Here is a 56,531-nt window from a genome sequence, read left to right on the forward strand (position 1 = left end):
TTCTGCTGCGGCACATCGTCGGTGATCCGCTTTTCAAGCCTGATGCGGATCGGCGGCTTCCCAACCGATTCAGTCACCGAGGATTATCTTGTCACATTGCGTTTGAAGGAGCTCGGCCATCGGACCGTCTACCTGAACGAACGGCTCACGATTGGATTGGCGCCTGAAGGAATCAAGGAATACATCACCCAGCGTGGCCGCTGGTGTCTCGGCTTCATGCAGATCGTGCGCGGGCAGAGCGGGCCATTCTCGTTGCAGTCGAAGCTCTCCTTCATCGACCGGCTTTCACTGGTGGACGCCTTCATGAGCTGGGCTGCGGTCTACGGCACGAAGGTCCTGGCCCTAGTGGTTCCCTGGCTGTACCTGCTGTTCGGAATCAAGGCCGTCCATGCCGACCTGTCCGAGCTCTTGAAGTATTTTCTTCCGTTCTACATCTGGCATGCGTTCACGATGGCGTGGATTTCCCGCGGCCGTTCGCTTGCGATCATGACCGACGTGTCGCAGTACATCGCGGCGCCCGCCGTGCTCAAGGCGGTCGTCGCGGGGCTTCTGAAGCCGCAAGGTCACAAGTTCAAGGTGACGGCGAAAGGCGGCGATCGCAGTCAGCTTTTCGTCGAGTGGCCGCTCGTGCGTCTCTATGGCGCGATGCTCGCGATAACCCTGGTGGCAATCGCCTATGCCTTCATCATCCGTCTTCGGGGCGATAGCATCGCCTATGGCGGGCTGGCGCTGGCCTGGAGCCTGTACAACTGCATCGTCCTCACGATCGTCTGCTTCATCTGTATCGAACAGCCGCGCCGGCGCAAGGCGGAGCGGTTCGCGCGCGATGAGCCGGTTCTCGTTTATCACGGGAGCGACGCCCGCCTTGTACGGATGGCCGATATCTCGATCACGGGCGCCCGCTTCGTCGATCCGGAGCCGCCACCGGTCGGAACGATGCTCAGGTGCACCGTGTACGGACAGGACGTGTCGGCCCTTGTCGTGCGGCGGACCAGAGACGGCTTCGGCGTTCGATTTGAAGAGAGCGTTGCCACGCGGGTAGGTGTCGTTCGCGCGTTTTACGCCGGCGAGTATGTTCGTGCCTTCCGCAGCGTTAGAGCCGCCCCGGTGGGCAAGGCCATTGTTGCCCGCTTGTTCAGGTAGAGACGCAACCGGTGGCGCATCCTAATACCAGCCGAGGTTGCGGCAGGATTTCGCAATCGTCGATCTGTATTGAGTAGAGCATATCTCCGCCTCAATCGGTCGCGCATCTGGCGGTCGTCAGCATAGCCGTCAGAAACAGGACTGCCAGATGGTCGTTCATCGCCTGCTACCGAAGGTGCTCCGATGGCGGATGCGAAATCTGTCCGATCGCGCCACGTTGCGGGTTGCAGCGGCGTTGACTGCCGCCTCCCTGATGTCCGGCTGTGCGACGGTGGCGCTGGATCAGGGCGGCTCGCTGACATCATACAGTCAGCTCCAGCCCTCCGACGGCGTGCTCACGAAATCGAAGCTCTATGCGCATGAAGATCAGGTGCTGGCGGCACGCACCGTGCGGATCATTCCCGCGACGATTGCCGACAAGGCAAAAGCGGAGGGGATCACGGACCAGGAGCGTAGATTGGTCGCTAACGCCATCGATCGCTCCCTCTGCGCCGGCCTCAGCGAACGCTTCACCGTGGTGGCCGCGAGCGACGACGCGGATCTCACCGTTCATTCGCTGATCATGGTGATGACCCCGACGGACGAAAAGGCGGTGGCTGCATCGAAAGGGGCATCCATTGCCAAGACCGTGCTGCTGCCTGGCGTCCCGGTGCCGATCCCTCGCATTCCCATTGGCCTCGGTTCATTGTCGGTCGAAGCGGAAGCACGGGGCCGCGACGGCAGGCAGGAGGCCGCCATGGTCTGGGGACGCGGAGCGAACGCGCTGTCTGGTTCGGCGCGCGTTTCCCCGTCCGGCGACGCCTACGAGCTGGCGAGCGCGTTCGGCGATGATTTCAGCCGAATGCTGGTCACCGGCAAGACGCCGTTCGGAACGCTCGCGAAGCCACCTTCCATGGACCGCATCCAGTCATGGGCGGGCGGCGCACCGAAATACGCAGCCTGCGAAGCATTCGGCCGCGAGCCCGGTATCGCCGGCCTGGTCGGCGGAGCGATCGGCGTGCCGCCGGATTGGAACGACAAAGTGCCCGAGGCGGGCACGGCGACTGCGCAGGCTCAATAAGCGAGACAATGTCACCGCGCCGCCGACGCGCGGCCTTCGCCGTCGATCTGCCGGCCCATGATCGCGATGGCCTTCTGATAGACGCCGGCGGCATTCCAGGCCTCGATCGCTGCGAAGTTGGCTTCGCCGGGCTGGTAGCCCGCGCCGGCGCGCCAGCCATGGGCTTTAAGGAAGTTGGCCGTCGAATTCAGCGCGTTGGCGGCAACGTCGAGATTGCCGGTGCCGTAGGCCAGGATGTTCTTGGGCATGAATTGGGTCTGGCCGACCTCGCCATGCATCGATCCACGCGTCGAGGCCGGCAGCGCGCCGCGATCGATGAGCTTCAGCGCCGCGTAGAGCTGGTCGGTGAAGAACTCAGGGCGGCGGCAGTCGTAGGCAAGGGTGGCGATCGACGACAGCATATGCTGATTGCCGCGCTGGCTGCCGAAGCCGGTCTCCATGCCCCAGATCGCGATCAGCGGCCCCGGCGGGACGCCGTAGCGCTGCTCGATCGAGGCGAACAGCGCCGCGTGGGATTGCTTGAGAGCACGGCCGCGCGAGACGATGGTCGAGGCGCCGCGCTTGGCGAGAAACTGGTCGAGCGACAGGCCAAAGCTGCGCTGGCCGCGATCGGCGGCGATGGTCGCGCTCGCATAGTGCGTCTGCATCAAAGCGGAGACACCGGTTTGTCCGATGCCCTTGCCGCTTGCCTCCCGGGCGAATTCGGCCTTCCAGGCCTCGTAACCACCCGGGCCGTTACCGCATTGCGCGGCTTTCGCGACGGTGCCGAAAGGCGCCAGCGTCGCCAAAGCGATGAGGGTGGCTGCTGCAAGTTTCCTGGTCATCTCGAACTCCGTTGGTCGGCAGACATGATTTAAGCATAAAATTGGCGGACGCATAAATCGCATAACAATCGGGCAAAATCCGCACCCCGGGAGGAAATCATGAAAAGGCTTATCGCTGCGGCCGTGGCTATCGGCCTCGCTCTCGAAATGGCACATGCCGCCCCATTACCCGAGGCCAAGCCTGACGATGTCGGATTCTCGGAGCAGGGACTGGCCCGGCTGGACGATTTCTTCGCCCGCGAGATAGCGGCGAAACGGGTGCCCGGCGCCGTGGTCGCGATCGCCCGGGACGGCAAGCTCGTGCACTACAAGGCCTATGGCCAGCTCGATCCGGTCAAGGGCACGCCGATGCCGGTCGATGCCGTCTTCGCGCTTGCGTCCATGACCAAGCCGCTTGCCGCCGTCGCTGGGCTGACGCTGATGGAGCAAGGACGCCTGCCGCTTCAGGCCAGGCTCGCGGATTACTATCCGGCCTTCGCCGAGATGAAGGTGGGCATTCCGCAGGCGGACGGTTCGTTGAAGATGGAAGTGCAGGCCTCGCCGATCACCATTCATGACCTTTATCGCCACACGTCCGGTCTGATGTACGGCGGACGGCCGGACAGCTCGAGCCCGCTCGCGCGCCTCTATCCCGACGGCACGGCGCCGGCCGTCGAGGGCGATACGCCGGCCTTCATCGATCGCATCGCGAAGCTGCCGTTGGCACACCAGCCGGCAACGGAATTCGAATATGGCTTCTCGATCGACGTGCTGGGCGCGGTGATCGAAAAAGTCACCTCGCAGCGGCTCGGCGACTATCTGGATGCAAATGTGTGGCAACCGCTCGGCATGAAGGATGCCACGTTCCATCCGTCGGAGGGGCAGCGCGACCGGCTCGCCCGTCCGTTTCCGAATGACCCGCTAACTGGAAAGCCGCATGGCATCAGGCTGCTCGACACCGCGACGAAGTTCGATTGCGGCGGGGCCTGCGCGTTTGCCACGGTCGGCGACTACCTCCGCTTCGGCCAGATGCTGCTTGACGGCGGCGAACTCGACGGCAAGCGCATCCTCGGGCCCAAGACGGTGCACCACATGATCTCCAACCACCTTGGGCCAGAGATCAAGAACAACGTCGCGAATGTGGAGCCGCATCGCGGCGGCTTCAGCTTCGGCCTTGGGGTGGCGGTGCGAACGAGCGAAGGCCTGTCATCTGTGCCCGGCAACCCCGGCGAGTTCACCTGGAACGGCGCCTACGGCACGCAGTTCTTCTGCGACCCGAAGGAGCGCCTGGTCGTGGTGGTCGGAACGGCAGCCCCCGGGGAAATACGGAAATACTATCGCGAGCAGGTGCAGGACATCGTCTATGGCGCCATGGCGCGGTGAGGCGCACCCACGATCATTAGAACTGTCCTGAGATCCTAGGGGCTTTGAGATCAAGCTGTGCGCAGCACGGGGCGCGAATTGCCCCCGTGAGCGCAGCATGCGATAAGTCGCCGCGTCTTCAACGCTTGGCAGGGATTGCCGCACCTTATGGTTGGCCTGGTCGAGGCTGCGCCCATCTATTTGAATGGCCTGGCCGCATTGCTCTTTATCTTCGTTCTCCCCGGCGCCGCCCTTGTTCACAATTTCTCTCTGCCAGGTTTCTCACAGAGATGGCTGACGGTGGTCGTAGCCAGTCTTGCCACGAACTACCTCGTGGTGACCCTTGTCGCTCAGCTCCATCTGAATCCGCTCCTGACGTATCGCATACTTGCTGCGGTGACGGTGGGCAGCCTGATCTACATGACGCTGCGTCGCGTCCGGTCCACGGCGCGCCTGCGGGGCGCATCGCAAATTTCACGATCGGAAACGGGTTTGCTCCTCAGCGGCGTCGTTGTCGTGGCCCTTACCTACTTCAATATCTGGAAGCATGGCGTTCCAAACGTCTTCCATGGTGGCGATGTCTCGGTCAGCTGGAACGTATGGTCGCTGGTGTGGGCGGAAGGCCGTTTCCCAACGGGGTCCTACGGCTATCCGCAGTTCATTTCCACGCTATGGGCCGTGACGTACGTCTTCACCGGATCCGACATCCAGTACTTTGCCTTCTACGTCTACATCGTGCTCATTATCGTCCCTCTTGTGCTGACGATCGGAATACTGGGCCGCGTTTCCGCGCTCGTTCCGGCAGCGGCGCTGGTGGCTTATGTCTGGTTCATCGCCGAGATTCGGCAGCCCTGGTTGAGGGAGACTCTGCAGATAGGCTACCCGGACTGGGTGGCTGCGATCTTTTGCTTCTGCGGAATATTGCTGTTCCTCTTTGACGGTGCCAGGCCTCAAACCGATGATGACCGGCCCGTCCTTCCGCTCCTTTCGCTGTGCCTGCTGTTGATAGCGACTTCCACCAAGCCGCTTTACGGCTTGTTCGCATTGTCGGTCCTGGCAGCCGTCTGCACCGACGCGGTCAGATATCTATCCCCGGCCAAGCGGAAGCAGACCATCATTGCAGCCATCGGCCTCGTGCTTGTCTTCGCGGCGGCCTACGCCATGAGCTATTTGCATCTGACGGTGCGTTCAATGCCGAACTATCCGGTGGCGGCGCTTTCAGAGCGGCTTTCACATGCGTTTGAGCTGTTCAGCACCAGCTTCACCATCGCTTTTCGGCTGATGATTCTCGCCGGTCTTCTCCTCTGTCCTTTCTTGCCGAGAGTACGATGGCTGTTGTTGCCTCTGCTGATCGGGATCGGCGTGTGGGCGAATACGGCCAGCTATGATCTGCGCAATGTGCTCGGGTTCTTCCTGGTCAGCGCCTTCATCACCGTTTATGCCGCGGCACGCGTAGTGGAAACTGCACGGGTTCGTTCGCTGCACGAACGAACCGTGACCGACACGGCAGTGATCGTCGGCGTGGCTGCCCTGTCGCTCGGCCTCACGCTGCCATTGGCTCTGGACGACAAGGGGTTGAAAGAGAGATTCGCCAGGGATCAGTTGCGTGGGGGCAGGGGAATTGAGTTCAATCAGAAGATTGGTGAGTTGCTGAAGAGCGGCTGCACCGTCTTCGACTCAGATGGGTACGCCCGGACAATTTCCGCGTTTGGTCCCTTTCGCGACCGGATCCAATTCTTCCATTATCCAGAGCCGCTGACCGGGGCCTTCGTCGAGCGTTTCAATGCATCTGAGCCGTGCAAGGTCATCGTCTTTCCGCCCGGGTCAACTCATCCCACCACATTGGAGTTTATACGAGCGACAGAGAATTCGACAGCCTATCGCAAGGTCAATGAGGCAAGCGACCCCGGACTCCTCGTCTTCGCGCGAGCCTCTGACTAGAGCATGATCCGGAAAAGTGGAGGCCGGTTTTCCCTCGCGATAAACGCGAAGCGTTTGCGCGGAGATCATGCTCAAACAAAGAGCTAGACCGGGATGACAATTCGAAGAAGAGTCATCTCGCTCTAGGCTTGGCCTTTGCGTGTCACCACAAAGTATTGGGTCAGAACGAGCGGCCACAAGATGCGGGAGGATTCGATCTGGCCCAGACCTTTGACGGCCTGCTGAAACTCCTGCAGTTGCAAGGGTCGCTCGTCGTGGAAGATCCAATTGTTCGTAGCCTCGGCCAAGGCGCGGACGCTACGGTAGAGCCACGTGGGGGTGGGAAACGTGATGATCGCGGTCCCGCCCGCGCGCAGGTAGTTGAAATGGGCCTGGATGGCGCGAGCCGTGCCCTCGGGGCCGAAGTGTTCGACCAGCCCGACGCTGAAGACGACGTCGTACACGCCTTGTACGGGCGAAGCCGCGAGCACGTCGTCCTGCTGTACTGTCACGCGCGCGTCATTCGGATAACGTGATTTGAGCAGATCGAGGCCGAGGCGGCTGCTGTCGATCACGTCATAGCGAGCCGGGCCCACCTCCGTCAGGATCTTGTCGATGAAGCAGCTATTGGCACCGCCCAGTTCGAGAATATTGGCTCCTGATCCGCCATGTTCCCGGATTTGCTCCACCAGCACGGAAGCTGTGTATCTGCGGGTCAGCGACGCGGTCTTGTACGGTCTCGCGTAGTAGCTGTTCCAGTCTGTGTGGGTGGGCTTCAAACCTCGCTCCATCTGCGGAAGATGATGTCTCGCAGGAACATGAAATTGAAGATCCAGATCGCCAGCTCGACGACGGTCTTTGCCAGCAAGGGCGACTGCACGATGTGTGCGGTGAACTGGATCTGCGCAAGCGACGAGACGTAGCCCGAGAAAAATACATACGCAACATACGCGGCAAAGGTAGCCAGCCCCGCCTTGCTCTTGAAGACGTACTTCTTCAGCAGCATGAACTGGATCCAGAGCGCAAAGCCACGGGCGCCCATATTTGCGCTGAGCACGGGCACATTGCTGTTCGTCAGCACATAGAACGCGATGAAGTCGGCGATGGCCGTCGCAATGCTGGAAAGCGCGTAGCGGAGAAGAACGAAATAGATCCGAAAGGAGTCCAGGAGCGGATTGAAATGCGAGGCGCGATTGTCATCGATATAGATCGTCTGAATGGGGATTTCGTGCGTCGCAAGACCTTCCTGCTTTGCGACGATCAGCTGCTCGGTCTCGTATTCGTAGCGGTTTGCGCGAATATGAAGGCTTGCAGCCATCAGTTTGCGCGGAATGCCTCTGAGGCCGGTCTGGGTGTCCGAAAGGTGGAGCCCAAGCAGCAGCCGATAGACGTAGCGGGAGACAACATTGCCGAACCGGCTGCGGAACGGGATGTTCTTGCCAAAGTCGCGGCAGCCCAGAATGACGTGATCAGGCTGCCGACGAAGCTCGTCCCGAAGCCGGACGATGTCCTTCGCTGAATGCTGGCCGTCGGCGTCTGCTGTGACGGTGCCGATGCTGTTCGGATGCTCCAGCAGGATATGGTTCATGCCATGCTTCAGCGCGGCGCCCTTTCCGAGGTTGACCGCGTTCCGAAGCAGCGTCACGCCAGGCACCGCCTTGACGGCTTCAAAGACGTTCGCATGGACCGGGTCGCTTCCGTCATCGACGACCACAATCGGTGTGGAGGCATCCAACTGCCGAAGCGAGTTTAGCAACCTGGGGAAGCTGGCCGTCGGCCGGTAGGAAGGAAATAGAAAAACAACGTCGCCCATGCGGCGACGTCTACCATCTCGACGCGAGCATACACAACCAAAAGTGACGCCCGCGGCAGCCGCTATCCTCAATGCAGATGATGACGATGAGCAGCGCCCAGCCTACGCTTCTCGTTCCGTCATTGCGAAACGCGAAGCGCCGCGGCAATCGAACCGTTAGCACGAAGGGGGATTGCTTCGGTATTCGCTAAGGCTTTGGCGGACAGTCGCTCTGTTCGCAATAGCGATCTCGTCCCGGCTGTGCGCAACGACCGAAGAGATGCCCCAACGATCTCGTTGAGCATGGCATGTCAGGACGCCTGCGCCCTCAAAGAAAAAAGCCCGCCTTTTGGCGGGCTCTTGTATTGCTACCAACCGCGATACCCGCCTCCACGGAAGCCGAAGGTTACGCTCGGGCCGCCATAGTACGGTCGTCCATAGTAGCCGTAGCTATTGTAGTACGGGCGATGGTAGCCGTGGCGCCAGTGGTGGCGATGGCCCCAGTGACCGTGGCCCCAGTGGTGATGGCGATGCCAGTGCCGACGTTGCGAACTGAAATCGGTCGACGGCTGCGTCACATCGGCTCCGTCTTTCGCTTTCACTCCATTGTCTGCGGCATTTGCAACTGATCCGCCAACCAATGCGGCCCCGCCAACTGCCATCGCGATAAGCAACTTCTTCATATGAGCACTCCGGTTGTCGTGTGGAGGGCTAATGACGACGAACCCTGCGCGTTCCGGAGTGCGACAATAAATCCCTACCTAAGTCATTGAATAAACGTTCATATTCATTAACGGGCATTCATTGACGAGGCGCTGGTCTGCCGTCTTCCTGACGCTTCAACCCGGTTCAAATAACTCGGCAGCCACAGCGTGAGGCCGGTCCGAAGATACATCGGCACCATGCAGACGATGACGATCAGCAGGGCATCATGCCCGACAAGATCTCGTTCAGTGTTGATGTGCTTCGGCGCGCCGTCCTTCGAATAGAACGCCGGCGGCGACAGGACGCGGCCGGCAGCCTCGCGAGATGAGGAGACGCCGTCTCCCCCTTTGCTGCGCCGCGACAGGCGACTGTATGTCCGGCTGCTGAAAGCCCGAATGGGATCGTCTACGACCAAAATGCGACATCGCGCGGCTTGTCGGATGCTGACAATGCGTCCAGACTGTGATGAAAGTCGCTGGAATCCGGCGTACCTCCAGCGGCTGACAACAAAGAGCGCACCTAAGTGCCGTTCGTACACAACGCCGCCAGGGAGGACGTCCATGACCGTAAAGTCCGAAAAGACCAAGACAACCCGTCGAAAATTTTTGCTCGCCGCCGGTGCTACCGGCGCCGCCACCATCGCCATGCCGCAAGTCAGCCGGGCGCAGACAGCGACGCTGAAGATGCAGGGCTCGTGGGGCAAGGCCGATGTCTTCAACGAGATGGCCGAAGACTATGTGAAGCGCGTCAACGAGATGGCCGGCGGCCGGCTGCGCATAGACTATCTGGTCGGCGGCTCGGTCGTGCATCCGTTCCAGGTATTCGACGGCGTTCATGGTGGCCAGATCGACGCGGCACACACGGTGACGGTCTACTGGTACGGCAAGCACAAGGCGGCCTCGCTGTTCGGCACAGGCCCGGTGTTCGGCTTCAACGCCAACGAAGGCCTCGGCTGGATCCACAACGGTGGCGGCAAGGAGCTGTTCGAGGAACTGCAAACCAAGATCATGAACGTCAACATCAAGAGCTTCTTTGCGATGCCGATGCCGACCCAGCCGCTCGGCTGGTTCAAGAAGCCCATCACGAGCGACGCTGACCTCAAGGGCTTGAAGTATCGCACCGTGGGCCTTGCCGCCGATCTCTTTCAGGCGATGGGGGCATCCGTCGCGCAGCTTCCTGGCGGCGAAATCGTGCCCGCGATGGAGCGCGGCGTGATCGATGGGTTCGAGTTCAACAATCCGACCTCGGACCGGCGCTTCGGCGCGCAGGATGTCGCCAAGAACTACATGATGGGCAGCCACCATCAGGCGACGGAATACTTCGAAATCATGTTCAACCGGACGAAGTTCAACGCCCTGCCGAAAGAACAGCAGGCGATCCTCCAATATGCCGCCGAAGCCGCTTCCTCCGCCAACGAGTGGAAAGCCATGGACTATTATTCCAAGGACCTCCAGGAGCTGATCAGCAAGGACAAGGTCAACGTCCTGCGGACGCCGAAGTCGGTGTTCGACGCGCAGATCAAGGCGTGGGACGGTCTGATCGTCCAGCTCGGTTCGGATCCGTTCATGAAGAAGGTGATGGACTCGCAGAAGGAATGGGTGCGCCGCGTGGTTTACTACAACATATACAACGCGACGGATTACCGCGGCGCATTCGAGCATCACTTCCCGGGTGTGATCAAGGTCTGACGGCGTTCGCGGCGCGGCGCTGACGCCGCACGATGACGGGCGGCGCAGTGAAGCGCCGTCCAGCCACGAATTGGGAGGGGGAACATCCGGATGTGCTGCGCAAAGCGAGTTCGACTCGCATGACGAAGTTTCTGTTCTTCATCGATGAGCTCAGCACCTGGGTCGGCAAAGCGTTCGCCTGGCTGATTCTCGTGCTTACGCTGGGTGTCAGCTATGAGGTGTTCGTGCGCTACGTGCTGCGGGCGCCGACCACCTGGGCTTTCGACATCAGCTACATCACCTATGGCGCGATGTTCCTGATGGCCGGCGCATACACGCTCTCGCGCAACGGCCATGTGCGCGCCGACGTGGTCTACCGCCTCTGGTCGCCGCGCACCCAGGCGGCGATGGACCTTGTTCTCTACATTCTGTTTTTCCTGCCGGCGATCGCAGCGTTGATGTATTCGGGCTGGAACTATGCCCAGATGTCGGTGCGCTTCCGCGAGGTCAGCATCTTCAGTCCGGCTGGCGTGCCGGTCTTTCCGCTGAAAGCGCTGATCCCGCTCACCGGCTTCCTGCTGTTCCTGCAGGGCTTCGCTGAAATCATTCGCTGTGTGCTGTGCATCCGCACCGGCCGATGGCCGCAGCGCCTGCACGACGTCGAGGAGACCGAAAGCATCGTCATCCGCGAGCATCAGCAGCAGGCGGCCGCACAGCAGGACGAGAAGGGAGCAGGCACATGACCGATCCTCAACTCGGCATGCTGATGCTGGGCCTGTTCATCTTCATCATCATGCTCGGCTTCCCGATCGCCTTCACGCTGATGGCGATGGGCGTCTCGTTCGGCTACTATGCCTACTACACCCCCGGTCAGGACTTCTTCCAGAACCGCATCTTCACGCTTCTGGTGCAGAAGACTTTCGAGGTCACGTCCAGCGACGTGCTGGTCGCGGTCCCGCTGTTCCTGTTCATGGGCTATTTGGTCGAGCGCGCAAACATTCTCGATCGCCTGTTCTACTCGCTGCAGCTATCGATGAAGAACGTGCCGGGCGCGCTTGCGGTGGCCACGCTGATCACCTGCGCCATGTTCGCGACCGCCACCGGCATTGTGGGCGCCGTTGTCACGCTGATGGGCCTATTGGCTTTGCCCGCGATGCTGCGAGCCGGTTACGACAGCAAGCTGTCGGCAGGCGTGGTGTGCGCCGGTGGCTGCCTCGGCATCATGATTCCGCCGAGCATTCTCCTGATCGTCTATGCCGCTACCGCGGGCGTTTCGGCGGTCAAGCTTTATGCGGCCGCGTTCTTTCCGGGGTTCATGCTGGCGACCTTCTACATTCTCTATGCGATGGCGCGCGCGATCATCAATCCTGCACTCGCGCCGAAGCTGCCGCCCGAGCAGACCAACGTGCCGATTACCAAGGTGATCTGGGCGCTCACTACGTCATTCCTGCCGCTTGCGTTGCTCATCGTTTCGGTGCTCGGCGCGATCCTGTTTGGCCTGGCGACTCCGTCCGAGGCGGCCGCTGTAGGTGCCCTCATGAGCATCGTTCTGGCCGCTGCCTACCGTTCGCTCAACTATGAGATGTTGCGCGAATCGGTGTATCTGACTGTGCGCGCCACCGCCATGGTCTGCTACTTGTTCATCGGGTCGTGGACGTTTTCCTCGGTGTTTGCGGTGCTTGGCGGACAGTCGGTGGTGGAGGAGTTCTTCACCTCGATGAACCTTTCGCCGGTCCAGTTCCTGCTGTTGACCCAGTTGATCATCTTCCTGCTCGGCTGGCCGCTGGAATGGACTGAGATCATCATCATCTTCGTGCCGATCTTCCTGCCGCTGCTTCCCCAGTACGGCATCGATCCGATCTTCTTCGGCATCCTGGTCGCACTGAATACGCAGACAGCGTTCAATACGCCGCCCGTCGCGATGGCAGCCTTCTATCTGAAGGGTGTGGCGCCGCCGGAGGTGAAGCTTACCGACATCTTCTCCGGCGCGCTTCCCTTTGTCGGCCTGGTCTTCCTCACCATGGCGCTGGTCTATATCTTCCCGGACATTGCATTGTGGTTGCCCGGCTACCTCTATGGATCGCGGTGAGCTGCCCGGTCAACCGATGAAAGGGTACGCATGAGTCTCAATGCGCTGGGTCTCGCGGAAGCCGCGGCCGGCATCCGCGACGGCCGGTTCAGTTCGGCGGAGCTTGTCGGCGACTGCCTCAAGCGCATCGACGAGTTCGATCGCGATATCCGTGCGTGGGCGTTTCTCGATCGCGACCACGCGATGCGGCAGGCCGAGGCTGCTGACGATCATCGCAAGCAGGGCAGGGCTGTAGGCCCACTGCATGGCGTGCCGGTGGGCATCAAGGATATCTTCGATACCGGCGATATGCCGACGGAATTCGGATCAGAGTTGTGGGCCGGACGCACGCCGCGGCGCGATGCGGCGGCTGTGGCGCGGCTGCGCGCGGCAGGAGCTGTGATCCTCGGCAAGACGGTGACGACCGAGTATGCCTATTACAATCCGGGCAAGACCCGAAATCCGCACAACCCGGATCGCACACCGGGCGGATCCTCCTCCGGCTCCGCCGCGGCCGTTGCGGCGCTGATGGTGCCAGGTGCCATCGGCTCGCAGACCAATGGCTCGGTGATCCGCCCCGCCGCTTTCTGCGGCGTGGTAGGCTTCAAGCCTACGCATGGCCTCATTCCGCGCAGCGGCGCGCTTGAATTGTCGCGCACGCTCGATCATGTCGGCGTGTTCGGGCGCAGCGTCGAGGACGCGGCCCTGCTGGCCGAGGTGATGGTCGGGTTCGACGAGGAAGATTTGGACACGCGGCCTGTTGCGCATCCGCCATTTTCTGCCGTAGCGGCGAACGAGCCGCCATTGCCGCCGCGATTTGCCTTCGTGCGCTCTGCGGTTTGGGAGCAGGCCGAGCCGGTGACACGTGAAGCTTTTGCCGAGCTTGTCGAGGCTTTGGGCGAGGCCGCGAGCGAAGTCGAGCTTGGGCCGAGCTTTGACAGGGTCGTCGATATGCACCGCGTCATAATGGACGTTGAGATGGGCCACAATCTGCGCCGCGATTACGAGCGAGGTGGCGACAAGCTCAGCACGCAGTTGCGGCAACTGATCGAGCGCGGCCGCGCGCACCTCGCGATGGATTATTGCAACGCGCTGGCCGGCATTACGGCGCTCAACCAGATTCTGGACCTTACATTCGACGAATACGACGCCGTTCTGACGCCTGCTGCGCCGGGCGAGGCGCCCGGAATCGAGACGACCGGCAGCCCGATTTTCTGCACGACCTGGACCTATCTCGGCATGCCTGCCATCAGCTTGCCGTTGATGAGGTCCGAAACCGGCCTGCCGTTGGGGATTCAGCTTGTCGGCCGCCGCGGCAACGATGCGCGCCTGTTGCGCACCGCGCACTGGCTTGTCAACAATGTCGGGCGCAGCGGCCGGCGGGGAGTCACGACCGTTGGATCGAAGCCGGCGCCCGGCGGAGAGAAAAGGAAAGCGCGATGACCAATCTGATCACCGGAATCATCGGCCTCGGGCTGGTGATGACATTTCTTGGAGTCATATTGGCTTGGGTCAAGGCCATTCCGCTCATCCTCATTGTTGTGGGTGTGATGATTCTGGCGGTGATCGATTTCGTGAAATCGCTGCGTGCGGCAAACGGCGCGCGTCGCTGACATCGGGCGAAGTCGCGAGTTGCCGGCGGCAGTCGCGCGCCGTGGTTAATGAAGCGCCACCGATACTATGCGAAACGTCGGTAATTTTTGCGGCGCAACAGGGTCGATCCTGCCGGTCGCGCCTGTGGGCTTCGGAATTCTTCCGGTTCCCGCTCAGGGCCATCTCATTGCACTGCACGCAGTCCGCTCAATGAGAGCGGCAGGCGCAATACTACCTTAAGGCCGAGATGTGAGGTTGCACCGGATTGGAGTGAACCTCCATGGTAAAGGGCCGCAACGAACTGAGCTCAAACCGTCTCGCCTTGGTCGCGACGGCATTTGTCGCGCTTGCGTGCGCGGCCATTCTGGCGCTGAGCGGCTGGCGCGAATGGGAATCGCGTGCCGTCTACCTCAGGAACGCCGAAGTCGACATGACCAATCTCGCCCGCTCGCTGACGCAGCACGCGGACGACACGTTTGATCTGGCCGAGACGATCCTTGCCGGCATGGTCGACCGCATGGAGACGGGCGGGACAGACCCGGCGGCGCTTGCAAAGCTCCAGGCGTTCCTGCAGCAACGACAATTCAACAGGCAGCGCATTCGCGGCATCTTCGTCTATGACGAGACCGGCCGCTGGCTGGCTACCACCGAGCAGATCAACTTCGCCGGCCTCAACAACAGCGACCGCGAATATTTTCAGCATCATTTGGCTCGGCCCGATCGCAGCAGCTTTTTCGGCCGCCCCGTCAAGAGCCGCTCCGGCGGCCAATGGATCGTCACGGTCTCGCGTCGTTTCAACCATCCCGACGGCACGTTTGCCGGCGTCGTGCTGACGACCATCGACGTGGCCTATTTCCTGCGCTTCTACGAGCAGTTCGAAGTGGGCACGAACGGGGCAATCTCCCTGCTCAGTGCCGACGGCATCTTGCTCGCGCGCAGCGGCGACGATGAAGGCGCCTATGTCGGGCGCGACATGTCGAGCGCACCCTTGTTCAGGGAACAGCAAACCCGGCCGGCGGCCAGCGTCTATTACTTCAAATCGCCGCTCGATGGCCTGCAGCGGTTGAGTTACTACCAGCGCAGCAGTCGCTACCCGTTCTTGGTGCTGGCGACGAAGGCGCAGGACGACGTGCTGGCGCCCTGGCGCCAAGCCGTGCTCGCGCGCATCGCGATAGTTCTGGGCCTCACGCTGCTGATCGCCCTGATCGGCTACTACCTCATACGGCAATTGGCGCAGCGGCAGCGCATGGCGACGGCGCTCTTGGCCAAGGAAGCCGATTTCCGCCTGTTGGCCGAGCAGTCCAGCGATATGGTGATGCGGATCGGCTTGGACGAAGTGATTCGTTACGTCTCGCCCTCCAGCGTGCGCGTGATTGGCTGGACCGCCGAGAGGCTGATGGGAACTCAGGCGTTGGGTGGCGTCAATGCCGAAGACCGGCTGCGGGTCGAGCAGGCGGTCGCGGCGCTGAAGAACGGCGAGGCCGAAGAGGCGAGGATCGTCTATCGCAACCGCCATCGCGAGAAGGGCGAGATCTGGGTCGAAACCGCGCTACGCGTGACGCGTGCGCCGGACACCGCTGCAATCGACGGCGTCGTCGCCATTTCGCGCGACATGACCAAGCAAAAGGATCTGGAGGACAAGCTCGCTGTGCTTGCCACCTCCGACGGCTTGACAGGGCTTGCCAATCGCCGGCAATTCGACGAGCGTCTCGCCGACGAGTGGGCCCGCGCCCGGCGCGCCGGCGGGCCGCTGTCGCTACTCCTGGTCGACGTCGACCATTTCAAGAAATTCAACGATCATTACGGCCATCAGGCCGGCGACGGTTGCTTGCGCGCGGTGGCGCGGATCCTGGCCGCGCAGGCCCGGCGGCCGGCCGATCTGGCGGCGCGGTATGGCGGTGAAGAATTCGTGCTGCTGCTGCCGAATACTGATGCGGAGGGCTGTGTGCAGGTCGGTGAACGGATTCGCGAGGCGCTGCGCGAGCTCGGCATGTTGCATGCGCAAAATCTGCCGTCGCGACTCATCACTGTCAGCATCGGTGGCGCGACCAACGTTCCGCGCGAGGCGGTGACCGAGTGCGGCGCGCTGGTGGCCGCCGCCGACCGTGCCCTTTACGCCGCCAAGGAAAGCGGTCGCGATCGCCTGGTGATGTCCGGCGAGGTGGTTGCCTGGCCTGCAAGGAGTGCGTGAATTTCCGGATCAGCAGCTACGATGGCTCCGCCGTCCGCGCGCGTCGCCCCTCGATCGGATAGGCCGGATCGTTGTAGCCCGGCGTGGAAGGGTGCCCGCTGACGACGAGCCGGTCGATCAGCGCCTCGTCTTCGGCAGTGAAGCAATAGTCGAGTGCGCGGATATAATCGTCCCATTGCGCTTCGGTGCGCGGGCCGGCGATCACGGCGGAGACGAAGGATGAGTTCAGCACCCAGGCGACCGCGAATTGCGCGGCGGTGATGCCGCGGGCTTCGGCATATTGCTTGATTTCCTGCGCAAGCCTCAAGGATTCCGGCCGCCATTCGGTCTGCATCATCCGGGTATCACTGCGGCCGGCGCGGCTGTCCTTGTCGGGGGCGGCGTCGGGACGGTACTTGCCAGTCAGAACGCCGCGGGCCAGCGGGCTATAGGGCACCACGCCGAGCCCGTAATGGCCGCAGGCCGGGAGATGCTCGACCTCGGGCATGCGGTTCATCGCGTTGTAATAGGGCTGGCTCACGATCGGGCGATCGAGGCCGAGCCGGTCGCAGATGTTGCAGATCTCGGCGAGGCGCCAGGCGCGATAGTTCGAGACGCCGAAATAGCGCACCTTGCCCTGTCGGATCAGGTCGCCGATCGCGCGCACGGTCTCGTCCGGCGGCGTGGTGTGATCTTCCTTGTGTAGGTAGTAGATGTCGATGTAGTCGGTGCCGAGCCGCTTCAGGCTCGCCTCGGCCGCCTGCAGCACCCAGCGTCGCGACAGCCCGCCAAAATTGGGATCGTCGCCGATCTGATTGGCCAGCTTGGTGGCGAGGATCCAGTTCTGCCGGTTGTTGGATATCGCGCGGCCCACCACCTGCTCGGAATTTCCGGCATTATAGGCGTCGGCGGTGTCGATGAAGTTGACGCCGGCCTCGCGTGCCTTTGCGACGATCCGCGTCGAGGTCGCCTCGTCGGTCGGGCCGCCGAACATCATGGTGCCGAGGCAAATCGGCGAAATCTTCAGGCCGCTGCGGCCAAGTTGACGGTACTGCATTGTCTGCTCCTCCTGGAGTCATTCCGGGGCGATGCGAAGCATCGAACTACGATGCGCAATTGCGCATCGGAGAATCTCGAGATTCCGGGTCTGGTGCTCGCGCACCATCCCGGAATGACGAATGTTAAGCCTACTCGCTCTTCAATATCTTGAACACGCCGTTCGCCATGGCGATGCAGCGTCGCTCGACGGTCACTTCCGTGGTGATGAAGATCAGGCTCCTGGTCGAGCGCACCACGCGCGGCTTCGAGATCAAGGTTTCGCCGATCTTGCCGGCCTCCACGAAATGCGTATCCAGCTGCACGGTCGCCAGCGCCGGCTTGCCCGAGACGTAGCGGGCGGTCATGCCGCAGGTGCGGTCCGCGAAGGTCATGATCACGCCGCCTTGCACCAGGCCACGGCGATTGTGATGCTTGTCCTCGGTGACCAATGCATATTCATGCTCGTCGCCGACGAGGCGCTGCCACAGCGGTCCGACCAGATGCAGGAAGCCGGATGTATCGACGATCTTCCAGCCGTCGGATCTGAGTTTTTCCGCGGCCCGTTTCGTCATGTGATGCTTTCCATTCGGCAAGACGTGATATCAGGTCGTTTCATCGAACGCGGGACTGTTGTAGTCAAGATCAATGGCCCGCTCATTTGATGATGCCACCCGGCGGAATATCGCGGAGCTCTGCGCGGCATTCACGCCCTTGCCGAACGACTCCGCGCTGCTGCTCAAACGCGCGGCGGTCGCGATCGCGCTCACTGGCGGCGAGAGCGAGGAGACCGCGTTCCTGCTCACCCGCCGCGCGGCCGGCCTGCGCAGCCACAGCGCGCAATGGGCGCTGCCCGGTGGACGCTGCGACCCCGGCGAGACACAGGCGGAAGCGGCATTGCGCGAACTGCACGAAGAGCTCGGTCTCCGCGTCGATGATGGCGACGTGCTGGGCGTGCTCGACGATTATCCGACCCGCTCCGGCTATCTCATTACGCCGATTGTGGTGTGGGTCTCGACCCAGGCGCCGATCGTGCCCAACCCGGACGAGGTCGCCTCGGTCCATCGCGTCACGCTGCAGGCGATCGAAGCGGATGATGCGTTCAGCTTCACCACCATTCCCGAAAGTGCCAGGCGCGTGATCCGCTTCCGCCACGCCGGCCAGCATATCCACGCCCCGACGGCGGCCTTGATCTACCAGTTCCGCGAGGTGCTGGCCGGCCGCGACACCCGTGTCTCCGATCTCGAACAGCCGGTCTTCGCATGGAAATAGCGTCAACCCGGCTGCGACGGGTTGCACATGCGGGCTCTTTCTAGGACGATGCGGCGACAAGAAACGTCAGGGGAGACTTTTGGACATGCTGTCCTGGAGGAAACGACTTTGCACCGCTGTCGCTGCGCTTGCTGCCAGCGCAGCATTCTGGCCAGCGCAGGCCCAAGACTATCCGAACCGGCCGATCACGCTCGTCATCCCCTTCGCACCCGGCGGCAGCACCTCCATCGTCGGCCGCGGCATCGCCGATAAGATGAGCGAGCTGCTCGGCGAAAAGATTGTGATCGACAACCGTCCCGGCGCCGGCGGCACGGTCGGCACCAAGGCGGTCGCCAAGAGCGATCCGGATGGCTACACGCTGGTGCTCGGCTATACCGGGACGCTCGCGATCGGCCCGTCGCTCTACAAGAAGGCGGGCTACGATCCGCGTAAGGATTTCGCGCCGATCGGGATGATCGGCAATGCACCGAACTCGCTGGTCGTGCATCCGTCGTTCCCGGCCAAGAGCGTCGCCGAGCTGATCGCCTATGCGAAGCAAAATCCCGGCAAGGTCAGTTTCGGCTCGGCCGGCGCAGGCACCGCAAGCCACGTCACCGGCGAATATTTCGCGCACAGCGCCGGCATCTCGCTGGTGCATGTTCCCTACAAGGGAACCGGCCCCGCGCTGGTCGACCTCATTGGCGGGCACATTCCGATGGCATTTGCGCCGATCCCGGCCTCCCACTCCAATGTCAGCGGGGGGACATTGCGGGCGCTGGCGGTGACCAGCGCGACCCGCTCCGGCCTCCTGCCCGACGTGCCGACGATCGCCGAAGCCGGTGTTCCCGGCTTCGACGCCTCGCTCTATTACGGTCTCGCCGCACCGGCCGGCACGCCGCGGCCGATCATCGACAAGCTCAACAAGGTGCTGCGCGACGCGCTCGCCTCCGACGAGGTGAAGCGGCAATTGGGCGCTGATGGCACCGAGATCACACCGGGCTCGCCCGAGGATTATGCCGACTTCATCGACAAGGACGAGAAGAAGTGGGCGCAGCTCGTGAAGGCCAGCGGCGTCGAGCCGGAGTGATGCGCCGATTCGCGCCCGTCCTGCAGTGGGCATTGCGGTTGCCTTGGGTCTGGACGTGACCGGCTTGGCGGTTCTCTCCGGTTCCGGATCCGGGCGCTCGCGACACATTGTCGTTCGATTGCACGCTGACTTCGCGTGCGTCCTTGCTACAAGAGAGCGATGCGCCTGCCGTTGATTCGCTGTTCCCACGGATTGGTCGCGCTCGCGCTGTTCGCGAGCGCGCCGGGCGCCGTGGCGGGCGAGACCGCCACCCTTTCGGCATCCACCATGGACGCGATGGCGCAGGCCGCGACGCCGCAGGCGATCGCCGAATATCGCCGCAAGCTGCAGGAATATCAGGAAGCGCGCGCCGCCTTCGAGGAGGAGGCGGGCGCTTACTGGAGCGCGATCTCCGAGAAGCGGCGCACCCGCAACGCCAAGCGGCGCGAGCGGCAGCCGATCACGCTCGATGACTATGTGCTCGACCAGCCGCCCGTCTATACCGGGCCGAAACGGCCGGTGAGTCCGGTGCCGGAGGAAGAAGAGGAACCGTCGCGTCCGCGCAAGGCCATTCCCCTCGTTGCCGATTTCCTGAAAGCCGCCGCCGAGCAGTTTCAGTTCAGGCCGCAACGGCCGGCCAGCGAGGCCGAGTTCAAGCGCGCCTATGCCCGCCACGCGCTCGCAGCCGGCCTGACGCGCGAGCAGGCAGTTCGGGTCTATTCCTTCGAGACCGGCGGCAGCGGCAATCACGACATGCAGTCGGGCTACCGCGGCCCCGGCACAAGGGCGATCTCGACCGCAATCGGCTACAACCAGCTGCTCACCACCAACACCGTCGAGTTGATTGCCCAGCAGGGTCACGAGTTCATCAAGGCGCTGACCCAAAAGGCAGCCACGCTGTCCGATCCCGCGCGCACGGCGATGGATCACAAGATCGCGGTGCTGAGGAAGATGGTGGCATTCGCACGCTCGGTTCCGGACAGCTGGTCGGCGCACGAGCGGCTCGCGAATACGCCGCAGGGCTGGGCGGTCCATGCCATGGTGCTCGATATCGACGTCGGGCCGATGCTGCAGACCCATAAGCTGTTGACGTCAGTCATTTTCGCGCGGGCCAAGGGCTATACCCGCCCGCTGAGCGCGGCCGAACTCGAGATGATGAACCTGACCGGCGACGGCACCGGGTTCGACATGGTCACGATGCCGCAGGCAATGCGCGAGAAGGTGCCGACGTCGAACTTCTTCCAGCGCGGCGGCTATCAGCGCAACCCGGTCGCCATCCGCCATAACACCGTCGCCAAGCTCCTCGCAGTCACCGACGAGCGGATGGACTACAACAGCAACAAGCCCGGCGCCAAGGAATTGGCGTCAGTGTTTTAGTTTCTTCATGCTCCCCTGAAAGGGGAGGGTCGGTTCGCATGTAGCGCAGCGGAATGCGAACCGGGGCGGGGTCATCTCTCAACACGGGCAGTGTCTCCGCGGAGAGACTTGACCCCTCCCCGCCGCTCATTTCATTCGCGTCGACCCTCCCCTTTCAGGGTCTTTCAGGGGAGGGTGAAAGCAACGCATGCGCGATCTTTAGTTCGATCCGAACATGAACTTGCCGTCGCCCTCGAGATAGGGGCCGGAGCGCATGTAGAGCTGCCCGTTCTGGCCGATGAAGAACAACGTGCCTCTCGGCACCTTCTTCGCGCCTTTGAGCAACAGGCCGGCATTGTTGGTCCCCATCTTGTAGGCGAGGGTCGAGCCGTCCTTGCCATAGGCGTAGCCCATGTCGGGCTTCAGCTCCCAGGGTGCAGGCGATGCGCGTTGTGCGAGTGCGGGAGTGGCCAGCATCGTCAGCGCCGCAGCCATCGAAAAGGTCGCCATCAAAAAGGTCTTGGCTTGAAATCGAGTCATGATCACCTCCCCAGTCATCATTGCCGAAACTGGCGCTCTTGTTTGAACAAATCACGAACGCTGTTATTCCGTCAATACGACGGAAGTCGTCGTGCGGCATCGCGTGCATCCCTGCGGGTTTGTGATTTTCAGCCTCGCGACTATGTTGCCGTTTCCATCTACAAACGCATCATTGCGAAAAGCTCGATAGGGATGATTCGAATGAAGGCCGGCATGAATATCGGTTTCGGTTTTGCGCTCTCGCTCATGACGATGGCCACCGCGGCTTGTGCCGACGAATTCAAGCTCTCCAACAATCAGCGGATTGCCTGCAGCCGGGGATTGTCCGCCGGCAAGCTCAACACCGCGACCTGCAGGTCCTACGCCTATCTGTTCAACACCAAGACCTCGGAATACTTCCGCTGCCAGGTCTCGCTGGCGCTGACGCGCGACAACAAGGAGGTCATCAACGTGCAGGCCGATGGCGGCTGCACCAAGCGGCCGCGCATCTTCGACACCGACGGCAATTACTCGTTCGACGCCGCCGAAACCGAACCGCCGAACACCAACTCGTTCTTCGGTCCCGGCGGCTATTCCGTCTGGGCCAGCGACAATAACGTGCAGAAGGTGCGTGGCTGCATCACCATCTCCTCCGGCCTCGGCTCGGACATCTCGAAATGCATCGACATGACATTCCAGTGAACCCGGGGGATGGCCCCAGGGAACGTCACGATTTCGATTCGGCGCTCGCGGCGGGGGAAGGCCGTGAGCGGGCGAACTTCTTCACCCCCATCGGCTTGCCGAACAGATAGCCTTGCACCAGGTCGAAGCCGACCGCATGCGCGGTGAGGAAGTCGGCGCGTGTTTCGACGCCCTGGGCGAGCGCCCGCGCGCCGTGGTCGTGGGCGAGTTCGACGACGTGTTTGCATACGGTCTGCTTCAGCCGGTCATCGGCGGCACCGGTGACGAATTGATGATCGATCTTCAGCTCGACGAAGGGAAAGCTCTTCAGCCCCATCAGCGATGGCCACTCCGTCCCGACCTGGTCGACCGAGATCGCGATGTTGTGGAACCGCACCTGCCGCGCCACCTCGATCACGAGATCCGGATTCTCGATCACCTCGGCGCTTCCGATCTCGAGCAAGAGGCCGCCGAAGGCAGGATGCTGCGGCACACGACCGCATAGTTCGCGCACGGCATGAGGATCCCTCAGGAACGACACCGGCAAGTTGATCGACAGGTCCACCGGTCCTTTCTGCTCCAAGAGATAGTGCCAGTCCTCGATGGCGCGACCGACCACGAATTCGGACAGCGCATGGAAATGCGGATCGCCGTCATCGGGAATGAAATAGGCCGGCGGCACCACGCCCCACGCCGGATGCCGCATCCTGACCAGCGCCTCCGCGCCCGCAGGAACCAGCGTGCGCAGGTTGATCTTCTGCTGGTACCACAATTCGAGCCAGCCCGCCTTGAGCGCCTCCGCCACGTCGACCGCAGGGCTCGGCGCGGGCTCCTGCGGCAGCAGCATCGCGACGCTGTCGCGCAGCGTTCCTGCGCCAAACGGCGTCGCCAGCGGCGGCAGCATGGCTACGCCGTATTCTTCGCCAATTTGCCTGACCGCTTTTACCATGATTGACTCGGGCGGGCCGATGACGAGAACCTTGCCTGCGAAATTCTTCCTGACGAGAACCTCCAGAATCTTGCCGACCTCGATGCCGTTGACCGAGACACCAAGCACAAGCAGGTCCGGCCGATGCTCGTCCAGCGCGCCATCCAGCTCAGTGGCCTCACTGCACTCCGAAGTGATGAAGCCGAGATCCTCGAGAGCATCGGAAAGGAAGGTGCGAAGGTGCTTCTTGCTGTCAGCGACGCAGGCCCGCGGTGTCAATTTGCGATGACCGAACCAGCCGGGTCGTGCGTATTCCTTGGGGTTGATTTGATTCATGCCCGCCTTTCCCGTGATGTCGATTTGACTCGTACATCTCCGTGGCGGCCTTAATCTGGAAATTTGAGGACCCTCCCTGCAAATCCCCATGAATGCTTAGGTAGGGTTAAAGAAGCTAATAAAGCTAAAATTGTAATCAAAAATCGAAGCGCACGAGAGCATGAGCGGCTGCAAATGCCGTGCTCCGCGGCCATTCGGTCCGAACTGCTCGCAAGCCGATCGCAAATGATGCGCCGCCGCGTCATTTCGCGACGGCGGCATACGTTAATGTCTATGGTTGTTTGTCGTTATCGTCGGGATCGATTCCCGTTCTGGGAATCCCGTTCACGCGATCCATCCCTAGTGTCCCATCCGTGCCGAAGCCGGGTGACCCGGCACCTTGAAGCGTTTGCCGGTGTCGACAACCTTGCCGCCATTGACTTTGAGGATCGAGAAATCCTGAGTCAGGTAATTTCCGGCGAGAAGGTACTTGCCATCCGGCGTGAACGCGACCGCCTCGGGCAAGCCACCGACCTCGATGTCCTGAGCCTTGGTCACTTTCTTGCCATCGATCTTCAGCACCGTGAGGCTGCCGTTCTTCTGATAGTAGTACGCGTTCTTCATGTTTGAGCCGCGCAAAATGGCGGCGACGGCGAGATCTCCCTTCGGCGAAATCGCAAAGCCCTCGGGACCGTCGCCGACCACCACACGGTCGATGATGCGCGGCGGATTGGCTTCGAGATCGATCACGCTCGTGGTATCGACGCTGCCGTCGGATGAGCCGGCGCCGCCATTGTCGGACGTCAGTGCGAGCTTGCCATTTGGCGTCACCGCGACATTGTATGGCCATTGGCCCGTCGGCAGATCGACCTTGTTGTAGGTCACCTTGTCTCCGGCAATATCGAGCACCGAGACCTTGTGCGCGGGGAAGCGGACAGCGAGCGCCCGCTTGCCGTCCGGCGTGAACGCCACATGGGCGACGCTGTCGGGCAACGTGATCGTGTCGGCGGCCTTGACGTCGCTCCCATTGATCGAGAGCACGCTAACGGAATTGTCGCCGCGATTGGCGACCAGCGCCATCTTGCCGGACGGGCTGATGCTGAGCCCCGAGGGCTGCTTGCCGACGGTAACAGTCGCTGCCAGCTTCGGCGGGGTGGCCTTGAGATCGATGACATAGACCTTGTTGTCCGGCGTCTGCTTCAGCGCATCGCCGTCCTTGGTCACATCGACCGAATCGGCGACGAGAGCGATAGAGCCGGTCGGGTCGATGTCGAGATTGACCGGCGGACCCACCACCGAATTCTTCAGCGGCAGTGAGGCAACAGTCTTGGGATTTTCGGGATTGGCAAGGTCAAGGATGAGCACCTGGTCCTTGCCGGGCGCTGACAGGATCGGTTTTCCGGCGTCATCCCATAATAGCTTCTCGTCGAGCCCTACGATCATGAAAGGCTTCGCATGGACAGGATTGAAGCTGACGCTGCAAAGCAGGACAGCGGCTCCCAAAGATAGTCCCACGGCGCGGTAAGCAGGCATTGGCGTTTCTCCCGGTTGCGCCGGCCACTGGCGAGCCGGTTTCGCGGAGCGAAATTAAGCAGGGAACAGGGTCGTTGCCAATGACCGAACTGACATGTGTGTCGGTGCCTGGCTCTATGCGCCGTTGGATGGGTTTGCCGAGGCGCCCTGTCCGGCCCATTTCCCGGCCTGCTACGGGGAGAGCAATGCTCATGAATTCGATGTTGGTGGCCGCCGCGGTGCGGCGGCCACCATGTTCGAGATCGCCGTTCGCGTGACCACGCGGCTGCCGATCGTCACTCCGGCTTGATGCCCGCGAACTTGGCGACCTTGCCCCACTTCTCGGTCTCCGCCAGCACGTAGGCCTGCATGTCTTCGGCCGAGCCGCCGGCGGGTTCGGCACCGAGCTTGCGCAGGCGCGCGATCCCGTCCTCGGTCTTGAGGAATTTGTCGATGCTCGGGTTGAGGCGGTCGATGATCTCCTTCGGCGTCTTCGCGGGAGCTGCGATCGTGAACCAGGACGCGGCGTCATAGCCGGGCACGCCAGCCTCCGCGATCGTCGGAAGATCCGGCAAGAGCGGCCAGCGCTTGGACGTGGACACCGCAAGTGGACGGATCTGTCCGGCTTCGGCGAAGGACTGCGCGGCGGGCAGGTTGTCGATCATCAGATGGACGCGGCCGGCGATCAGGTCCGTCAATGCCGGCGCGCTGCCTTTGTATGGCACATGCGTGATCTCGACGCCGGTCATTGAGCGGAACAGCTCGGTCGAGACATGGGCGGTGCTGCCGAGCCCGGGCGTGCCGTAGAACAATTCGCCGCGCTTCGACTTGGCATAGTCGATCAGCTCGGCGACGGACTTCACCGGCAGCGAATTGGTGACCGAGCAGAGATTGGGCACCCGCGCGATGATGATGACCGGCGCGATGTCCTTCAGCGGATCGAACGGCATGTTCTTGAACACGAACGGATTGATCGCATGCGTCCCCGGCGTGCCGACGAGGAAGGTGTAGCCGTCGGGATCGGCCTTGGCGACTGCGTCGGCCGCGATGTTGCCGCCCGCGCCGGTCTTGTTCTCGACGATGAACTGCTGGCCGAACTCCTCGGAGACTTTGGCCGCGACCACGCGGGCCAGGATGTCGGTGGTGCCACCGGCGGAAAACGGCACCAGGAGCTTGACCGGCCGCGTCGGCCATTCGGCGGCGCGGGCCAGGTGCGGCAGCAGCGATGCGCCGGCAACCGCGGCGGTGCCGCGCAGCAGCGAGCGGCGGCTGAGATGTGACGAAGTGAGGGTCGAAGAGGGCATTTGAAGTCCTTGAGTGATGCTGGCGGTTGCCGGCGAAAGAATGAGCGGCGCACGATGGCGCCGCTCAGCGTGCGGTCTGGAATTTGGATTGAGGCGTGCTAGCCGCCGATCCCCATTTCCTTGAAATACTTCAGCGCGCCGGGATGGAACGGGATCGGGGAGCGATCCTGCCGCTGGTTGTCGAGCGAGAAGCTTTGGGCTTCCTTGTGCACGGCGACGATATCAGCCTTCTTCTCCACCAGCGTCTTGACGATCGTATAGGCATCGTCGTTGCTCATCTTGTCGCCGGTGACGATCAGGTTCCAGACCTCGGCGATCGAGTTGTCCTTGTCGTAGCCCGGATACGAGCCGGCCTTGATCGTGCTGGCGGAATAGAGCTTGCCGTATTTGGCGTTCATCTTCTCGGCCAGTTCGCCATGGTCGATCAGTTTCATCTTGATGCCGGGGGTTGCGGCCAGATCGGTCACCGCCGCGGTCGGAATGCCGCCGACCCAGAAGAAGGCATCGATCTTGCGGTCCTTGATGGCGTTGACGGATTCGGCGACGCCGAGCCGCTCGCGCTTCATGTCCTTGTCCTTATCGAGGCCGGCGGCTTCGATGACACGGAACGCCATCACTTCGGTGGCGCTGCCGGGCGAACCCGTCGAAACGCGCTTGCCCTTGAGGTCCGCCATCTTCTCGATGCCGGTGCCCTCGACGGTCACCACATGCATGCGGTTCGGATAGACCACGAGGAGGGCCTGCAGCGGCACCTTGTTGTTCTTGAACTTGTCATGGCCCTGCAGGGCGTCGAGCGCGGCATCGGCCATGGTGAAGCCCATTTCGCTCTGCCCGGTGCCGATCAGCTTGAGATTGTCGACCGAGCCGCCGGTGACCTCGGCAGTGGCCTGCACGTTGGGAAGGTTCTTCGAGAGCACGTTGGCGACCGCGCCGCCGAGCGGATAGTAGACGCCGCCGGTACCGCCAGTGCCGATCGACATGGTCTTCTGCTGCGCGTGCGCGATGCCGGCGAAAGCGAAACCTGCTGAAATCGTCACAGCGAGTATCGCCACAGTCTTCTTCAGTTTCTTCATCTCTATCACTCCCTGACTAAATCGTAAGCGCCGGTTGCTTCGGGTTCGCCGTTCTCGCCTGCCACAGCAGCACGCCGAGACCGATGACCAGACCCGGCACATAGGTGTAGCTGATATCGCGGCCGATCATCCATTCGACGATCGCTTCGATCAAACTCGGAAACACCAGCAGCAATCCGGATAGCAGAAGCAGGCCGCGTTCGATCGGCGTAGTTTGTCGCAGGGCCCAGTTCTGGGCAAACGCGGCAAGCGCGAGTAGCCCGAGGGTCGTCTTGATCGTGATTTCAAGGATATCGATCCACGAGCCGCCTTTGGGGATCGACAGCAGCAGGCCGACGCCCTGCGGGTCGAGCACGAACACGAACGGCACCAGGAAGGCCGGCAGCGTGTATTTCCACGACTGCAGCGTCGTGCGGTAGGGGTCGCCGCCGGTGATGGCGGCAGCCGCGAACGGAGAAAGCGCTGTTGGCGGCGACACCTCCGACAGCACAGCGTAGTAGAAGATGAACATGTGTGCGGCGTAATCGGGCACGCCGAGCTTGATCAGCGCGGGCGCTGCGATCACGGCGCAGATGATGTAGGAGGCGGTCACCGGCACCGCGAGACCGATGGTCCAGACGATCAGCGAGGTGTAGATCGCGGTCAACAGGAGGCTGCCGCCGGCGTAGCTGATCACGATGGACGAGAATTTCAGGCCGAGGCCCGTCAGCGTCACGGTGCCGACGACGATGCCGGCGCATGCACAGGTGGTCGCGGCATTGAGCGCGCCGATCGAGCCGTCGGCCAGCGCCTTCATCAGCTTCGAGGGCACCAGCGCCGTTTCCCTCCGCAGGAAGCTCAGCACGAAGGTGACCACGACGGCGTAGAACACCGACAGTGACGGCGAATAGCCGATGATCATGAACACGACCACGGCGGCCAATGAGATGAAGTGAAAGCCGTAGCGCTTGGTCATTTGGCCGAGCGTCAGTTCTTGCGTGAAGCTGACGTCCTTGGCGCCGAACTTGCGAGCGTCCAGTTCGACCATGAACAGCAGCGACATGTAATAGAGGCAGGTCGGGATGGTCGCCATCCAGATCACGTCGAGATAGCTGATCTTGAGAAATTCGGCGATCAGGAAAGCGGCTGCCCCCAGCACCGGCGGCGACAGGATCGCGCCGAGGCCACCGGCCGCCAGCAATCCGCCAGCGGCGTTCTTCTCAAATCCCGCTTTGGCCAGCATCGGATAGGCCACGGTGCCGATCATCACGGTGGTGGCGACACCCGAACCCGAGGGGCCGCCGAGCAGGAACGACGACAGCACCACCGTCCTTCCCGCGCTGTTCGGCTTGCCGCCCATCAGCGCCAGCGAGAAGTCGATGAAGAACTTTCCGGCGCCGGATTGCTGCAGGAACGCGCCATAGATCGTGAACAGGATGATCAGGGTGGCCGACACATCGACCGCGACGCCGAAAATGCCTTCCAGGGTGATGAAGAGATGGCCGACCAGACGGGTCAGGTCGTAGCCGCGGTGGGTCCATGGCGCCGGCAGGTGCGGGCCGAGCATCGCGTAGGCGATGAAGAACAGCGACACCACCGGCATGATGGGTCCGGTCGTGCGCCGCGTCGCCTCCAATAGCAGCACGATGAAGACAATGCCGACGATGACGTCCAGGTGGTCGGGCGTGGTGGCGCGGTCGGTGAAATCCTCGCCGCCCCACAGCGCATAGATGATGGTTGCGACCGCAACGATGCCCGGCACGATGTCCCACCAGCGTACGCGGTTGCGAAACCGCGTAGCGAGCGGAAACAGCAGGAAGCTCAGTACCAGCGTGAAGGCGACGTGGGTATAGCGAAGTTCCTGGGTCGGAACGATCGCGTAGGCTGCATAGAGATGAAACAGGCTCATGACCACCGCGATCGTGGTCGAAATGCGTCCTGCCCAGCCCATCAGGCGGTTGGTCGCACCTTCCTCCGCCTCGACGAAGGTTTCCGCCTTCTGCAGCGCCTCCTCGGAGATCGCGACGACGTCGTCATTGGGCGACGATTTGCCTGACGGTCGGCCTTCTGCAGTCATGCTTCCTCCGGAATGCTCTCATCTAGCCCGGCGGGACGGCCGAGATACTGGGCGGCGCATTCATGCTGGTTTGGGGGAAACGTTGCAAGAGGCATCGCGCCTGCGACTTTCGGATGATGCATGCGGACTTTGCATCGGGCACATCAGCCGGATTGGGTTGACCGCGGGCGCCTGGCTGCAATACGAACTACAGCAAGGGAGAAACCAATGGATCGGCTCAAGGGCAAAATCGCGATGGTGGTCGGCGCAGGCTCGATTGGGCCCGGCTGGGGCAACGGCAAGGCGACCGCCGTCACCTTTGCCCGTGAGGGTGCCAGCGTGTTCTGTGTCGACCGTAATGCGGCTGCAGCAGAAGAGACGGCCGGCATCATCACCGGCGAGGGCGGCAGGGCGACCGCGTTCACCGCGGATGTCTCCCGTGCATCCGACATCGAGGCGATGGTCGCGGCGTGCCTGAAGACGTACGGCCGCATCGACGTGCTCGACAACAATGTCGGCATCGCCGAGATAGGCAGCGTCGTCGAGGTGAGCGAGGCGGAATGGGATCGCGTCTTCGCCGTCAACCTCAAGAGCGCCTATCTTGCCATGAAGCACGTTATTCCTGTCATGCAGAAGCAGGGCGGCGGCTCGATCATCAACATCTCCTCGATCGCCTCGATCCGCCATCTCGGCATCTCCTACGTCACCTACGCCACCACGAAGGCGGCGATGAACCAGATGACGCGCACCACGGCGGTGCAGTTCGCGGCCGAGCATGTGCGCGTGAACGCGATCCTGCCGGGCTTGATGAAAACGCCGATGGTAGCGCATTCCGCCGGCCTCGCCGCCAGCTATTCCGCGGGTGACGTGGAAGCGATGTGGCGCGCCCGCGATGCGCAAGTGCCGATGGGCCACATGGGCGACGCCTGGGATGTCGCCAACGCCGCGCTATTCCTGGCCTCGGATGAATCGAAATATGTCACCGGCATCGAACTCGTCGTTGATGGCGGGACCACCTGCAAGGTCAGTTGATTTCCGGCGCTATCGCAAATCGCGCGATGATTCGAGGTTTTTTCGGCATATAGGAACGCCTGCCGATCGCAAGGAAGGTGGGATAGGGTACGTTGATCCGTCGCGCCACCGCCGACAGTGGAATGGCGACGAGCAGCAGGACAATGGTCCATTCGAAGGTTGATACGCGTCAAATTCCCGTTGGCAGTCATAGGTCAATCTAGCATCAGTTTGCGAGCTTATGAGCAAGCGCGTAAATCGCGACAAATCTCCCGCTGTGCGCGATATGCGTCGTTTGCTACCATCGGCTCGAGATCAAGGATTCCTGCCGGACCAATCGATGCAATCCTGGCTCTTCATCCGACGCGTCATCATCGCGTCGAGTCTTTGCATGGCGCTCGCGCAGCCTGCCTTTGCAACCAGCGTCGAGCCGCTGAAGGATGTGCAGGCTGATCCCGCGCCATGCCTCACTGCTGCCGGCGCTGACGATGACGACAAGGTCGTCGATCTCTGCACGGCGCTGATCGACAATGAAAACACCGTCAAGGCCGATCGCGTCAAGGCGCTGATCGCGCGGGGTGACGCCTATGCCCGCAAGGACATGGTCGACCGGGCGATCTCCGACTACGACGCGGCGCTGGGACTGGATCGGACGCTCGCCGATATCTTCAATGCGCGCGGCGAGCTCTGGCGCAAGAAGGGCGACCGGCCCAAGGCGCTCGCTGACTTCGGCGCGGCTATCAAGCTGAATCCGGATCACGCCGCGGCGCGCGCCAACCACAAGTCTTTGGCCCTGGAATTGGAGCGGTTGGGCGCGCTGATGGCCGTTGCCGGCAAGCCGAGTTTCAATTGCGCCAAGGGCCGCCGCACAGTAGAGAAGGTCATCTGCGCCAATCCCGAGCTCGCCGACCTCGACCGCGAGATCTTTGCAGCAAATGCCAGGGCGGTCCGCGAGGCCGAGAACCCGCGAGCGGCCCGCGCCCTGCAGCGCGAGCAGGATGAATTCATCGCCCGCCGCAATGCCCAGTTCGGCCGGCCCGGCTACGACTTGCCGAAGGAGATGAAGCAGCGGCTGGAGAAGCTGAACGGGGCCGACGGGTCTTAGCTGCGGCCACCAGTCCTGCGCTTTCGGCTTGAATCCGCGCCGCTTCCCGTGACAATGGCGACAAGAACGGAACGACAATCGCCCGCCTCGTCAGGGCTGGCGACCGCCGGGAGGAACGCCATGAACATTCACAAGCGCCGCTATCACGAGGTCCATGCCCGCTCGCTGGCTGATCCCGATGGCTTCTGGGGTGAGGCGGCGCGCGAGATCGATTGGATCGAACCGGCCAGCAAGGTTTTCGACGCTTCGATCGGCGCCTACGGACGCTGGTTCACCGGGGCCGTCGTCAACACCTGCTACAATGCGCTCGACCGCCACGTCCTGGGCGGTCGCGCCGACCAGGTCGCGCTGATCCACGATTCCCCGCTCACCGGCAGCATCACGAGATTCACCTATGCCGAGCTTCTGAAGGAAGTGGAGACGCTCGCCGCGGTCATGCAGGATTTCGGCGTGGCGAAGGGCGACCGCGTTATCCTCTATATGCCGATGGTGCCGGAAGCGGTCGTCGCGATGCTGGCCTGCGCGCGGATCGGCGCGGTGCACAGCGTGGTGTTCGGCGGTTTTGCTGCAAAGGAGCTGGCCAGCCGTATCGACGACGCCAAGCCGAAGCTGATCTTTTCTGCAAGCTGCGGCATCGAGCCTGGTCGCATTGTGCAATACAAGCCGCTATTGGACGAGGCGATCAAGCTTGCCGGCGCGAAGCCGCAAGGCTGCATCATCCTGCAGCGCCCGCAGCAGTCTTGCGATCTCACCGCGGGCCGCGATCACGACTGGGCCAGCCTGCGCCGCGCTGCGCTCGATGCCGGCAAGGCCGCACCTTGCATCGCTGTGCTCGCGACCGATCCGCTCTACATCCTCTACACCTCAGGCACGACGGGAATCCCCAAGGGCGTCGTGCGCGACAATGGCGGACATCTCGTTGCGCTGAAATGGTCGATGTTCAACCTCTATGGCGTCAAGCCGGGCGAGATCTGGTGGTGCGGCTCCGACATCGGCTGGGTGGTCGGCCACAGCTACATCGTTTACGGGCCGCTGTTCCACGGCGCGACCTCGATCATGTACGAAGGCAAGCCGATCGGCACGCCCGATGCCGGCGCCTTCTGGCGGGTGATCTCCGAGCACAAGGCGGTCGCGTTCTTCACTGCGCCGACCGCCTTCCGCGCCATCCGCAAGGAGGATCCAGACGGCAAGTTCATCCGACAATACGACCTGTCGAAATTCCGCACGTTGTTCCTTGCCGGCGAGCGCGCCGATCCGCCGACGCTGGAATGGGCGGAAGCGCAACTGAAGGTGCCGGTGATCGACCATTGGTGGCAGACCGAGACCGGCTGGTGCATCGCCGGCAATCCGGTCGGGCTTGGCATGCTGCTGGTCAAGCACGGCTCGCCGACGGTGCCGATGCCGGGCTATCAGGTTGACGTGGTCGATGAAGCCGCGCGTCCGGTGCCCGCGGGCACCATGGGCTCGATCGTGATCAAGCTGCCGATGGCGCCCGCCTGCCTGCCGACGCTGTGGGAGCAGGATGAGCGCTTCAAGGAATCTTACCTCTCCGAATTCCCCGGCTACTACAAGACGTCCGACGCTGGCTACAAGGATGAGGATGGCTACGTCTGGGTGATGGGACGCACCGATGACATCATCAATGTCGCCGGCCACCGGCTCTCCACCGGCGGCATGGAGGAGATCCTGGCCTCGCATCCCGATGTTGCCGAATGCGCCGTGCTCGGCGTCAAGGATGCGATCAAGGGCGAAGTGCCCTGCGGCTTCCTGGTGCTGAAAGCCGGCGTCGGCCGTCGGCCCGCCGAGATCGAGCAGGAGATCGTCGCATTGGTGCGCGAAAAGCTTGGGCCGGTCGCCGCCTTCAAGCTCGCGATCACTGTCGGCCGCCTGCCGAAGACACGCTCCGGAAAGATTCTCCGCGGCACCATCAAGAAGATCGCCGATGGCGAACCATGGACCATGCCGGCCACGATCGAGGACCCCAAGGTGCTCGACGAGATCGGCGACGCGCTGAAGGGGAGGGTGTGACCGTCGGGATCGTCATGCCCGGGCTTGACCCGGGCATCCATCAAGATCGGAGAAGCTGCCATCTTTTCGATGGATTGCCGGGTCATCCCCGATCAGGTCGGGGACGGGCGCCCGGCAATGACGAAAGAGGGAAACCACGCATGCGACGTTACTTCGCCAGATCCTACATCGTGCTGTTCCTGCTCGCGCCTCTGCTCGTGGGCTGCCTCGAGCGGAGAACGGCGCCGCTGGCCGATGCGGCGGGCGATGACGACGCGTTCTGCCGCGCCAACAACATCGAGCAGGGCTCGCCCGAATATGTCGCCTGCCGCAAGGATCGCGACGTCCAGAAGCAGCATGCCGAAGCGCGCGCCGACCGCCGTCAGCGCAATCTCGGCGAATACATGCTGAACAATCCAGTGAGGCCATGAGCAGAGGAGGAACGTCATGAACGAGGACGTCTTCAACGAAAGCCTGCGCCGATTTCTCAAGCGCGTCGGCATCACCTCACAGCGCGAGATTGAGAAAGCCGTACGCGACGCCATCGGAGCCGGTAGCCTCAAGGGCAACGAGAAGCTGACGGCGAAGATGACGCTGACGATCGATGCCGCCGGACTAAAGCACGAGGTGACGGAAGAAATCGCGCTCTCATGAAGCCAGCATCTGTTGAGGGCCGTTGAGGCAAATCAGTTGAAATGGAACCGGGCCTGTGCGAGCTTCGGGCTTCGTGAATTGACAGTGTTTTGGCCTTCAAAGTGCGGCGATGAGCGTGGAAATCGAGTTTCCGCTTGAATTCTTAGTGGCCGGAACCCCCGTTTCCTTATCTGCCAAGCGCCGGGAGTCAGTCGATCAATGGAAGGCGCGCGTTATTGACGCAACGCGAGCGGTCCTGCCGGAGGGCCATTTCGCGACGGAAGGCCCGGTCGCGGCAACATTGTTCTATTTTCCGGCTGCCGAGATGGCCGGTGATATCGATAACATTGTCAAGCCTGTGCTCGATGCATTGGGCAAGCACGTCTACGTGGACGATCGACAGGTTCATCGGGTGCTGGTTCAGAAGTTCGAACCTGGGAATGTCTTCGGATTTGGGACTCCTAGTCCGATCCTGCAGGACGCGCTAAATAGAACAAAACCCATCTTATATGTTCGGTTGTCGAACGATCCATTCGAGGATCTGACATGACGAGTGTCCCTGGAAGCAGCGAAGCCGAAGTGATCGAAAGTCTCCTGCCCCGCTATCAGGCGGAGGGATTTGACGTTTACATAAACCCCTCTCCCTCGATCCTTCCGCCCTTTATGCAAGAGTATAGACCGGACGCCATCGCTCTCAGAAAGGACAAGAAGATCGCAATTGAGGTTGTCGGCTCAAACACAAGCTCCACTCAGAAGATAAAGACGCTCCAGTCTTTGTTTGCCGATCGTGATGACTGGGAGCTGAAGGTATTCTACGCATCACCCGCAGCTTCCGGCAAATTGCTGGAGATCGCTTCGACTGCCGCAATTAGCGAATCGATTCAGCGTGTGGATGATTTGCGTAATGCCGGCCATCCGCTACCCGCTATCGTGATGGCATGGGCGACGCTTGAAGCTATCGGCCGAGCTTTGCTTCCGGATCAATTCCAGCGGCCGCAAACGCCTGCGCGTCTCGTAGAGGTACTTGCGTCCGCAGGATATGCTACACCAGAAGAAGCCGATACGTTGAGGGCAGCAATCGTGGTCAGGAATGCAATAGTTCACGGACAACTCGACTCCAAGGTTAATCCTGAACTGCTCGACGGTTTCGTTGTTGTCCTGAAGACATTGGCGAAGCTGCTGCCTGCTAAAAACAGGTAGCGACCTCGTCGATGCACGGCCACTCGTTACCCCCGCGCCTGAATCGCATCGGCGTTTTCCGTGATACTTTTGCAACGGCGCGACTTAATCGCGTCATGTCTCGTCTTATTTGATCCGCATCAAATCCTTCACCGTCCTGCTTCTGGTCTGAGAGAGGCAACGCGCGACTTTCCGCGCGGACTTGGCGATGGGGAATTTGATGAGGACAAGAACAATTTTGACGGCGTCGCTCGTGCTTGCGGCGGCGTTCGGTGGGGCCGCCATGTCGGCGCAGGGTGCGGATCTGGCGCCGGTCTACAAGGCGAAGGCGCCGCCGCCGGTGGAGACCTTCAACCCCTGGATGATCCGCCTGCGCGCGCTCGGCGTGCTGCCGGATGCAGGTGGCAGCTCGGTTAACGTCTTCGGCGTTCCGGGCCTGTCGTCGCCGAACTCGGGGCTCTCGATCAGCGATCAGGTCATCCCGGAGCTCGACATCACCTATTTCTTCACTGAGAACTTTGCCGCCGAACTTATCCTCGGCGCGACCAGGCATCACATCAGCGGGACCGGGACGCTCAACGGCCTCGACATCGGCAAGGCCTGGCTGTTGCCGCCGACCCTGACCCTGCAATATCACTTCACCGGGCTCGGCGCGTTCAAGCCGTATGTCGGTGCCGGCATCAACTACACCGTGTTCTTCAACCAGTCCGCCGCCAATACGCCGGTCGGCGGCCTTGCGGTGACGGACTTGCACATCAGCAACCAGGTCGGCGCCGCCGTCCAGTTCGGCTTCGACTACATGCTCGATCGCCACTGGGGTCTCAACGTCGACGTGAAGAAGCTGTGGCTGCGGCCCGATTACTCGGCAACCGTCAACAACGCGATTCCAGTCACGGGGCGCGCCAATATCGATCCGTGGCTGGTGGGCGGCGGCGTCACCTACAAGTTCTGACGCCGCGGGGGGCGGCGGCGCCGGGAGCCGGGCGGCCCGGCGCCGCATCCGCCAGCATGAGGTGACGGGCCAAGCCGAATTGGGCTAAAGCGCGATGAGATGAGGATGAATCATCAACGCGCTTTAGGTTGTTGTTTGAGCAGGATCTCCGCGCAAACGCTTCGCGTTTGTCGCGAGGGAAAACCGCTTCACACTTTTCCGGGTCATGCTCTAAGACAGATCGGTCAGGTATCCTCTCATCTCAGCGCGCGTCGCGGAAAGCACCACATGGACATCAAGATCAGGGATTCAAACGGCACGCTGCTCGCCGAGGGCGACAGTGTCACGCTGATCAAGGACCTGAAGCTGAAAGGCTCGTCCACGGTCTTGAAGCGCGGCACGGTGATCAAGAACATCCACCTCACCGACAACGAGGATGAGATCGAAGGCCGCACTGACAAGGTCAAGGGTCTGGTCCTGCGCACGGAGTTCCTGAAGAAGGCGTGAGGGCGCTTGCGGCATCACGCAAAACAAAAACGCGGCGGGGCGTCCCGCCGCGTTCGCGTCTCCGATACTCTAAGTGGAGGAGACTTACTCCTCCTCCGCCTTCTTGCCGCCGATCGTCTTCAGCTTGGCGAACACGGCGTCGACGTTGAGGTCTTCGCGCTGCTTTTCGGTCGGCTCGAATTCCGGTTCCTTGCGCGTGGTCTCTGAGGCCGGCAGCAGCGTGGCGCCGCCATAGGTGGAGGCAGCGGGCTTCTCCTTGGCGGCGCGCTGTACCTCGAAATCGAGCTCGATCTGCGAGCACAGGCCGAGCGTCACCGGGTCCATCGGGGTCAGCGTCGAGGTGTTCCAGTGGGTGCGGTCGCGGACGCTGGCGATCGTGGTCTTGGTGGTTCCGACCAGCCGCATGATCTGGGCGTCCTTCAGTTCGGGGTGGTTGCGGACCAGCCAGAGGATCGCGCTCGGCCGTTCGTGGCGCCGCGACACCGGGGTGTAGCGCGGCCCCTTCCGCTTGGCGGCCGGCGGCAGCGCCACCTTGGTCTCGCCGAGCTTGAGGCGGTGGTTCGGGTCTCTTTCGCCCTTTTCGATCTCGTCGCGGCTCAATTGGCCGGTCGAGATCGGATCCATGCCCTTGATGCCTTGGGCGGCGTCGCCGTCGGCGATGGCACGGATCTCCAAGGGGTGCATCTTGGTGAAATCGGCGACTTGGTCGAAGGTCAGCGCGGTGTTATCCAGCAGCCAGACGGCGGTCGCCTTGGGCATCAGAGGTGCGTTGCTCATGGCAAATCTCCTTTGTGCTTCGCCCACCTCTTTGGAGGCGAAACCGGGGGTCATCAGCGATGACGGGGAATTAAGCGCTATATAATCCTTCGGGTACCGGTGGCGCAATGGTTCTGCTAGAGTGCCTTGACACCGTCCAAAACCGAGCCCAAGTCGAACCAAAGTCCTAGCCAACTGACCGTTCCCTGCCCGCCGGCGAGGGGTGATTCGGTCGCGAGATCGCTCCATGCCAGCCAAACCAGACCTGAGAATCGTGCTTTGTTCGCCACGCGGCTTTTGTGCCGGGGTGGTCCGGGCCATCGACACCGTGGAACGGGCACTGACCATTTACGGCGCGCCGGTTTATGTCCGGCACGAGATCGTCCACAACAAATATGTCGTTGACGGCCTGAAGAAGAAGGGCGCGATTTTCGTCGAGGAACTCGCCGAAATTCCTAAAAATACCACCGCGCCGGTGGTATTTTCGGCCCACGGGGTCCCGAAATCGGTTCCGGCGGATGCGCAGGCGCGCCATCTGTTCTCGCTGGATGCGACCTGTCCGCTGGTCACCAAGGTGCACCGGGAAGCCGCGATCCATTTCAAGCGCGGCCGGGAGATCCTCCTGATCGGGCATTCCCACCATCCGGAGGTGGTCGGCACGCTCGGCCAGTTGCCGCCGGGCGCCGTGACCCTGATCGAGACCGCCGAGGACGCCAAGACCTTCACCCCGAAGGACCCCAACAACCTCGCCTTCGTGACCCAGACCACGCTGTCGATCGACGATACCGCCGAGATCGTCACCTTGCTCAAGGCGCGTTTTCCCAACGTCAACGGGCCGCACAAGGAAGACATCTGCTACGCCACCACCAACCGCCAGCTCGCGGTGAAGAAGGTGGCGCCAGTGGTCGATGCGCTGATCGTGGTCGGCGCACCGAATTCATCCAACTCGCAGCGCCTGCGCGAGGTCGCCGAGCGTGAGGGCTGCCCGATCGCGGTGCTGGCGCAGCGCGCCAGCGACATCGACTGGGCGCGCTTTGAGGGCATCAAGAGCCTCGGCATCACCGCCGGCGCCTCCGCGCCGGAAGTAATCGTCGAGGAGATTATGGACGCGTTCGCCGAGCGCTATACGCTTCATGTGGAGACGGTTTCGGCCGCAGAAGAGAACGAGTTCTTCCCGCTGCCGCGCTCGCTGCGTCCCGAAGCCGCCGCCGAGTAGTCTCTTATGGCGGTCTACACCGACGTCGCCGCCGAAGAGCTAGCGGAATTCCTCAAAGGTTACGACATTGGCGATCTCCTCTCCTACAAGGGGATCGCCGAGGGCGTCGAAAATTCCAACTTCCTGCTGCACACCAGCCGCGCCGCGTTCATCCTGACGCTCTACGAGAAGCGCGTCGCGGAAGATGACCTTCCCTATTTCCTGTCGCTGATGGCGCATCTCGCCGAGCGCGGCGTGAGCTGCCCGCAGCCGGCGCGAAATCGGAACGGCGAGGTCTATAGCCGGCTCGCGGGACGGCCGGCCGCGATCATCAACTTCCTTGAGGGCATGTGGCCGCGGCGGCCGAATGTCGGACATTGCGGCGCCGTCGGCGAGGCGCTGGCGAAGATGCATCTTGCCGGGATAGATTTTCCGATGTTCCGGAAGAATCCGCTCTCGGTTGCCGGCTGGCGGCCGCTGTTCGATCTCGCGAGCTCCCGCGCCGACAGCGTGCAGGTGGGGCTGCGCGAATTCGTCGAACGCGAGCTTGAATATCTTGAGGCGAATTGGCCGACCGATCTGCCGGTCGGCGTCATCCACGCTGATCTGTTTCCGGACAACGTGTTCTTCCTCGGCGACAGGCTGTCCGGCCTGATCGACTTCCCGTTCTCCTGCAACGATATCCTGGCTTATGATGTGGCGATCTGCCTCAACGCCTGGTGCTTCGAACCGGACCATTCCTTCAACGCGACGAAGGCGCGCGCGCTGCTCAATGCGTACGGCCGGGCGCGGCCGTTGTCGCAAGGAGAGCAGGCGGCGCTGCCGCTGCTTGCGCGCGGCGCCGCGTTGCGCTTCCTGCTGACGCGGTTGGTCGATTTCCTCAACGTGCCGCCAGGTGCGCTGGTGAAGCCCAAAGACCCGCTGGAATATGTGCGGAAGCTGCGCTTCCAGCAGAGCGTGAAGACGCTCAGCGACTACGGCGTGACGCAGGCAGGGTGCGTGGCGTGAGCGAAAAGCCGCATGTCACGATCTTCACCGACGGCGCCTGCTCCGGCAATCCCGGCCCGGGCGGCTGGGGCGCTATCCTGAGATTCGGCGACGTCGAGAAGGAATTGAAGGGCGGCGAGACCCACACCACCAACAACCGCATGGAATTGATGGCGGCGATCTCAGCGCTGGAGGCGCTGAAGAAGCCCTGCGTGGTCGATCTCACCACCGACAGCCAATATGTCCGCCAGGGCATCACCGGCTGGATCTTTGGCTGGAAGCGGAACGGCTGGCGTACGGCCGACAAGAAGCCGGTGAAGAATGTCGAGCTATGGCAGCGGCTCGATGCCGCGCTGAAGCCGCACGACGTGCGCTGGCACTGGATCAAGGGTCATGCCGGCCACGCCGAGAACGAGCGCGCCGACCAACTCGCCCGCGACGGCATCGCCATGGCGCGGCTGAAGGAGAAAGTGGGCGGCTCGTAGGGTTTTGTAGGGCGCCTCGTAGGATGGGTAGAGCGAAGCGAAACCCATCATCCGCGAAGGCTGCGACCAAGCCGATGGGTTTCGCTGCGCTCTACCCATCCTACGGGAGTCCATCATTGCGAGCGGAGCGACGCAATCCATTTCGCCGATTGCGGCGGCATGGATTGCTTCTTCGCGGAGCCTGTCATCGGGCCCGCCAGAGGCGGGACCCGTTGGCTCCTCTCAATGACGCTATCAGCTCACAGCTGCGCCAGCAGCGTATCGCCGCCGGAGACCTCGACCTTGCCCGGCGCGGGCTCGAGGTTGAGCTTCTTCACCACGCCATCCTCGATCAGCATCGAATAGCGCTTGGAGCGGATGCCGAGACCATTACCCGAAGCGTCGAGCTCCATGCCGATCGCCTTGGTGAAATCGGCATTGCCGTCGGCGAGGAACAGCGCCTCGTTGCGCTGATCGGTATCGCGCTTCCAGGCGTTCATGACGAAGGCATCGTTGACCGAGACGATCGCGACGGTGTCGACGCCCTTGTCCTTGATGGCGTAGGCATTGAGGAAGATGCTTGGCAGGTGCATCTTGTGGCAAGTGCCGGTGTAGGCGCCGGGCACGGCGAACAGCGCCACCTTCTTGCCCTTGAAGACATCATCGGTGGTCCGCACCTGCGGACCTTCCTCGGCCATCACGCGAAACTTGGCATCGGGCAGCTTGTCGCCAACTTGGATCGTCATCGTCCATTCTCCCTGAATGAGCTGGAGTTTTGTAGACCGTGCAGCCTGCGGGCACAATATCGCGAGCCTCAAAACCGCAACGGCCGCGCGCCTTCACCGTTCCGTCATCATCCCAAGAATCCGCCTTCGTCGAGAAAAGCCTGCTCATCGGGCGTGGTCGCGCGTCCGAGGATGCGGTTGCGGTGTGGGAAGCGCCCGAACCGCCGGATGATATCGGCGTGGTGCTCGGCGTATTTCAGCTGCTCCGTGTTGCCGACATGGCGGAACAGCTCGATGCAACGAAGCTGGTCGGGCAGATGCTCCGAATGCATGAAGGGCAGATAGAGGAATTCGAGCAGGTTGGGATCGATCCGCAAATCCGCGCCGCGGTCGATGGCGCGGCGCGCCACCTCGCGCGCCAGCGCGTCGCTAGAATAGGTCTGGGCGTCGCCGCGGAACATGTTGCGGGGAAACTGGTCGAGCACGATGACGAGCGCCAGCGCGCCGTCATCGCTTGTTTCCCAAGACGATAATTCGCCGCCCGCCGCACTCTGCCACAGCTCGAAATAGCGGTCGCGTATTTCCGCATCGAACGCGTCGTCGCGCGCGTACCAGCGGTCGCGGCCGGCCGCGCGCCAGAATGACAAGATTTCGGCCGGCGTGATGTCGCGACCGTCAGGCATGGTCCCAACGTCCGCTCGCGCGCGGCTTAAGCCGCAGCCGCCGGCTTGTTCTCGTCGCGCAGTTCGCGGCGCAGGATCTTTCCGACATTGGTCTTCGGCAGCTCGGTCCTGAACTCGACCTGCTTCGGCACCTTGTAGTTGGTGAGCTGGGTGCCGCAGAATTTGATGACCTCCTCGGCGGTCAGGCTCGGGTCCTTGCGGACGATGAAGGCCTTGACCGCCTCGCTGGTCTTGGCGTCGGCGACGCCGATCACCGCGCATTCGAGCACGCCCGGATGGCTCGCGATCACTTCCTCGATCTCGTTCGGATAGACGTTGAAGCCGGAGACCAGGATCATGTCCTTCTTGCGGTCGACGATCTTGGTGTAGCCGTTCTCGTCCATCACGCCGATGTCTCCGGTGCGGAAATAGCCGTCCGATGTCATCACCTGCGCGGTCTCGTCCGGCCGGTTCCAGTAGCCCGCCATCACCTGCGGGCCCTTGGCGCAGATCTCGCCGGCCTGTCCGAGCGGCAGTTCATTGCCGTCATCGTCGCGGATCGAGAGATAAGTCGAAGGCACGGGCAGGCCGATCGAGCCAGAGAACTTGTCGGTGTCGGCGGGGTTGCAGGTCAGCGTGGGCGAGGTCTCTGATAGCCCGTAGCCTTCCGACAGCGCGCAGCCGGTCACCGCCAGCCATCTCTCGGCCACCGGCTTTTGCGTCGCCATGCCGCCGCCGAACGAGGTCTTCAGCTTCGAGAAATCGAGCTTGTCGAAGCCAGGCGTGTTCAACAGGCCATTGTAGAGCGTGTTGACGGCGGGGAAGCTGTTGATCTGGTATTTCGCGAGCTCCTTGACGAAGCCGGGCAGGTCGCGCGGATTCGGGATCAGGAGGTTGACGCCGCCGGCGCGCACCGCCAGCAGGTAGCAGGCGGTCAGCGCGAAGATGTGGTAGAGCGGCAGCGCGCAGACGATGAAGAGCTGGTCGACATGCGGCGGCTTCTTCAGCGCCGGCTGCAGCCAGGCGTCGTTCTGCAGCACATTGGCGACGATGTTGCGCTGGAGCAGGGTGGCTCCCTTGGAGACGCCAGTGGTGCCGCCGGTATATTGCAGGAAGGCGACATCATCGGGCGTGATCCTGGGCCGGTTGAGCTTCAGACCGCGGCCTGCGGCGACAGCGGTGTTGAACGGAATGGCGCGCGGGATCGAGAACGGCGGCACCATCTTCTTCACCCGGCGCACCACCAGATTGACGATCACGCCCTTGAAGCCGAGCAGGTCGCCCATGCTACCGACGATGACATGCTTGATCGACGTCTTGCCCAGCACCTGTTGCACGGTGGCGGCGAAATTCTCCAGAACGATGATGGCTTCCGCGCCGGAATCCTTGAGCTGGTGCTCGAGCTCGCGCGGGGTGTAGAGCGGGTTGACGTTGACGACGGCGTATCCGGCACGCAGTACGGCGGCGGTCGAGATCGGATACTGCAGCACGTTCGGCATCATCAGTGCGACGCGCGCGCCCTTTGCAAGGCCCAGGCTCTGTAGATAGGCGCCGAGCGCAGTCGACATCTCGTCGAGCTCGCGATAGGTGATCGCCTTGTCCATGCAGATGAAGGCCTTGCGGTCGGCGAACTTCGCAAAGCTCTCCTCGAGCAGCTCAACCAGCGATGAGTATTGCGTGACGTCGATGTCGGCGGGCACGCCGGCCGGATAGTGCTTGAGCCAGATGCGCTCCATAAAAACCCCCTCTCCTCGTCTCCGGTCCGCGGCCCGGACTGCCTTCTTTTGGGCAGTATTGGGCTAGCCGGCCGCCGATGGCAAGCCGGCCGCGCTCCTTCGACGCATCAGCAGATCGGGATGTTGCGGCGCAGTTAACTGGCTGGCTTGCTGTCGTTCTTCGGCTTCGCGACAGCCTTGGGCTTGGCCGGTTTGGCGACGGGCTTGTTGTCGCCCGCGGCGGCAACGGGCTTCTCCGAAGGCTTTGCGGCAGCGCCGTCCGACTTGGCACTCGCGTGCCGGGCGGCGGCAGGCTTCGCCGCCGCTTTCGCGTCCGGCTTGGCGGCCTGCTTGGTATCCGCCTTCGCCTGCTTTGCGTCCGCCTTGGCGTCGGACTTGCCATCCGATTTGCTGTCGACGGAGGCGTCTGGCTTCTTGCCCGCGACGTGCGTCTTCTTCTTGTTCTTGCGCGGCTTTGGCGCGTCCTTTTCGGCGTCCGCTGCGACGGCGGCGATCAGCGCCGCGCCCGTCCGGGTCGGGCCGGTATAGACCACGACCGGCTCGGAGGGCTCCGCAGGCTGTGCCAGCAAGTCGGCCGGCTTGAAGACCGGCGGCGGCAGGGCGGCGGCGAAGAAGGTCGCGCCGGTCTCGCCGCTGCTGCTGGTGCTCGCGACCGTGTCCTCGTCTTCGTCAGTGGCGGGCCGCTTGCGCTTGGGGCCGCACATCTCGTCGCGCAGGTTCGGCGGCGAGGCGTCGATCGGCGCCAGGTTCTCCACCGTGCCGAGCGAGGGCCTCAGCCACGACAGGCCATTACCGGCAAAGCCGCGGTCGAGCAGTTGCGCGGCGCGCACCGCGCGCATGCGGCCCGACGAGGCGCCGAGCACCACCGCGATCAGCCGCTTGCCGTCGCGCGTCGCCGACGCGACGAGGTTGTAGCCGGAGGCGCAGATGAAGCCGGTCTTGAAGCCGTCGGCGCCGGGATAGCGGCCGATCAGGCGGTTGAAATTCTGCGTGATCCGGCGGCCGAAGCGGATCGAGGGGATGTGTACGAAATATTCGTATTCGGGGAGATCGCGGATGATGGCGCGGGCGAGGATCGCAAGGTCGCGCGCCGAGGTGATCTGGCCGTCCGCCGGCAGCCCGTTCGGATTGACGTAGCTCGTCTGGGTCATGCCGAGCTTTTGCGCGGTGCCGTTCATCATCGCGGAAAAGCCGTCGATCGATCCGCCGACGCCTTCGGCGAGCACGACCGCCATGTCGTTGGCTGACTTCACCAGCATCATCTTCAGCGCATTGTCGACGGTGACCTGCGTGCCCGGACGGAAACCCATCTTCGACGGTGACTGCGAGGCCGCCGTCGGCGAGACCGTGAGCAGCGTGTCGAGCGAGATGCGGCCTTCCTTCACCGACTTCAGCGTCACGTAGGCCGTCATCAGCTTGGTGACCGATGCCGGATACCAGGGCATGGTCGCGTTGTCGGCCTGCAGCACCTTCCCCGTATCGGCTTCCACGACCAGCAGCGCCTCCGCATTGCTCGCGCGTGGCGCGAGAGCGAGGGCCGCCGCGGCGACGAAGAGGAGAAGCGATGGGCGAAGCAGCGGGCGAAGAAGGTGCACTATCCTGGTCCGGTCCTGATTGAAGAGCCGCCTTGAACAAACGGCAAGGTGGGCTTTCAGATGTGACGTTCGGGTTTCAAGCGTGTCCGGCGCGGGCGCATCTTGCGGTGGTGCAAACCCTATACCGGGTCTCCTTTGGAGAACAGAGGCCGGCCGATTTAATCGTGGACGAAATCGGCTGAATTTCGACAATTCCGTGGCCGACGGACCGCAGCCTATTCTGCCTGCAGGCTGGCCCGCGCGTTCTCCTGAACCATGAACTGGGCCCGCGCCAAATCGGCAAAACGGCCGCCTTTCGCGACCAGCTCATCGAAAGTTCCGCTTTCGATCACCCGGCCATTGTCGAACATCAGGATGCGGGTGGCGTGGCGGATGGTGGAGAGGCGATGCGCGATCACGAAGGTGGTGCGGCCCTTCATCACTTCATCGAGAGCGGCATTCACCTTGGCCTCGGTGACGGCGTCCAGCGCGCTGGTGGCCTCGTCCAGGATCAGGATCGGCGGGTCCTTGAGCAGCGCGCGGGCGATCGAGAGGCGCTGCCGCTCGCCGCCCGACAGCATGCGGCCGCGCTCGCCGGCATGGGTGTCGAATCCCTTGTCGCTGCGCTCGATGAATTCCAGCGCCTGCGCCCGCTCCGCCGCGACGCGCAGTTCCTGATCCGTCGCGTCGGGTTTGCCGACGCGCAGGTTCTCTGCGAGCGATCGGTTGAACAGCAGCGCCTCCTGGAACACGACGCCGATGTTCCGTCGCAACGCGGTCAGCTTCAGCGCGCGGATATCCATGCCGTCGATCTTGATGATGCCCGACTGCGGATCGAACGCGCGGTGCAGCAGCGCGATCGCGGTGGACTTGCCGGCGCCGGTCGGGCCGACCAGCGCAATGGTCTGGCCGGGCAGCGCGGTGAAGGTCAAATCCTCCACCGCCGGCCGCTTGCCGTCATAGGAAAAAGAGACGTCGTTGAATTCGACGAGCCCCGACAGCCGGCCGCTGTCGATCGCGCCGGGACGGTCGCGCACCGCCGGCACCGCATCCAGCACGTCGAAGAATTCCTTCAGGCGCGGCGCTTCCATGAACACGTTGTTGATGAAGCTCACCACCTGCTCGAGCTTCTGGATCAGCATGGTCGCAAAGGAGACGAACATCACGATCTCGCCGACCGAGGTCAGCCCCTGCTGGTTCAGCACGATGCCGACCGTGAAGATCGCAAGCACGGTGATGGTGGTGGAGGCGCGGGTGATCACGGTCACCAGCGCCCACCATGACAATACCGGCATCTGCGCGGCGAGCAGCTTGTCGGCGACGAAGCGCAGGCCCTGCACTTCCGAATCGATGCGGACGAAGCTCTGCACCAGCGCGACATTGCCGAGCGCGTCGGAGGCGCGCGCGGAAAGGTCGCTGTAATGCTCCTCGACCTCGCTCTGCATGCCATACGTCTTGCGCACCACCAGCGTGGTCAGCACGGTGAAGACGACGCAGAGCGCGAACAGGAGGATCGCAAGCCGCCAGTTGATGTAGAGCGACAACGGCAACAGCACGACCAGCGACAGGATCGCGGCGAAATGCTCGCGGAAGAAGCTGAGCCAGAGCCGCCACAGCGCGTCCGTGCCGTTCAGCATCACCTTCATCAGCCGTCCCGAATGGGTTCCGGTGTGGAAGGTCAGCGGCAGTTGCAGGATGTGCTCGAAATAATCGGTCAAAACCGCCTGCCGCTGGCGATGCGCGAGCCGGTCGGCATGCAGCGCCACGATGGCATTACACCCGATCGTGAACAGGCCGAACGCAACCCAGGCCGCGAGCAGCGGCCATGGCGAGGCGGAGGCGATCAGGCCGGTGACCGGCTTGCCCGAGAGCACGTCGACGATCTTGCCGAACAGCACCGGCTCGGCGAATTGCGCGACGGCGAGCAGGAGATTGGCGCCGGCCAGGATCCAGCCGAGCCGCGCCTCCTTGCCAAGCAATTCGAGAACGCGAACGTAAAGACGAAGCAGTGACATGCCCTATTCTAATCCGGGATCGCAGCTGAGAACCAGAGCGCGATGGTTAGCGAAAGATATTATCCACGTTGTGTGACTACGGTCCCGTGGGCCATGCTCTTGCCCCTCATCCTGAGGAGCTTGCGCAGCAAGCGTCTCGAAGGATGAGGCACCCGCTGGTGCCTGCGGCCCATCCTTCGAGACGCGCGCATGCGCGCTCCTCAGGATGAGGTCAGCGAGCGTGGAAAAATTTACTCAATTCACCACACGCGCGTCGGCTGGCGGCAGGAATGCGTCGTCGAAGACGTCTGATGCGGTCGGCCGCTTCTGGAATTTGAAATCCTCCGCGATCTGATCGATCGACCGCTCGAACCTCTTCGCATCGATGCCGCCGATGCCGTGCTGCTTCACTTCCGCGGTGAGGATGTTGTCGCCGATGATGGCGCGCAGCCGCTCGGATTCCAATTCGCGCGAGCCGGCATCCATGCGGCTTACCACCTCGGTCACCGCTCGCGCAGGCTCCTTGATTGCGAGATGCGTTCCCGTGATCACCGCACGCACAAAGCCCTTCACGACCTCGGCATTGGCGGTTGCCAATTTCGGGTTGACGATCAGCGCGGCGCCATAGGCCTCGCAGCCGTATTCGGCGAAGCGCAGCACCGCGAGATCGTCCGCCGGCACGCCGCGGTCGCGCAGGTTGATCGGCGACAGGTAGGAGAAGCCGGTGACCGCGTCGACCTGTCCCGCCGACAGCATCGGCTCGCGCACCGCGGCGCTGATGCTGCTCTGCTTCACGCTTGCCGGCTTGATGCCGTTGTGCCTGGCGACCGCAGGCCACAGCCGGATCGAGAGATCGCCCTCGGCAACGCCGAGATTCTTGCCCTCGATGTCGGCGAGTGCGCGGATGCCGCGGCTCCTGCGTGCGATGATGGCGTAGGGCGCGTGGTTGAACAGCACGAAGATCGCCTTGACCGGTGGCGCGCCATGCCGGTCGCGCGCGCGGATCAGCATGTTGATGTCGACCAGCGCGAAATCGCTCAAGCCCGAACTGACGCGCGCGATCGCATCCTGTGATCCGCCGGCGATGTTGGTGGTGACGGCGAGCCCCTCCGCACTGAACGATCCGCCGACGCCTGCCATCACGAAGGACGACACCGCCGCGTCGATCGGGTGATCGAGCGTGAGCTGGATCGCGATCGGCTGCTTGGCATCGCTCGCGTTCTGTGCGCGGCTTGCGCGAGACCACAGGCTGCTGCCGAGGCCGATCGCAAGACCCAGGAAAGTTCGGCGGCTCGGAGTCCTGATTGCGCGCATGATCATGTCGAAAGGCGCGAGACAATCTGTCGCGCGGGCTAGGTCTGTTTCTTGACACCGAACGCGCGTTTTCGCCCGCCCAGCGGTGCCATTCTGCCGCTTGTAACCTGAATGCTTGATGACTGCCACGATTTCGCCAGGGATCGTTCAGCCTGCATTCGGTTTGGGGAACTTAGGATCATGCCCGTGGTTGGCTATCAGCGGCCCGACGGGCCGAGCTTCCACGGAGGACTACTCAGATGTTTGCGCGAAAAGGTGTGTTTTCATCGATCGGTCGCGCCGCCGCGCTGGCTACCGTCGCGGCGGTCGCGCTGACGGCGGTCGAGCCGTCGATGGCCTATGCGGGCTCGGCCCCGAAGGCCAAGGAAGTCACGGCGCAGACCGGCAGCAGCGGCGTCACCGATATCAGCGCCCGCCGGCGACATTATCGCGGCGGCGGTGGTGGCGCGGCTGCAGCGGCAGCCTTTGCCGGCATCGTCGGCACCGGGCTCGCGATCGCCGCCGCCCAGAACCGTCGCGCCTACTATGACTCGTACGGCTACTATGGCGGTGGCCCGGTCTACTATGGCGGTCCGACCTACTATGGCGGCGGCCCGTATTATTACGGCGGTGGCTATGGCAGGGGCGTGCCGTATTATCGCGGTCACCCGCTCGCGAGCTGGTAAACACGATTTTGATCGAGACGGCACCACCGGCCCGCGCGGCCGGTGGATTTTTTTCGCCTACCAGTCAGCATGTTAACACGCTGGCCAGAGGTTTGATTTAGGCTTGAAGAATGAGTGATTCGCTCGAGCGGCTCTACCAGGCGGTTCTCGCGGCCCGGCATCTCGATCCGGCGACGTCGCGTACCGCCCGGCTGTTTCAGCGCGGGCCGTCCAAGATGGCCAAGAAGCTCGCCGAGGAAGCGATCGAGGTCGTGATCGACGCTCTCACCGGCAAGACCGAGGCCGTGGTCCGCGAGAGCGCCGACCTTCTCTATAACCTGACCGTTTTGTGGGCAGCCGCCGGGGTGAAGCCGGAGGATGTCTGGAAAGAAATGGAACGGCGCGAGCATTTGCTTGGAATCGCCGAAAAACTGCCGAAGACAGGTGCCAGGCTCTCGAAGCCGCCGGCCGAGCCGGTCGTGCGGCGGCGAATTGTCGCGCTCGAAAGCACCCTGCGGAAGCGGCGCTGACCCGTCAACAATCCTCTCTTGCCGGCATGGACAAATGCGCTCCATGATGGTTGATCGCGCCCATGCTGAAACGGATCTACGACTGGTGCATCGACGCCGCCGACAAACCCCATGCGCTCTGGATTCTCGCAGCGGTCGCTTTCGCTGAGAGCTCGTTCTTCCCGGTGCCCCCCGACATCATGCTGCTGCCGATGTCGCTGGCGCAGCCGAGGCGCGCCTGGTGGTTCGCCACCGTCTGCACGATCGCGTCCGTGGCCGGCGGCGTGCTCGGCTACGCCATCGGCGCGCTGCTCTATGACTCGCTCGGCCATTGGCTGATCACCATCTACGGCCTCAGCGACAAGGTCGACACCTTCCGTGCTTCCTATGCCGAATGGGGCGCGGTGATCATCCTGCTCAAGGGCCTGACCCCGATCCCCTACAAGCTCGTCACCATCACCTCGGGCTTCGCCGGCTACAACATCTGGCTGTTCATCCTGTGCTCGATCATCGCGCGCGGCGGCCGTTTCTTCATCGTCGCGGTCCTGCTCAACCGCTATGGCGACTTCATCCGCAAGGAATTGGAGAAGCGGCTGGGGTTCTACGTCACGCTCGGCGCGATCGTGCTGGTGCTCGGATTCTACATCGCCTTCAAGCTGGTTTGATCCTGCGCGACCAGGTCCGCACTCTAGCACTCTAACCCCTCATGGTGAGGAGGCGCATTAGCGCTGTCTCCGGACGATGCTTCGCATCGCCTTGAGAGCCATGAGGCCCCCGGTCGGGCCCGCGGCCCATCCTTCGAGACGCGCGCGAGGCGCGCTCCTCCGCATGAGGGTGGCAGGTGTGACGCAAAGCGCTTTACCGCAGCGGCGTCGTCGGGTTACGCTTCTCTATGCTTGGTCGACTCGGGCTTCTTGTTCGCATCGGACCGTCAACGGCCAAGGCGGGCCTTGCCCTGTCGATGCTGACACTCTCGCCCGAATTCGCCTTTCCGCAAGCCGCACCGCCGGTCTCGCTCGGCGTCCAGTCTCAACCCCAGCAGCCGCCTCAGCCGAACCAGGCACCGCCGCCCGTGCGCGAGGAGAATCCGGGCCTCATCAACGAGATCGGCAAGCTGTTCGAAAAGTCCAAGTCGATCCTGCCGCCGCTGAAGAGCCCGGGCGAGACCATGGATGACCTCAACACCAGCGCCAGGGATGTGGGCGATAGCCTGTCTGCTCTCACAAAGCCGTCATTGATCGTCACCGGCCGCGTGGCCTGCCTGGTGGCGGCCAATGGCGCACCGGATTGCAAGGTCGGCGCCGACAAGCTCTGCCAGAGCAAGGGCTACAAGGAGGGCAAGAGCCTGGACACCGACGCCGCCGAAAAATGCTCGCCGATCGTGTTCGTGCCCGGCCATAAGCGCGGCCCCAACGATTGCCGGACGGAAAATTTCGTCACGCGGGCAATCTGCCAGTAGCGCCAAAACGCAATACTTGACACTGGAAAGATTGCCTTGCTGGTATGATGTCTGGCATCTTTAGCCCCAGTTGCTGTTCAGCTAACCGAAGGATCTTCCCTGATGTCCATGCCTGCCTTGTTCAAGGGCCGTCTGTCGATTCCCGTGATCGGTGCGCCGCTGTTCATTATCTCCGTGCCCGATCTCGTGATCGCGCAGTGCAAGGCCGGCGTGGTCGGATCGTTTCCGGCGCTGAACGCGCGGCCGCCGGAGCTGCTGGACGAATGGCTAGCGCGGATCAAGGAAGAGCTCGCGGCCTATGACAGGGCGCACCCTGAGCGGCCGTCGGCGCCGTTCGCGGTCAACCAGATCGTGCACAAGTCGAACAACCGGCTCGATCATGACCTTGCGCTTTGCGAGAAGCACAAGGTCCCGATGATCATCTCCTCGCTCGGCGCGCGCGAGGAGCTCAATCAGGCCGTGCACAACTGGGGCGGCATCGTCTTCCACGACGTGATCAACCAGAAGTTCGCCCACAAGGCGATCGAGAAAGGCGCCGACGGCCTGATCCTGGTGGCGGCCGGCGCGGGCGGCCATGCCGGCACGCTGTCGCCGTTCCCCTTCGTTGCGGAGACGCGGCAGTGGTTCGACGGCCCGATCGCGCTGTCGGGCGCGATGGGCAACGGCAAGGCGATCCGCGCCGCGCGCATCCTCGGCGCCGACTTCGCCTATATCGGCTCGGCCTTCATCGCGACGAAAGAAGCGAACGCGGTCGAAGGCTACAAGACAATGATCACTGGTTCCGCCGCCGAAGACATCGTCTATTCCAACCTGTTCACCGGCGTGCACGGCAATTACCTGAAGCCGTCGATCGTCGCGGCCGGCATGGATCCGGACAATCTGCCGACCTCCGACCCCTCCAAGATGAGCTTCGGCACCGATGCTTCCGGCGAGCGGTCGAAGCCGAAGGCGTGGAAGGAGATCTGGGGAAGCGGCCAGGGCGTCGGCAGCGTCGAGAAGATCGTGCCTGCCGCCGAGCTGATCGCACGCTTCAAGAAGGAATATGACGAAGCGGTCGATCTGCTGCTGTAGTCACCGTCGTTGGGTGCGGCGTCTTTCCTGGTTCGTCATGCCCGGGCTTGACCCGGGCACGACGGAGCGGGGCGCCCGTTGCCGTCCGCACACCCTTGATGCGCCCATCACGCCTATGCGAAAAAGACCGCCATGAGCGCCGCCGCCGTCATCGTCGTCAACCATCCTTTGGTGCAGCACAAGCTCACGCTGATGCGTGAGCGCGACCGGTCGATCAAAAGCTTCCGGGAACTCGTCAACGAGGTCGGCATGCTGCTCTGCTACGAGGTGACGCGCGACCTGCCGCTCGAGCTCGTGGAAATCGAGACGCCGCTGATGCCGATGCAGGCGCCGATGATCGCAGGCAAGAAACTGACCTTCGCGCCGATCCTGCGCGCCGGCGTCGGCTTCCTGGACGGCATGCTCGCGCTGGTGCCGTCGGCACGCGTGTCGCATATCGGGCTCTATCGCGATCCCGACACGCTGGAAGCAGTCGAATATTTCTTCAAGGCGCCGCACGATCTGTCGGATCGCACCGCGATCCTGATGGACCCGATGCTGGCGACCGGCAATTCCGCGGTCGCCGGCGCGACGCTGTTGAAGAAGCGCGGCGCGCGCGACATCCGCTTCGTCTGCCTGCTGGCCGCGCCCGAGGGGATCGCGCATTTTCAAAAGGAGCACCCCGATGTGCCGCTCTGGACCGCGGCCATCGATGAGCGCTTGAACGACCACGGCTACATCCTGCCCGGCCTCGGCGACGCCGGCGACCGCATGTTCGGCACCAAATAGGCCCTGATATCATGGACCCCATCTTCCGCGTCGACGGCAACAAGGTCTCCACCAGCCCCGATGCCGCCGGCCCCTGGCATCCGCACATGCAGCACGGTTCCGCGCCCGCAGCGCTTGTGGTGTGGGCCGCGGAGTCCCTGGCCACGCCGGTGCCGATGCAGATCGCACGCGTCACCATCGACCTGATGCGGCCGGTCCCGGTCGCGCCGCTCACCATCGAGACCGAGATCTTGCGCGAGGGCCGCAAGATCCAGCTCTGCGGCGTCCGGCTGTCGGCCGAAGGCGTGCCTGTCGTCGCGGCTTCCGTGCTGCGGATCAAGTCGCAGGCGCAGGCATTGCCGCCTGATGTCGTTGATCTGCCGCTCGCCTATCCCGGCCCAGATCAATCGATGTTCGAGCCCGCCGACAACGCCGGCAGCCCGTTCACGAAATGCATCTCGATGCGCGCCGCGCGCGGCCGCTTCGGCATCGTTGGCCCGGCCGCGATCTGGTTTCGCGTCGACCGGCCGCTGATCGCGGGATCGCCGGTGTCGCAGGCGATGCGCGCAGTGATCGCCGCCGACTTCAGTAACGGCACCTCGTCCGCACTCGATTTCCGGGAGTGGACGTTCATCAATGCCGACCTCACCGTGAGCCTGGCGCGGCAGCCAGTCGGCGAGTGGATTCTGCTCGACGGCGAAAGCTGGATCGGATCCGACGGGACCGGGCTTGCGATGTCGCGCCTCGCCGACGAGCGCGGCTATTTCGGCCGTGCCGTGCAAAGCCTGGTGATCGAGAAGCGCTAGAAAACGCTCGCGCACGCGGCGAAAAATCGCCGCTTCGCCTTGGAACGCTTCGAGGCTGAGCGAGTTTGGCCCCTCGTTGAGGGCCATCATGAAGCGCGTTGATTTAGCGACCGGCGGAGTGACGCTCGCTGCCGGGCAAGCGTCAGTCGTCATCGCCTCCTTTCCTATTGCAGTTGAGCCTTTTTCAAGTCGGAGCGTGCCGTGAGGCCGGGTCCTTCCTCCGAGCGTGCGGTGGTCCTTGCTTCGACCGAGCGTGAGGCGCTCGAGACCGCCACCCTGATCCGCGAGGCCGGCTATTATGCCAACATCTGCGGTGATCTCGCTGAGCTCAGTCGCGAGATCGCAGGCGGCGCAGGCCTGGCCGTGATTGCCGATGACGCCATCAAGGGGGCGGATCCGACCGGCCTGACGCGATGGCTCAACGATCAGCCGGCATGGTCAGATTTTCCAATTGTGCTCCTGACTCAGGGCGGCAGCCCGGAGCGCGATCCGGGCGCGGTACGGCTCGGCAAGATCCTGGGCAACGTGACTTTCATCGAGCGCCCGTTTCATCCCACCACGCTTGCGAGCATTGTCGGCTCCGCGGTGCGTGGCCGGCGCCGCCAATACCAGACCCGCGCCATCCTCGAAGACCTCACCGAAAGCGAGGGTCTGCTGCAGACCGCGCTGAATGCCGGCCAGCTCGGCGCACTGGAACTGCATCTGCCGGAATTCGAGCTCGAGGCCTCGGATATCTGCAAAACCTATTTCGGCCGCCGCACGAGCGAGCCGTTCACCTACCAGGAACTCCTCGACGCCGTGCATCCAGATGACCGTGCGCGGCGTCTTGGCGTCCTCGAGCAAAGTATCCGCACCGGCAAGCATTACGCGATCGAATACCGGGTGACCTGGCCGGACGGCTCGCAGCACTGGCTCGACGTCCGCGCCCGCGCCGTGCGGCGGCCCGATGGCAGCCTCAAATCGCTGGTCGGTGTCTGCTCCGACATTACCCTGCGCAAGACCGCTGAGATCGAGCGCGAGAACCTGCTGGCCCAGCTTGCAGCCGAGCGCACCGCGCTTTCGGAACTGACCGCGACGCTGGAGCAGCGCGTCGAGCAGCGCACCGCCGACCTCTTGAAAGAGGTCGCGGCGCGCGAAAAGGCGCAGGAGCAGCTCCGCCATGCGCAGAAGATGGAGACCGTCGGTCAGCTCACCGGCGGCATCGCCCATGACTTCAACAATCTCCTGATGGCGGTGATGGGCAACCTCGAGCTCTTGCGCAAGCGCCTGCCGAGCGACCAGCGCCTGCATCGCCTCATCGACGGCGCGATGCAGGGCGCCGAGCGCGGCGCCTCGCTCACACAGCGTCTGCTCGCCTTCGCCCGCCAGCAGGACCTGCGCGTCGAGCCGGTCGGTCTGCGGGCGTTGGTCCAAGGCATGAGCAACCTGCTCGAGCGCTCGCTGGGCCCGCGGATCGCATTGCGCCTTGACCTGCCTGAGGGCCTGCCGCCGGCGCGGGTCGACGCCAACCAGCTTGAGCTTGCGATCCTCAACCTCGCGATCAACGCGCGCGATGCGATGCCGGATGGCGGCACGATCGACATCAAGGTTTCGGAAGATCAGGCAGCGAAGGATCCGGCGCTCAAGCCGGGCAGCTATCTGAAGCTGTCGGTGATCGACACAGGCACCGGGATGACGCCAGAGATCCTGAAGCGCGCGATCGAGCCGTTCTTCTCGTCAAAGCCGCTCGGCAAGGGCACGGGGCTCGGACTGTCGATGGTGCATGGGCTCACGGTGCAGCTCGGCGGCACGCTGCAGCTTTCCAGTATCGAAGGCCAGGGGACCACCGCGACGCTGATGCTGCCGGTTGCGACGGTCCTCGCTGAAGCCGCGAACCCGGCGCCGCCGGCGCGCAAGCTCAAACGCTCCGCTGTGATACTGTTCGTCGACGACGATCCCCTGATCGCGATGTCGACCAGGGAGATGCTGGAGGATCTCGGCCATCGCGTGATCGGCGCCACCTCAGGCCTGCACGCGCTCGATATCCTTCGCAGCGAGCAGCCACTCGACCTGATGATGACCGATCACGTGATGCCGGGGATGACCGGGCTCGAACTCGCCGCCGCCACGCGAAAAGTGCGCCCATCGCTGCCGATCCTGCTCGCCACCGGCTATGCCGAACTGCCCGACGGCGTGCAGGTCGACCTGCCGCGGCTGGCGAAACCGTATCATCAGGACCAGTTGCGGGATCGGCTGGATCAATTGCTGCGGTGAGAGGGCTTTTGGTAACGCCGGTGGCCTCATGGTTCGAGACGCGCGTGCCGCGCTCCTCACCATGAGGGTCTGAGAGCGTCAAAGATCAAAGAGAAGTCTTAGACCCTCATGGTGAGGAGGCGCAAAGCGCCGTCTCGAACCATGAGGCCACCGCCCTCTCATCTATGCGTCACCCCACCATCCGCTCGCGGCCGGCCCAGAAGCCTGCCTTCAACACCTTCTTGTCGACCTTGCCGACGCCGGTCATCGGCAATTCTTTCACGATGCGGATCTGCTTCGGCGCGTGCGCCGAGCCTTTCTTCGCTTTCACCAGGTTGATCAGTTCGTCGACGTCTGGTCGCGCGCCGTCGCGCGCGACGATAACAGCGGTGACCGCTTCGCCCCATTTGTCGTCGGGCACGCCGACCACCGCCACCATTGCCACGTCAGCATGCTGCGACAGCACATCCTCAACCTCGCGCGGGAAGATGTTGAAGCCGCCGGAGACGATCATGTCCTTCTTGCGATCGAGGATGTACATGTAGCCGCGCTCGTCGGCGCGGGCGATGTCACCGGTATGCAGCCAGCCGTTCTTGAGCGTCTCCGCGGTGGTGTCCGGCCGCTTCCAGTATTCCGCCATCACGTGCGGCGCGCGCACGCAGATCTCGCCGGGCTCTCCGGCTCTGACCTCCTCGTCATTGTCGTCGAGGATCTTCACATCACAAACCGCAATGGGGAAGCCGCAGGACAGGAACAGCTCGGGCGTTTTCGGATCATGGTCGGCCTTGCGCAGCACCGAGACCGGATAGCATTCGGTCTGGCCGTAGAGTTGCGAGAACACCGGCCCGATGCGCTCGATGCCCTCGACCAGCCGGCTCGGCGACATCGCCGAGGCCCCGTAGAGCAACAGTTCAAGCGAGGAGAG

The 56,531-nt window shown here is 62.9% G+C and carries 55 protein-coding genes and 1 pseudogene (2 of these 56 running past the window's edge); 35 read left to right on the top strand and 21 right to left on the bottom strand.

The window, feature by feature from the left end:
* Window positions 1–1,143 carry the 3' portion of a glycosyltransferase gene (locus J6497_RS00845; RefSeq protein ID WP_225702329.1) on the top strand. It extends 804 nt beyond the left edge of the window, so only the last 1,143 of its 1,947 coding nucleotides appear in the window; its start codon lies off the left edge, out of view; it ends in the stop codon at window positions 1,141–1,143.
* 148 nt (window positions 1,144–1,291) lie between these two features.
* Window positions 1,292–2,203, top strand: a complete 912-nt coding sequence (locus tag J6497_RS00850) for a DUF3313 domain-containing protein (RefSeq protein WP_225702330.1) — start codon at window positions 1,292–1,294, stop codon at window positions 2,201–2,203.
* Between the two features lie 11 nt (window positions 2,204–2,214).
* Here J6497_RS00850 and J6497_RS00855 read toward each other — a convergent pair whose 3' ends face one another.
* Window positions 2,215–3,027 (bottom strand): lytic murein transglycosylase, encoded by an 813-nt coding sequence (locus J6497_RS00855; protein ID WP_225702331.1) that lies wholly within the window; start codon window positions 3,025–3,027, stop codon window positions 2,215–2,217.
* 99 nt (window positions 3,028–3,126) lie between these two features.
* On the opposite strand from J6497_RS00855, the gene J6497_RS00860 reads away from it, so the two are divergent.
* Window positions 3,127–4,389, top strand: coding sequence for a serine hydrolase domain-containing protein (locus tag J6497_RS00860; protein ID WP_225702332.1), 1,263 nt, complete (start codon window positions 3,127–3,129; stop codon window positions 4,387–4,389).
* Window positions 4,390–4,536: 147 nt separating this feature from the next.
* A complete protein-coding gene (locus J6497_RS00865; RefSeq protein ID WP_225702333.1) occupies window positions 4,537–6,309 on the top strand; it encodes a hypothetical protein in 1,773 nt (590 codons plus the stop codon).
* A 122-nt stretch (window positions 6,310–6,431) separates the two neighbouring features.
* Here the strand turns inward: J6497_RS00865 and J6497_RS00870 are convergent, their stop codons facing one another.
* The 4 genes and pseudogenes from J6497_RS00870 to J6497_RS41865 form a co-directional block, all read right to left on the bottom strand.
* Window positions 6,432–7,067, bottom strand: coding sequence for a class I SAM-dependent methyltransferase (locus J6497_RS00870; protein ID WP_225702334.1), 636 nt, complete (start codon window positions 7,065–7,067; stop codon window positions 6,432–6,434).
* The gene (locus J6497_RS00875; RefSeq protein ID WP_225702335.1) at window positions 7,064–8,101 is read right to left on the bottom strand and encodes a glycosyltransferase; all 1,038 of its coding nucleotides are present in this window, start codon (window positions 8,099–8,101) and stop codon (window positions 7,064–7,066) included. Before J6497_RS00875 ends, J6497_RS00870 begins: the two co-directional genes overlap by 4 nt.
* A 347-nt stretch (window positions 8,102–8,448) precedes the next feature.
* Window positions 8,449–8,763, bottom strand: a complete 315-nt coding sequence (locus J6497_RS00880; protein ID WP_225702336.1) for a hypothetical protein — start codon at window positions 8,761–8,763, stop codon at window positions 8,449–8,451.
* Window positions 8,764–8,870: 107 nt separating this feature from the next.
* Window positions 8,871–9,086, bottom strand: a pseudogene (locus J6497_RS41865) (hypothetical protein); the annotation flags it as partial.
* A 259-nt stretch (window positions 9,087–9,345) separates the two neighbouring features.
* On the opposite strand from J6497_RS41865, the gene J6497_RS00890 reads away from it, so the two are divergent.
* The 6 genes from J6497_RS00890 (at window position 9,346) to J6497_RS00915 (ending at window position 16,304) form a co-directional block, all read left to right on the top strand.
* Window positions 9,346–10,473 carry a TRAP transporter substrate-binding protein gene (locus tag J6497_RS00890; protein WP_225702338.1) on the top strand — a complete coding sequence of 376 codons (1,128 nt, stop codon included), beginning with the start codon at window positions 9,346–9,348 and terminating at the stop codon, window positions 10,471–10,473.
* 119 nt (window positions 10,474–10,592) lie between these two features.
* A complete protein-coding gene (locus J6497_RS00895) occupies window positions 10,593–11,195 on the top strand; it encodes a TRAP transporter small permease subunit (protein WP_225702339.1) in 603 nt (200 codons plus the stop codon).
* Entirely contained in the window at window positions 11,192–12,541 is a 1,350-nt protein-coding gene (locus J6497_RS00900; RefSeq protein ID WP_225702340.1) for a TRAP transporter large permease, read from the top strand. Before J6497_RS00895 ends, J6497_RS00900 begins: the two co-directional genes overlap by 4 nt.
* Window positions 12,542–12,571: 30 nt before the next feature.
* Window positions 12,572–13,963, top strand: coding sequence for an amidase (locus J6497_RS00905; protein ID WP_225702341.1), 1,392 nt, complete (start codon window positions 12,572–12,574; stop codon window positions 13,961–13,963).
* Window positions 13,960–14,133 (top strand): hypothetical protein, encoded by a 174-nt coding sequence (locus J6497_RS00910; protein WP_225702342.1) that lies wholly within the window; start codon window positions 13,960–13,962, stop codon window positions 14,131–14,133. The genes J6497_RS00905 and J6497_RS00910 overlap by 4 nt, the downstream gene beginning before the upstream one ends.
* A gap of 260 nt (window positions 14,134–14,393) precedes the next feature.
* Window positions 14,394–16,304: a diguanylate cyclase gene (locus tag J6497_RS00915; RefSeq protein WP_225702343.1), complete on the top strand. Its 1,911-nt coding sequence runs from the start codon at window positions 14,394–14,396 to the stop codon at window positions 16,302–16,304.
* 16 nt (window positions 16,305–16,320) lie between these two features.
* On the opposite strand, the gene J6497_RS00920 is transcribed toward J6497_RS00915, so the two are convergent.
* Together J6497_RS00920 and J6497_RS00925 are read right to left on the bottom strand one after the other, a co-directional pair.
* Entirely contained in the window at window positions 16,321–17,340 is a 1,020-nt protein-coding gene (locus J6497_RS00920; protein ID WP_225702344.1) for an aldo/keto reductase, read from the bottom strand.
* Window positions 17,341–17,470: 130 nt separating this feature from the next.
* Complete coding sequence (locus tag J6497_RS00925; protein ID WP_225702345.1) at window positions 17,471–17,893, bottom strand: PaaI family thioesterase; 423 nt, start codon at window positions 17,891–17,893, stop codon at window positions 17,471–17,473.
* A 73-nt stretch (window positions 17,894–17,966) separates the two neighbouring features.
* On the opposite strand from J6497_RS00925, the gene J6497_RS00930 reads away from it, so the two are divergent.
* The 3 genes from J6497_RS00930 to J6497_RS00940 all read left to right on the top strand — a co-directional run bounded on the left by J6497_RS00930 (window position 17,967) and on the right by J6497_RS00940 (window position 21,012).
* Window positions 17,967–18,590 (top strand): NUDIX hydrolase, encoded by a 624-nt coding sequence (locus J6497_RS00930; RefSeq protein ID WP_225702346.1) that lies wholly within the window; start codon window positions 17,967–17,969, stop codon window positions 18,588–18,590.
* 85 nt (window positions 18,591–18,675) lie between these two features.
* Entirely contained in the window at window positions 18,676–19,656 is a 981-nt protein-coding gene (locus J6497_RS00935; RefSeq protein WP_225702347.1) for a Bug family tripartite tricarboxylate transporter substrate binding protein, read from the top strand.
* A gap of 159 nt (window positions 19,657–19,815) precedes the next feature.
* Window positions 19,816–21,012, top strand: a complete 1,197-nt coding sequence (locus J6497_RS00940; protein ID WP_225702348.1) for a hypothetical protein — start codon at window positions 19,816–19,818, stop codon at window positions 21,010–21,012.
* Between the two features lie 198 nt (window positions 21,013–21,210).
* Here the strand turns inward: J6497_RS00940 and J6497_RS00945 are convergent, their stop codons facing one another.
* A complete protein-coding gene (locus J6497_RS00945) occupies window positions 21,211–21,486 on the bottom strand; it encodes a hypothetical protein (protein WP_376708156.1) in 276 nt (91 codons plus the stop codon).
* A 246-nt stretch (window positions 21,487–21,732) separates the two neighbouring features.
* Between J6497_RS00945 and J6497_RS00950 the strand changes: the two genes are divergently transcribed.
* A complete protein-coding gene (locus J6497_RS00950; protein ID WP_225702349.1) occupies window positions 21,733–22,212 on the top strand; it encodes a hypothetical protein in 480 nt (159 codons plus the stop codon).
* Window positions 22,213–22,237: 25 nt separating this feature from the next.
* Here J6497_RS00950 and J6497_RS00955 read toward each other — a convergent pair whose 3' ends face one another.
* Window positions 22,238–23,455, bottom strand: a complete 1,218-nt coding sequence (locus J6497_RS00955) for an EAL domain-containing response regulator (protein ID WP_225702350.1) — start codon at window positions 23,453–23,455, stop codon at window positions 22,238–22,240.
* Between the two features lie 339 nt (window positions 23,456–23,794).
* The gene (locus tag J6497_RS00960) at window positions 23,795–24,877 is read right to left on the bottom strand and encodes a lactonase family protein (protein WP_225702351.1); all 1,083 of its coding nucleotides are present in this window, start codon (window positions 24,875–24,877) and stop codon (window positions 23,795–23,797) included.
* A 184-nt stretch (window positions 24,878–25,061) separates the two neighbouring features.
* Between J6497_RS00960 and J6497_RS00965 the strand changes: the two genes are divergently transcribed.
* Window positions 25,062–25,256 carry a hypothetical protein gene (locus J6497_RS00965; protein WP_225702352.1) on the top strand — a complete coding sequence of 65 codons (195 nt, stop codon included), beginning with the start codon at window positions 25,062–25,064 and terminating at the stop codon, window positions 25,254–25,256.
* On the opposite strand, the gene J6497_RS00970 is transcribed toward J6497_RS00965, so the two are convergent.
* From J6497_RS00970 to J6497_RS00980, 3 genes are all read right to left on the bottom strand, one after another.
* A complete protein-coding gene (locus J6497_RS00970; protein WP_225702353.1) occupies window positions 25,243–26,250 on the bottom strand; it encodes a Bug family tripartite tricarboxylate transporter substrate binding protein in 1,008 nt (335 codons plus the stop codon). The genes J6497_RS00965 and J6497_RS00970 overlap by 14 nt on opposite strands.
* Window positions 26,251–26,348: 98 nt before the next feature.
* On the bottom strand, window positions 26,349–27,323 hold the full coding sequence (locus tag J6497_RS00975) for a TAXI family TRAP transporter solute-binding subunit (RefSeq protein ID WP_225702354.1): 975 nt from the start codon (window positions 27,321–27,323) through the stop codon (window positions 26,349–26,351).
* Window positions 27,324–27,339: 16 nt separating this feature from the next.
* Window positions 27,340–29,379 carry a TRAP transporter permease gene (locus J6497_RS00980; protein ID WP_225702355.1) on the bottom strand — a complete coding sequence of 680 codons (2,040 nt, stop codon included), beginning with the start codon at window positions 29,377–29,379 and terminating at the stop codon, window positions 27,340–27,342.
* Window positions 29,380–29,586: 207 nt separating this feature from the next.
* On the opposite strand from J6497_RS00980, the gene J6497_RS00985 reads away from it, so the two are divergent.
* The 9 genes from J6497_RS00985 to J6497_RS01025 all read left to right on the top strand — a co-directional run bounded on the left by J6497_RS00985 (window position 29,587) and on the right by J6497_RS01025 (window position 36,731).
* Complete coding sequence (locus J6497_RS00985; RefSeq protein WP_225702356.1) at window positions 29,587–30,390, top strand: SDR family NAD(P)-dependent oxidoreductase; 804 nt, start codon at window positions 29,587–29,589, stop codon at window positions 30,388–30,390.
* 370 nt (window positions 30,391–30,760) lie between these two features.
* Window positions 30,761–31,474, top strand: a complete 714-nt coding sequence (locus tag J6497_RS00990; RefSeq protein ID WP_225702780.1) for a tetratricopeptide repeat protein — start codon at window positions 30,761–30,763, stop codon at window positions 31,472–31,474.
* A gap of 120 nt (window positions 31,475–31,594) precedes the next feature.
* Window positions 31,595–33,502 (top strand): propionyl-CoA synthetase, encoded by a 1,908-nt coding sequence (locus J6497_RS00995; protein ID WP_225702357.1) that lies wholly within the window; start codon window positions 31,595–31,597, stop codon window positions 33,500–33,502.
* A gap of 140 nt (window positions 33,503–33,642) precedes the next feature.
* The gene (locus J6497_RS01000) at window positions 33,643–33,912 is read left to right on the top strand and encodes a hypothetical protein (RefSeq protein ID WP_225702358.1); all 270 of its coding nucleotides are present in this window, start codon (window positions 33,643–33,645) and stop codon (window positions 33,910–33,912) included.
* A gap of 16 nt (window positions 33,913–33,928) precedes the next feature.
* On the top strand, window positions 33,929–34,135 hold the full coding sequence (locus J6497_RS01005; RefSeq protein WP_225702359.1) for a DUF6494 family protein: 207 nt from the start codon (window positions 33,929–33,931) through the stop codon (window positions 34,133–34,135).
* Between the two features lie 109 nt (window positions 34,136–34,244).
* The gene (locus tag J6497_RS01010) at window positions 34,245–34,664 is read left to right on the top strand and encodes a RusA family crossover junction endodeoxyribonuclease (RefSeq protein WP_225702360.1); all 420 of its coding nucleotides are present in this window, start codon (window positions 34,245–34,247) and stop codon (window positions 34,662–34,664) included.
* Window positions 34,661–35,314, top strand: a complete 654-nt coding sequence (locus J6497_RS01015) for a hypothetical protein (RefSeq protein ID WP_225702361.1) — start codon at window positions 34,661–34,663, stop codon at window positions 35,312–35,314. Before J6497_RS01010 ends, J6497_RS01015 begins: the two co-directional genes overlap by 4 nt.
* 199 nt (window positions 35,315–35,513) lie before the next feature.
* Window positions 35,514–36,245, top strand: coding sequence for an OmpW/AlkL family protein (locus J6497_RS01020; RefSeq protein ID WP_225702362.1), 732 nt, complete (start codon window positions 35,514–35,516; stop codon window positions 36,243–36,245).
* Window positions 36,246–36,512: 267 nt separating this feature from the next.
* A complete protein-coding gene (locus tag J6497_RS01025) occupies window positions 36,513–36,731 on the top strand; it encodes an alkylphosphonate utilization protein (RefSeq protein WP_225702363.1) in 219 nt (72 codons plus the stop codon).
* Between the two features lie 84 nt (window positions 36,732–36,815).
* Here J6497_RS01025 and J6497_RS01030 read toward each other — a convergent pair whose 3' ends face one another.
* Window positions 36,816–37,508: a DUF1013 domain-containing protein gene (locus J6497_RS01030; protein ID WP_225702364.1), complete on the bottom strand. Its 693-nt coding sequence runs from the start codon at window positions 37,506–37,508 to the stop codon at window positions 36,816–36,818.
* Window positions 37,509–37,734: 226 nt separating this feature from the next.
* Between J6497_RS01030 and ispH the strand changes: the two genes are divergently transcribed.
* From ispH to rnhA, 3 genes are read left to right on the top strand one after another with little or no spacing between them, the layout of a single operon-like run.
* Complete coding sequence (ispH, locus tag J6497_RS01035) at window positions 37,735–38,703, top strand: 4-hydroxy-3-methylbut-2-enyl diphosphate reductase (RefSeq protein ID WP_225702365.1); 969 nt, start codon at window positions 37,735–37,737, stop codon at window positions 38,701–38,703.
* 6 nt (window positions 38,704–38,709) lie between these two features.
* Entirely contained in the window at window positions 38,710–39,690 is a 981-nt protein-coding gene (locus J6497_RS01040) for a homoserine kinase (RefSeq protein ID WP_225702366.1), read from the top strand.
* Complete coding sequence (rnhA, locus tag J6497_RS01045; protein WP_225702367.1) at window positions 39,687–40,154, top strand: ribonuclease HI; 468 nt, start codon at window positions 39,687–39,689, stop codon at window positions 40,152–40,154. Before J6497_RS01040 ends, rnhA begins: the two co-directional genes overlap by 4 nt.
* Before the next feature lie 239 nt (window positions 40,155–40,393).
* Here the strand turns inward: rnhA and J6497_RS01050 are convergent, their stop codons facing one another.
* From J6497_RS01050 to J6497_RS01075, 6 genes are all read right to left on the bottom strand, one after another.
* A complete protein-coding gene (locus J6497_RS01050) occupies window positions 40,394–40,879 on the bottom strand; it encodes a peroxiredoxin (RefSeq protein ID WP_225702368.1) in 486 nt (161 codons plus the stop codon).
* Window positions 40,880–40,986: 107 nt separating this feature from the next.
* Entirely contained in the window at window positions 40,987–41,541 is a 555-nt protein-coding gene (locus J6497_RS01055) for a DUF924 family protein (protein WP_225702369.1), read from the bottom strand.
* A gap of 26 nt (window positions 41,542–41,567) precedes the next feature.
* Entirely contained in the window at window positions 41,568–43,256 is a 1,689-nt protein-coding gene (locus tag J6497_RS01060) for a long-chain fatty acid--CoA ligase (protein ID WP_225702370.1), read from the bottom strand.
* A gap of 134 nt (window positions 43,257–43,390) precedes the next feature.
* Window positions 43,391–44,851, bottom strand: coding sequence for a D-alanyl-D-alanine carboxypeptidase family protein (locus J6497_RS01065; RefSeq protein ID WP_225702371.1), 1,461 nt, complete (start codon window positions 44,849–44,851; stop codon window positions 43,391–43,393).
* Between the two features lie 215 nt (window positions 44,852–45,066).
* Window positions 45,067–46,845 (bottom strand): glucan ABC transporter ATP-binding protein/ permease, encoded by a 1,779-nt coding sequence (locus J6497_RS01070; RefSeq protein ID WP_225702372.1) that lies wholly within the window; start codon window positions 46,843–46,845, stop codon window positions 45,067–45,069.
* 234 nt (window positions 46,846–47,079) lie between these two features.
* The gene (locus tag J6497_RS01075; RefSeq protein WP_225702373.1) at window positions 47,080–48,138 is read right to left on the bottom strand and encodes an ABC transporter substrate-binding protein; all 1,059 of its coding nucleotides are present in this window, start codon (window positions 48,136–48,138) and stop codon (window positions 47,080–47,082) included.
* A 239-nt stretch (window positions 48,139–48,377) separates the two neighbouring features.
* Between J6497_RS01075 and J6497_RS01080 the strand changes: the two genes are divergently transcribed.
* From J6497_RS01080 to J6497_RS01115, 8 genes are all read left to right on the top strand, one after another.
* Window positions 48,378–48,803: a hypothetical protein gene (locus J6497_RS01080; protein ID WP_225702374.1), complete on the top strand. Its 426-nt coding sequence runs from the start codon at window positions 48,378–48,380 to the stop codon at window positions 48,801–48,803.
* Window positions 48,804–48,913: 110 nt separating this feature from the next.
* Window positions 48,914–49,312, top strand: a complete 399-nt coding sequence (gene hisE / locus J6497_RS01085; protein WP_225702375.1) for a phosphoribosyl-ATP diphosphatase — start codon at window positions 48,914–48,916, stop codon at window positions 49,310–49,312.
* Between the two features lie 62 nt (window positions 49,313–49,374).
* Window positions 49,375–49,956: a YqaA family protein gene (locus tag J6497_RS01090; protein ID WP_225702376.1), complete on the top strand. Its 582-nt coding sequence runs from the start codon at window positions 49,375–49,377 to the stop codon at window positions 49,954–49,956.
* A 227-nt stretch (window positions 49,957–50,183) separates the two neighbouring features.
* Window positions 50,184–50,750, top strand: a complete 567-nt coding sequence (locus J6497_RS01095) for a hypothetical protein (RefSeq protein ID WP_376708142.1) — start codon at window positions 50,184–50,186, stop codon at window positions 50,748–50,750.
* A gap of 102 nt (window positions 50,751–50,852) precedes the next feature.
* On the top strand, window positions 50,853–51,821 hold the full coding sequence (locus tag J6497_RS01100) for an NAD(P)H-dependent flavin oxidoreductase (protein ID WP_225702377.1): 969 nt from the start codon (window positions 50,853–50,855) through the stop codon (window positions 51,819–51,821).
* A 132-nt stretch (window positions 51,822–51,953) separates the two neighbouring features.
* Window positions 51,954–52,589: a uracil phosphoribosyltransferase gene (gene upp, locus J6497_RS01105; protein ID WP_225702378.1), complete on the top strand. Its 636-nt coding sequence runs from the start codon at window positions 51,954–51,956 to the stop codon at window positions 52,587–52,589.
* 11 nt (window positions 52,590–52,600) lie between these two features.
* Window positions 52,601–53,374: a thioesterase family protein gene (locus J6497_RS01110; protein WP_225702379.1), complete on the top strand. Its 774-nt coding sequence runs from the start codon at window positions 52,601–52,603 to the stop codon at window positions 53,372–53,374.
* A gap of 201 nt (window positions 53,375–53,575) precedes the next feature.
* Complete coding sequence (locus J6497_RS01115) at window positions 53,576–55,627, top strand: ATP-binding protein (protein WP_225702380.1); 2,052 nt, start codon at window positions 53,576–53,578, stop codon at window positions 55,625–55,627.
* A 169-nt stretch (window positions 55,628–55,796) separates the two neighbouring features.
* On the opposite strand, the gene J6497_RS01120 is transcribed toward J6497_RS01115, so the two are convergent.
* Window positions 55,797–56,531: the 3' portion of an AMP-binding protein gene (locus J6497_RS01120; RefSeq protein ID WP_225702381.1), read on the bottom strand. 828 nt of this gene lie beyond the right edge of the window; 735 of the gene's 1,563 nt are visible here — the last part of the coding sequence; its start codon lies beyond the right edge, outside the window — the gene reads right to left on this strand; its stop codon occupies window positions 55,797–55,799.

The sequence above is a fragment of the Bradyrhizobium cenepequi genome (assembly GCF_020329485.1).
Classification (GTDB): Bacteria; Pseudomonadota; Alphaproteobacteria; order Rhizobiales; family Xanthobacteraceae; genus Bradyrhizobium; species Bradyrhizobium cenepequi.

Coding starts and splice junctions, on each gene's coding strand:
- J6497_RS00850 (WP_225702330.1), top strand. CDS start 1,292: ATGGTCGTTCATCGCCTGCTACCGAAGGTGCTCCGATGGCGGATGCGA.
- J6497_RS00855 (WP_225702331.1), bottom strand. CDS start 3,027: ATGACCAGGAAACTTGCAGCAGCCACCCTCATCGCTTTGGCGACGCTG.
- J6497_RS00860 (WP_225702332.1), top strand. CDS start 3,127: ATGAAAAGGCTTATCGCTGCGGCCGTGGCTATCGGCCTCGCTCTCGAA.
- J6497_RS00865 (WP_225702333.1), top strand. CDS start 4,537: ATGGTTGGCCTGGTCGAGGCTGCGCCCATCTATTTGAATGGCCTGGCC.
- J6497_RS00875 (WP_225702335.1), bottom strand. CDS start 8,101: ATGGGCGACGTTGTTTTTCTATTTCCTTCCTACCGGCCGACGGCCAGC.
- J6497_RS00880 (WP_225702336.1), bottom strand. CDS start 8,763: ATGAAGAAGTTGCTTATCGCGATGGCAGTTGGCGGGGCCGCATTGGTT.
- J6497_RS00890 (WP_225702338.1), top strand. CDS start 9,346: ATGACCGTAAAGTCCGAAAAGACCAAGACAACCCGTCGAAAATTTTTG.
- J6497_RS00895 (WP_225702339.1), top strand. CDS start 10,593: ATGACGAAGTTTCTGTTCTTCATCGATGAGCTCAGCACCTGGGTCGGC.
- J6497_RS00900 (WP_225702340.1), top strand. CDS start 11,192: ATGACCGATCCTCAACTCGGCATGCTGATGCTGGGCCTGTTCATCTTC.
- J6497_RS00905 (WP_225702341.1), top strand. CDS start 12,572: ATGAGTCTCAATGCGCTGGGTCTCGCGGAAGCCGCGGCCGGCATCCGC.
- J6497_RS00910 (WP_225702342.1), top strand. CDS start 13,960: ATGACCAATCTGATCACCGGAATCATCGGCCTCGGGCTGGTGATGACA.
- J6497_RS00915 (WP_225702343.1), top strand. CDS start 14,394: ATGGTAAAGGGCCGCAACGAACTGAGCTCAAACCGTCTCGCCTTGGTC.
- J6497_RS00920 (WP_225702344.1), bottom strand. CDS start 17,340: ATGCAGTACCGTCAACTTGGCCGCAGCGGCCTGAAGATTTCGCCGATT.
- J6497_RS00925 (WP_225702345.1), bottom strand. CDS start 17,893: ATGACGAAACGGGCCGCGGAAAAACTCAGATCCGACGGCTGGAAGATC.
- J6497_RS00930 (WP_225702346.1), top strand. CDS start 17,967: ATGGCCCGCTCATTTGATGATGCCACCCGGCGGAATATCGCGGAGCTC.
- J6497_RS00935 (WP_225702347.1), top strand. CDS start 18,676: ATGCTGTCCTGGAGGAAACGACTTTGCACCGCTGTCGCTGCGCTTGCT.
- J6497_RS00940 (WP_225702348.1), top strand. CDS start 19,816: ATGCGCCTGCCGTTGATTCGCTGTTCCCACGGATTGGTCGCGCTCGCG.
- J6497_RS00945 (WP_376708156.1), bottom strand. CDS start 21,486: ATGGCTGCGGCGCTGACGATGCTGGCCACTCCCGCACTCGCACAACGC.
- J6497_RS00950 (WP_225702349.1), top strand. CDS start 21,733: ATGAAGGCCGGCATGAATATCGGTTTCGGTTTTGCGCTCTCGCTCATG.
- J6497_RS00955 (WP_225702350.1), bottom strand. CDS start 23,455: ATGAATCAAATCAACCCCAAGGAATACGCACGACCCGGCTGGTTCGGT.
- J6497_RS00960 (WP_225702351.1), bottom strand. CDS start 24,877: ATGATCGTAGGGCTCGACGAGAAGCTATTATGGGATGACGCCGGAAAA.
- J6497_RS00965 (WP_225702352.1), top strand. CDS start 25,062: ATGTGTGTCGGTGCCTGGCTCTATGCGCCGTTGGATGGGTTTGCCGAG.
- J6497_RS00970 (WP_225702353.1), bottom strand. CDS start 26,250: ATGCCCTCTTCGACCCTCACTTCGTCACATCTCAGCCGCCGCTCGCTG.
- J6497_RS00975 (WP_225702354.1), bottom strand. CDS start 27,323: ATGAAGAAACTGAAGAAGACTGTGGCGATACTCGCTGTGACGATTTCA.
- J6497_RS00980 (WP_225702355.1), bottom strand. CDS start 29,379: ATGACTGCAGAAGGCCGACCGTCAGGCAAATCGTCGCCCAATGACGAC.
- J6497_RS00985 (WP_225702356.1), top strand. CDS start 29,587: ATGGATCGGCTCAAGGGCAAAATCGCGATGGTGGTCGGCGCAGGCTCG.
- J6497_RS00990 (WP_225702780.1), top strand. CDS start 30,761: ATGGCGCTCGCGCAGCCTGCCTTTGCAACCAGCGTCGAGCCGCTGAAG.
- J6497_RS00995 (WP_225702357.1), top strand. CDS start 31,595: ATGAACATTCACAAGCGCCGCTATCACGAGGTCCATGCCCGCTCGCTG.
- J6497_RS01000 (WP_225702358.1), top strand. CDS start 33,643: ATGCGACGTTACTTCGCCAGATCCTACATCGTGCTGTTCCTGCTCGCG.
- J6497_RS01005 (WP_225702359.1), top strand. CDS start 33,929: ATGAACGAGGACGTCTTCAACGAAAGCCTGCGCCGATTTCTCAAGCGC.
- J6497_RS01010 (WP_225702360.1), top strand. CDS start 34,245: ATGAGCGTGGAAATCGAGTTTCCGCTTGAATTCTTAGTGGCCGGAACC.
- J6497_RS01015 (WP_225702361.1), top strand. CDS start 34,661: ATGACGAGTGTCCCTGGAAGCAGCGAAGCCGAAGTGATCGAAAGTCTC.
- J6497_RS01020 (WP_225702362.1), top strand. CDS start 35,514: ATGAGGACAAGAACAATTTTGACGGCGTCGCTCGTGCTTGCGGCGGCG.
- J6497_RS01025 (WP_225702363.1), top strand. CDS start 36,513: ATGGACATCAAGATCAGGGATTCAAACGGCACGCTGCTCGCCGAGGGC.
- J6497_RS01030 (WP_225702364.1), bottom strand. CDS start 37,508: ATGAGCAACGCACCTCTGATGCCCAAGGCGACCGCCGTCTGGCTGCTG.
- ispH (WP_225702365.1), top strand. CDS start 37,735: ATGCCAGCCAAACCAGACCTGAGAATCGTGCTTTGTTCGCCACGCGGC.
- J6497_RS01040 (WP_225702366.1), top strand. CDS start 38,710: ATGGCGGTCTACACCGACGTCGCCGCCGAAGAGCTAGCGGAATTCCTC.
- J6497_RS01050 (WP_225702368.1), bottom strand. CDS start 40,879: ATGACGATCCAAGTTGGCGACAAGCTGCCCGATGCCAAGTTTCGCGTG.
- J6497_RS01055 (WP_225702369.1), bottom strand. CDS start 41,541: ATGCCTGACGGTCGCGACATCACGCCGGCCGAAATCTTGTCATTCTGG.
- J6497_RS01060 (WP_225702370.1), bottom strand. CDS start 43,256: ATGGAGCGCATCTGGCTCAAGCACTATCCGGCCGGCGTGCCCGCCGAC.
- J6497_RS01070 (WP_225702372.1), bottom strand. CDS start 46,845: ATGTCACTGCTTCGTCTTTACGTTCGCGTTCTCGAATTGCTTGGCAAG.
- J6497_RS01075 (WP_225702373.1), bottom strand. CDS start 48,138: ATGCGCGCAATCAGGACTCCGAGCCGCCGAACTTTCCTGGGTCTTGCG.
- J6497_RS01080 (WP_225702374.1), top strand. CDS start 48,378: ATGTTTGCGCGAAAAGGTGTGTTTTCATCGATCGGTCGCGCCGCCGCG.
- hisE (WP_225702375.1), top strand. CDS start 48,914: ATGAGTGATTCGCTCGAGCGGCTCTACCAGGCGGTTCTCGCGGCCCGG.
- J6497_RS01090 (WP_225702376.1), top strand. CDS start 49,375: ATGCTGAAACGGATCTACGACTGGTGCATCGACGCCGCCGACAAACCC.
- J6497_RS01095 (WP_376708142.1), top strand. CDS start 50,184: ATGCTTGGTCGACTCGGGCTTCTTGTTCGCATCGGACCGTCAACGGCC.
- J6497_RS01100 (WP_225702377.1), top strand. CDS start 50,853: ATGTCCATGCCTGCCTTGTTCAAGGGCCGTCTGTCGATTCCCGTGATC.
- upp (WP_225702378.1), top strand. CDS start 51,954: ATGAGCGCCGCCGCCGTCATCGTCGTCAACCATCCTTTGGTGCAGCAC.
- J6497_RS01110 (WP_225702379.1), top strand. CDS start 52,601: ATGGACCCCATCTTCCGCGTCGACGGCAACAAGGTCTCCACCAGCCCC.